General features: G+C 35.0%; 54 protein-coding genes, 3 tRNA genes and 1 pseudogene (1 of these 58 running past the window's edge). 26 read left to right on the top strand and 32 right to left on the bottom strand.

What is annotated here, in order from left to right; all coding sequences use genetic code 11:
- Positions 1-64: the 5' portion of a DUF6261 family protein gene (locus tag HMPREF2634_RS07735; protein WP_070836445.1), read on the bottom strand. Its footprint begins 695 nt before the window's first position; 64 of the gene's 759 nt are visible here — the first part of the coding sequence; it begins with the start codon at positions 62-64; the stop codon falls past the left edge of the window.
- A gap of 453 nt (positions 65-517) precedes the next feature.
- On the opposite strand from HMPREF2634_RS07735, the gene HMPREF2634_RS07730 reads away from it, so the two are divergent.
- Both HMPREF2634_RS07730 and HMPREF2634_RS07725 read left to right on the top strand, forming a co-directional pair.
- Positions 518-1,399, top strand: a complete 882-nt coding sequence (locus HMPREF2634_RS07730; protein ID WP_021002230.1) for a helix-turn-helix domain-containing protein — start codon at positions 518-520, stop codon at positions 1,397-1,399.
- Between the two features lie 17 nt (positions 1,400-1,416).
- Positions 1,417-2,190, top strand: coding sequence for a Cof-type HAD-IIB family hydrolase (locus tag HMPREF2634_RS07725; RefSeq protein WP_021002231.1), 774 nt, complete (start codon positions 1,417-1,419; stop codon positions 2,188-2,190).
- 39 nt (positions 2,191-2,229) lie between these two features.
- Here HMPREF2634_RS07725 and HMPREF2634_RS07720 read toward each other — a convergent pair whose 3' ends face one another.
- Complete coding sequence (locus tag HMPREF2634_RS07720; protein ID WP_021002232.1) at positions 2,230-5,028, bottom strand: YhgE/Pip domain-containing protein; 2,799 nt, start codon at positions 5,026-5,028, stop codon at positions 2,230-2,232.
- Between the two features lie 174 nt (positions 5,029-5,202).
- Here HMPREF2634_RS07720 and HMPREF2634_RS07715 point away from each other — a divergent pair, with 174 nt between their 5' ends.
- Positions 5,203-5,736 carry a TetR/AcrR family transcriptional regulator gene (locus tag HMPREF2634_RS07715; protein ID WP_003026748.1) on the top strand — a complete coding sequence of 178 codons (534 nt, stop codon included), beginning with the start codon at positions 5,203-5,205 and terminating at the stop codon, positions 5,734-5,736.
- 115 nt (positions 5,737-5,851) lie between these two features.
- On the opposite strand, the gene rpsD is transcribed toward HMPREF2634_RS07715, so the two are convergent.
- From rpsD to HMPREF2634_RS07670, 9 genes are all read right to left on the bottom strand, one after another.
- On the bottom strand, positions 5,852-6,463 hold the full coding sequence (rpsD, locus tag HMPREF2634_RS07710; RefSeq protein ID WP_003026749.1) for a 30S ribosomal protein S4: 612 nt from the start codon (positions 6,461-6,463) through the stop codon (positions 5,852-5,854).
- Positions 6,464-6,667: 204 nt separating this feature from the next.
- The gene (locus HMPREF2634_RS07705) at positions 6,668-7,297 is read right to left on the bottom strand and encodes an HAD family hydrolase (protein WP_003026750.1); all 630 of its coding nucleotides are present in this window, start codon (positions 7,295-7,297) and stop codon (positions 6,668-6,670) included.
- 57 nt (positions 7,298-7,354) lie between these two features.
- Positions 7,355-7,627 (bottom strand): Veg family protein, encoded by a 273-nt coding sequence (locus tag HMPREF2634_RS07700; protein ID WP_003026751.1) that lies wholly within the window; start codon positions 7,625-7,627, stop codon positions 7,355-7,357.
- Between the two features lie 3 nt (positions 7,628-7,630).
- Entirely contained in the window at positions 7,631-8,983 is a 1,353-nt protein-coding gene (gene dnaB, locus HMPREF2634_RS07695; RefSeq protein WP_070836444.1) for a replicative DNA helicase, read from the bottom strand.
- Between the two features lie 31 nt (positions 8,984-9,014).
- Positions 9,015-9,467, bottom strand: coding sequence for a 50S ribosomal protein L9 (rplI, locus tag HMPREF2634_RS07690; protein WP_003026754.1), 453 nt, complete (start codon positions 9,465-9,467; stop codon positions 9,015-9,017).
- The gene (locus tag HMPREF2634_RS07685; protein ID WP_021002233.1) at positions 9,464-11,440 is read right to left on the bottom strand and encodes a DHH family phosphoesterase; all 1,977 of its coding nucleotides are present in this window, start codon (positions 11,438-11,440) and stop codon (positions 9,464-9,466) included. The genes rplI and HMPREF2634_RS07685 overlap by 4 nt, the downstream gene beginning before the upstream one ends.
- A gap of 252 nt (positions 11,441-11,692) precedes the next feature.
- Complete coding sequence (mnmG, locus tag HMPREF2634_RS07680; protein ID WP_003026760.1) at positions 11,693-13,609, bottom strand: tRNA uridine-5-carboxymethylaminomethyl(34) synthesis enzyme MnmG; 1,917 nt, start codon at positions 13,607-13,609, stop codon at positions 11,693-11,695.
- A 135-nt stretch (positions 13,610-13,744) separates the two neighbouring features.
- Positions 13,745-14,890 carry a tRNA 2-thiouridine(34) synthase MnmA gene (mnmA, locus tag HMPREF2634_RS07675; RefSeq protein WP_256381278.1) on the bottom strand — a complete coding sequence of 382 codons (1,146 nt, stop codon included), beginning with the start codon at positions 14,888-14,890 and terminating at the stop codon, positions 13,745-13,747.
- Between the two features lie 333 nt (positions 14,891-15,223).
- Positions 15,224-15,751, bottom strand: a complete 528-nt coding sequence (locus tag HMPREF2634_RS07670; RefSeq protein ID WP_021002234.1) for an aggregation-promoting factor — start codon at positions 15,749-15,751, stop codon at positions 15,224-15,226.
- 247 nt (positions 15,752-15,998) lie between these two features.
- Between HMPREF2634_RS07670 and sdaAB the strand changes: the two genes are divergently transcribed.
- The 3 genes from sdaAB to HMPREF2634_RS07655 are packed head-to-tail and all read left to right on the top strand — an operon-like array spanning position 15,999 to position 18,260.
- Positions 15,999-16,670 carry an L-serine ammonia-lyase, iron-sulfur-dependent subunit beta gene (sdaAB, locus tag HMPREF2634_RS07665; protein ID WP_003026768.1) on the top strand — a complete coding sequence of 224 codons (672 nt, stop codon included), beginning with the start codon at positions 15,999-16,001 and terminating at the stop codon, positions 16,668-16,670.
- Positions 16,671-16,678: 8 nt separating this feature from the next.
- Positions 16,679-17,551, top strand: a complete 873-nt coding sequence (gene sdaAA, locus HMPREF2634_RS07660; protein WP_003026769.1) for an L-serine ammonia-lyase, iron-sulfur-dependent, subunit alpha — start codon at positions 16,679-16,681, stop codon at positions 17,549-17,551.
- A 52-nt stretch (positions 17,552-17,603) separates the two neighbouring features.
- Positions 17,604-18,260 carry an HAD hydrolase-like protein gene (locus HMPREF2634_RS07655; RefSeq protein ID WP_021002235.1) on the top strand — a complete coding sequence of 219 codons (657 nt, stop codon included), beginning with the start codon at positions 17,604-17,606 and terminating at the stop codon, positions 18,258-18,260.
- A 137-nt stretch (positions 18,261-18,397) separates the two neighbouring features.
- On the opposite strand, the gene HMPREF2634_RS07650 is transcribed toward HMPREF2634_RS07655, so the two are convergent.
- The 8 genes from HMPREF2634_RS07650 to yfmF all read right to left on the bottom strand — a co-directional run bounded on the left by HMPREF2634_RS07650 (position 18,398) and on the right by yfmF (position 25,584).
- Positions 18,398-19,015 carry a LysM peptidoglycan-binding domain-containing protein gene (locus HMPREF2634_RS07650; protein WP_003026773.1) on the bottom strand — a complete coding sequence of 206 codons (618 nt, stop codon included), beginning with the start codon at positions 19,013-19,015 and terminating at the stop codon, positions 18,398-18,400.
- A gap of 156 nt (positions 19,016-19,171) precedes the next feature.
- Positions 19,172-19,966, bottom strand: coding sequence for an energy-coupling factor transporter transmembrane component T family protein (locus HMPREF2634_RS07645; RefSeq protein ID WP_021002236.1), 795 nt, complete (start codon positions 19,964-19,966; stop codon positions 19,172-19,174).
- On the bottom strand, positions 19,959-20,798 hold the full coding sequence (locus HMPREF2634_RS07640) for an energy-coupling factor transporter ATPase (protein WP_021002237.1): 840 nt from the start codon (positions 20,796-20,798) through the stop codon (positions 19,959-19,961). The genes HMPREF2634_RS07645 and HMPREF2634_RS07640 overlap by 8 nt, the downstream gene beginning before the upstream one ends.
- Positions 20,783-21,610 (bottom strand): energy-coupling factor ABC transporter ATP-binding protein, encoded by an 828-nt coding sequence (locus HMPREF2634_RS07635; protein ID WP_041784072.1) that lies wholly within the window; start codon positions 21,608-21,610, stop codon positions 20,783-20,785. The genes HMPREF2634_RS07640 and HMPREF2634_RS07635 overlap by 16 nt, the downstream gene beginning before the upstream one ends.
- A 1-nt stretch (position 21,611) precedes the next feature.
- Positions 21,612-22,151 (bottom strand): CDP-diacylglycerol--glycerol-3-phosphate 3-phosphatidyltransferase, encoded by a 540-nt coding sequence (pgsA, locus tag HMPREF2634_RS07630; RefSeq protein WP_021002239.1) that lies wholly within the window; start codon positions 22,149-22,151, stop codon positions 21,612-21,614.
- A gap of 10 nt (positions 22,152-22,161) precedes the next feature.
- Positions 22,162-22,983: a cytoskeleton protein RodZ gene (gene rodZ / locus HMPREF2634_RS07625; RefSeq protein WP_021002240.1), complete on the bottom strand. Its 822-nt coding sequence runs from the start codon at positions 22,981-22,983 to the stop codon at positions 22,162-22,164.
- A 58-nt stretch (positions 22,984-23,041) separates the two neighbouring features.
- Positions 23,042-24,337 carry an EF-P 5-aminopentanol modification-associated protein YfmH gene (gene yfmH, locus HMPREF2634_RS07620; RefSeq protein ID WP_021002241.1) on the bottom strand — a complete coding sequence of 432 codons (1,296 nt, stop codon included), beginning with the start codon at positions 24,335-24,337 and terminating at the stop codon, positions 23,042-23,044.
- Positions 24,337-25,584: an EF-P 5-aminopentanol modification-associated protein YfmF gene (gene yfmF / locus HMPREF2634_RS07615; protein WP_021002242.1), complete on the bottom strand. Its 1,248-nt coding sequence runs from the start codon at positions 25,582-25,584 to the stop codon at positions 24,337-24,339. The genes yfmH and yfmF overlap by 1 nt, the downstream gene beginning before the upstream one ends.
- 175 nt (positions 25,585-25,759) lie before the next feature.
- On the opposite strand from yfmF, the gene yaaA reads away from it, so the two are divergent.
- A complete protein-coding gene (gene yaaA, locus HMPREF2634_RS07610) occupies positions 25,760-26,140 on the top strand; it encodes a S4 domain-containing protein YaaA (RefSeq protein ID WP_003026797.1) in 381 nt (126 codons plus the stop codon).
- 1 nt (position 26,141) lies between these two features.
- Positions 26,142-27,239: a DNA replication/repair protein RecF gene (gene recF, locus HMPREF2634_RS07605; RefSeq protein ID WP_003026800.1), complete on the top strand. Its 1,098-nt coding sequence runs from the start codon at positions 26,142-26,144 to the stop codon at positions 27,237-27,239.
- An 88-nt stretch (positions 27,240-27,327) separates the two neighbouring features.
- Here recF and guaB read toward each other — a convergent pair whose 3' ends face one another.
- From guaB to HMPREF2634_RS07580, 5 genes are all read right to left on the bottom strand, one after another.
- Positions 27,328-28,809 carry an IMP dehydrogenase gene (gene guaB / locus HMPREF2634_RS07600; RefSeq protein WP_003026802.1) on the bottom strand — a complete coding sequence of 494 codons (1,482 nt, stop codon included), beginning with the start codon at positions 28,807-28,809 and terminating at the stop codon, positions 27,328-27,330.
- A 131-nt stretch (positions 28,810-28,940) separates the two neighbouring features.
- Positions 28,941-29,966, bottom strand: coding sequence for a tryptophan--tRNA ligase (gene trpS / locus HMPREF2634_RS07595; protein WP_003026805.1), 1,026 nt, complete (start codon positions 29,964-29,966; stop codon positions 28,941-28,943).
- Between the two features lie 81 nt (positions 29,967-30,047).
- Positions 30,048-31,043 (bottom strand): UDP-glucose 4-epimerase GalE, encoded by a 996-nt coding sequence (galE, locus tag HMPREF2634_RS07590; RefSeq protein WP_003026807.1) that lies wholly within the window; start codon positions 31,041-31,043, stop codon positions 30,048-30,050.
- A gap of 19 nt (positions 31,044-31,062) precedes the next feature.
- On the bottom strand, positions 31,063-31,752 hold the full coding sequence (locus HMPREF2634_RS07585; RefSeq protein WP_003026808.1) for a triose-phosphate isomerase: 690 nt from the start codon (positions 31,750-31,752) through the stop codon (positions 31,063-31,065).
- A gap of 21 nt (positions 31,753-31,773) precedes the next feature.
- Positions 31,774-32,313, bottom strand: a complete 540-nt coding sequence (locus HMPREF2634_RS07580; protein ID WP_003026809.1) for an NAD(P)H-dependent oxidoreductase — start codon at positions 32,311-32,313, stop codon at positions 31,774-31,776.
- Between the two features lie 155 nt (positions 32,314-32,468).
- On the opposite strand from HMPREF2634_RS07580, the gene HMPREF2634_RS07575 reads away from it, so the two are divergent.
- Complete coding sequence (locus tag HMPREF2634_RS07575) at positions 32,469-34,091, top strand: ATP-binding cassette domain-containing protein (protein ID WP_003026810.1); 1,623 nt, start codon at positions 32,469-32,471, stop codon at positions 34,089-34,091.
- Between the two features lie 66 nt (positions 34,092-34,157).
- Entirely contained in the window at positions 34,158-36,734 is a 2,577-nt protein-coding gene (locus HMPREF2634_RS07570) for a YfhO family protein (RefSeq protein WP_057489850.1), read from the top strand.
- 88 nt (positions 36,735-36,822) lie between these two features.
- On the opposite strand, the gene HMPREF2634_RS07565 is transcribed toward HMPREF2634_RS07570, so the two are convergent.
- The 7 genes from HMPREF2634_RS07565 to rlmH all read right to left on the bottom strand — a co-directional run bounded on the left by HMPREF2634_RS07565 (position 36,823) and on the right by rlmH (position 40,078).
- Positions 36,823-36,896, bottom strand: a tRNA-Asn gene (locus tag HMPREF2634_RS07565).
- Positions 36,897-36,901: 5 nt separating this feature from the next.
- Positions 36,902-36,973: transfer RNA gene (locus tag HMPREF2634_RS07560), tRNA-Glu, on the bottom strand.
- A gap of 108 nt (positions 36,974-37,081) precedes the next feature.
- Complete coding sequence (gene comE / locus HMPREF2634_RS07555; RefSeq protein ID WP_021002244.1) at positions 37,082-37,831, bottom strand: competence system response regulator transcription factor ComE; 750 nt, start codon at positions 37,829-37,831, stop codon at positions 37,082-37,084.
- Positions 37,831-39,153 carry a sensor histidine kinase gene (locus tag HMPREF2634_RS07550; protein WP_021002245.1) on the bottom strand — a complete coding sequence of 441 codons (1,323 nt, stop codon included), beginning with the start codon at positions 39,151-39,153 and terminating at the stop codon, positions 37,831-37,833. Before HMPREF2634_RS07550 ends, comE begins: the two co-directional genes overlap by 1 nt.
- A 14-nt stretch (positions 39,154-39,167) precedes the next feature.
- A complete protein-coding gene (locus HMPREF2634_RS09785) occupies positions 39,168-39,317 on the bottom strand; it encodes a bacteriocin (protein WP_021002246.1) in 150 nt (49 codons plus the stop codon).
- A 165-nt stretch (positions 39,318-39,482) separates the two neighbouring features.
- Positions 39,483-39,556 (bottom strand) — tRNA-Arg (locus HMPREF2634_RS07545).
- A gap of 42 nt (positions 39,557-39,598) precedes the next feature.
- Positions 39,599-40,078: a 23S rRNA (pseudouridine(1915)-N(3))-methyltransferase RlmH gene (rlmH, locus tag HMPREF2634_RS07540; RefSeq protein ID WP_041784074.1), complete on the bottom strand. Its 480-nt coding sequence runs from the start codon at positions 40,076-40,078 to the stop codon at positions 39,599-39,601.
- A 193-nt stretch (positions 40,079-40,271) separates the two neighbouring features.
- Here rlmH and HMPREF2634_RS07535 point away from each other — a divergent pair, with 193 nt between their 5' ends.
- The 5 genes from HMPREF2634_RS07535 (at position 40,272) to HMPREF2634_RS07515 (ending at position 45,346) form a co-directional block, all read left to right on the top strand.
- Positions 40,272-41,462: a serine protease HtrA gene (locus HMPREF2634_RS07535; RefSeq protein WP_021002247.1), complete on the top strand. Its 1,191-nt coding sequence runs from the start codon at positions 40,272-40,274 to the stop codon at positions 41,460-41,462.
- 54 nt (positions 41,463-41,516) lie between these two features.
- Positions 41,517-42,284, top strand: coding sequence for a ParB/RepB/Spo0J family partition protein (locus HMPREF2634_RS07530; RefSeq protein WP_021002248.1), 768 nt, complete (start codon positions 41,517-41,519; stop codon positions 42,282-42,284).
- A 228-nt stretch (positions 42,285-42,512) separates the two neighbouring features.
- Positions 42,513-43,856 carry a chromosomal replication initiator protein DnaA gene (gene dnaA / locus HMPREF2634_RS07525; protein WP_021001132.1) on the top strand — a complete coding sequence of 448 codons (1,344 nt, stop codon included), beginning with the start codon at positions 42,513-42,515 and terminating at the stop codon, positions 43,854-43,856.
- A 156-nt stretch (positions 43,857-44,012) separates the two neighbouring features.
- A complete protein-coding gene (gene dnaN, locus HMPREF2634_RS07520; RefSeq protein WP_003026819.1) occupies positions 44,013-45,149 on the top strand; it encodes a DNA polymerase III subunit beta in 1,137 nt (378 codons plus the stop codon).
- Entirely contained in the window at positions 45,149-45,346 is a 198-nt protein-coding gene (locus HMPREF2634_RS07515; protein ID WP_003026821.1) for a DUF951 domain-containing protein, read from the top strand. Before dnaN ends, HMPREF2634_RS07515 begins: the two co-directional genes overlap by 1 nt.
- 23 nt (positions 45,347-45,369) lie before the next feature.
- Here HMPREF2634_RS07515 and HMPREF2634_RS07510 read toward each other — a convergent pair whose 3' ends face one another.
- The gene (locus HMPREF2634_RS07510; protein WP_003026823.1) at positions 45,370-45,870 is read right to left on the bottom strand and encodes a YehR family lipoprotein; all 501 of its coding nucleotides are present in this window, start codon (positions 45,868-45,870) and stop codon (positions 45,370-45,372) included.
- Between the two features lie 146 nt (positions 45,871-46,016).
- On the opposite strand from HMPREF2634_RS07510, the gene ychF reads away from it, so the two are divergent.
- The 11 genes and pseudogenes from ychF to HMPREF2634_RS07460 form a co-directional block, all read left to right on the top strand.
- Entirely contained in the window at positions 46,017-47,132 is a 1,116-nt protein-coding gene (ychF, locus tag HMPREF2634_RS07505) for a redox-regulated ATPase YchF (protein ID WP_003026825.1), read from the top strand.
- A gap of 73 nt (positions 47,133-47,205) precedes the next feature.
- The gene (gene pth, locus HMPREF2634_RS07500; RefSeq protein WP_021001133.1) at positions 47,206-47,775 is read left to right on the top strand and encodes an aminoacyl-tRNA hydrolase; all 570 of its coding nucleotides are present in this window, start codon (positions 47,206-47,208) and stop codon (positions 47,773-47,775) included.
- Positions 47,768-51,274 (top strand): transcription-repair coupling factor, encoded by a 3,507-nt coding sequence (mfd, locus tag HMPREF2634_RS07495; RefSeq protein ID WP_021001134.1) that lies wholly within the window; start codon positions 47,768-47,770, stop codon positions 51,272-51,274. Before pth ends, mfd begins: the two co-directional genes overlap by 8 nt.
- A 79-nt stretch (positions 51,275-51,353) precedes the next feature.
- A complete protein-coding gene (locus tag HMPREF2634_RS07490; protein WP_003026830.1) occupies positions 51,354-51,620 on the top strand; it encodes an RNA-binding S4 domain-containing protein in 267 nt (88 codons plus the stop codon).
- Entirely contained in the window at positions 51,613-51,981 is a 369-nt protein-coding gene (locus HMPREF2634_RS07485) for a septum formation initiator family protein (RefSeq protein ID WP_003026832.1), read from the top strand. The genes HMPREF2634_RS07490 and HMPREF2634_RS07485 overlap by 8 nt, the downstream gene beginning before the upstream one ends.
- 2 nt (positions 51,982-51,983) lie before the next feature.
- On the top strand, positions 51,984-52,112 hold the full coding sequence (locus HMPREF2634_RS10265) for an SP_0009 family protein (protein WP_003026834.1): 129 nt from the start codon (positions 51,984-51,986) through the stop codon (positions 52,110-52,112).
- On the top strand, positions 52,105-53,385 hold the full coding sequence (locus HMPREF2634_RS07480; RefSeq protein ID WP_021001135.1) for a serine hydrolase: 1,281 nt from the start codon (positions 52,105-52,107) through the stop codon (positions 53,383-53,385). The genes HMPREF2634_RS10265 and HMPREF2634_RS07480 overlap by 8 nt, the downstream gene beginning before the upstream one ends.
- Complete coding sequence (gene tilS, locus HMPREF2634_RS07475; protein WP_021001136.1) at positions 53,382-54,659, top strand: tRNA lysidine(34) synthetase TilS; 1,278 nt, start codon at positions 53,382-53,384, stop codon at positions 54,657-54,659. Before HMPREF2634_RS07480 ends, tilS begins: the two co-directional genes overlap by 4 nt.
- Positions 54,660-54,664: 5 nt before the next feature.
- Complete coding sequence (hpt, locus tag HMPREF2634_RS07470; protein WP_021001137.1) at positions 54,665-55,207, top strand: hypoxanthine phosphoribosyltransferase; 543 nt, start codon at positions 54,665-54,667, stop codon at positions 55,205-55,207.
- Positions 55,208-55,227: 20 nt separating this feature from the next.
- Positions 55,228-57,198: an ATP-dependent zinc metalloprotease FtsH gene (gene ftsH, locus HMPREF2634_RS07465; protein ID WP_003026841.1), complete on the top strand. Its 1,971-nt coding sequence runs from the start codon at positions 55,228-55,230 to the stop codon at positions 57,196-57,198.
- 336 nt (positions 57,199-57,534) lie between these two features.
- A pseudogene (locus tag HMPREF2634_RS07460) lies at positions 57,535-57,671 on the top strand (sigma-70 family RNA polymerase sigma factor); the annotation flags it as partial.

Genomic DNA, 57,671 nt, shown 5'->3' with positions numbered 1-57,671 from the left:
ACTGCGTGAATTCTGCATGACGGAGACTGCTCACCTGAACATTAACTAACTTTCCTTTTGGCATAAAATCCTTTCCTTATTAAAAAATATTTTTTCTTATCTGACCCTCAGATAAGATGAATGACTTTTCTTTATCCTGTCCGAGGCTCGGACGAAGCAAACTTGTTTCAAGGCAAACCGTCTGACCCTCGGACGAAGCAAACCTGTTTCAAGGCAAGCCGTCCGACCCTCGGACAAAGCAAACCTGTTTTAAGGCAAGTCGTCCGACCCTCGGACGAATGAAAAATCATCTCATTTAGTATAACATGAATGGGAAATTATAGGAAATTTTCTGAAAAAGAGGACTAACCACTTTCAAAACAGTTTGAACACACAGTCCTTAATGGAACGCAGAAGCAGAAAAGGTATTTTTCTTCATCACTTTTTCTCCTTTCATCTATATGATATAATATGATGAAAAGGCATTCACAAAATGCCCACTATTTTCACATTTCATATTTAACACAAGGAGTCGCCTATGCGTTGGGATATTGGCACAGTTTACAAGACGATTCGAAAAGCAAAGGGAATCACCCAGCAAGAGATTTGCGGAGATTGGATTTCTCGCTCCAATCTTTCCAAGTTTGAAAGCAACCAATCCGTTCCCAGCTATGAAACCATGGAATTTCTGCTCCACCAGATTGACATGAGCTTTGGGGAATTTGAATATATTTGTGATTATTATCATTCAAATCACAGAATGAAGATCATCTTACAATTTAAAAATTATTTGTCTGTCGTTGAAACAAAACAATTACTGGATTTAACCAAACAGTGTGAAGACTACTTGAATGCTCATCATGATATTCCCATTAGCAATATTTTGCGTATGGCAAATATACTAATTGAAATTAGAAAAAATAAAATCAGTAGTCAAGCACAATTTTTAGCCCAACAGTTATGGACAGATTTAGAAAAACGAGATACTTTTTATGAAAGTGACCTAAATTTACTAAGTGTTATTCTTTACTTCTTCCCACTAGAAACCATTCAAAATATAACGGAAAAAATCTTAGCCAGTCTCAACAAGTATAAGCATTACAAAGAAATTCACAGTACACAATTCTCCATTTTAGCCAACCTTTCGACAATTTACCTTTACAACAACCACCTTGACGATTGCCAGCGTATCACCGAGATGATCTTACCGCTCGCCAAGCAAACAAAACGATACGACAAGCTCGGCTTTGCTCAGGTTCGCCTGGGTATTTGCCAAGGAGACGACGCCCTTATCCAGAAGGGGCTCCAGTTGCTTGAGCTGACAGAAGAAATGACCTTGCTCGAAAACTTGAAAGAAGAAGTCAAACAGCATCGTACTTCCCCTTTCTCTCATGTTTCACGTGGAACTTCAGCACCTTAAAGGAGACAGAGAAGCAAATGACTTACAACGGATTTGTATTTTTTGATATTGACGGCACCTTGGTTGATAGCCAAGGACAAGTCCCAGCAGACAACAAAACAGCCATTGCTCAACTACGAGCCAACGGCTTTCTGCCTATTATCTGTACGGGGCGCGGGCGCGGAGAAATGGGGACGGTTCTGGAAGACGCTGGGATTCATTCCGCTATCTTGCTAAATGGCATGGAAATCCTCCATGAAAAGCAATTCCTGTTTGAAGGACGAATTGCGCAAAACAGCATTCTCAAGCTCCTGCAACTGGCAAAGGAAAATGAGCATGACCTCGGTTTTTATTCGCAAGGAGAAATGCGTGTGACGGCGCTCAGTCTGACTGTTCAGCGGAATTTCCGCTATTTTCATCAAGACCTGCCCCAAGTCGGTCCGACCATTTATCAAAACCAGCCTTGTCAGATGTTGCTCATTTTTAGTGAGGAGCCAGAAAAAGACACCCAGTACCAAACAGAAGTCCCTGAACTGCACTTTTTCCGTAACAGCCCCTACTCGATAGACATCACGCCGCACGGCTGTAACAAAGGCTCTGGGATTCAGCACCTGCTGACCTTGATGGCAGACGAAGCACCGACTTACGCATTCGGAGACGGGCTCAATGACCTGACCATGTTTGAAACAGTAGATTATCCCATTGCAATGGGCAATAGCCAAACAGCCGTCAAAGAAGCAGCCACTTTCATCACGCGCTCTAATGATGAAAATGGCATTCCACATGCCCTTGCCCACTTTGGTTTAATTTAAAAAAGAAGCTCCTGTATTCAAGATACAAGAGCTTTTAGATTAGACTAATTCTTTTTTATTCGGATTGTAGACCAAGAAACCAAGACCGACAAAGAGCAGCAGAACAACTGTCATGAAGGCAACTTGTCCGCCAACTTGCCCCGTCATCGAAATCGTTTGACGCAAAGCCGAAACAGAATAGCTCATCGGCAACCAAGGATTGACATCTTGGAAAATCTTATCCGTCAACGGAAGTGGGTAAGTCCCTGCACTAGAGGCTAGTTGCAGCAATAGCAAAATCAAAGAAGTGAAAGCACCAAGCTTAGTGTCCCACGTTACCAGAGCCGTCACCACAGCCATGAAGCACATGCTGGTCAAAAGAATGATACCAAGCGTTGCCCATTCGTGGTTGGCAGTCAAGCCAATCATGTGCACTGCACCATACACCAATAAACCTGCCAAGAGAGAAATAACGCCATTGACCTGAATACGTGCTTTCAGCCATTCCATACGTGTCTGTGGCTTCTTACCAGAAGGTAGCGTGCTAAAGATGATATTGGTTGAAATCGCTGCTACAAAAAGTGCCACAGAAATCATATATGGAGCCATACCGATACCATTTTTACCAACATGGTCTTTATCTATTTTCTTCGTTGTCAATGGATTTGCAAGCGCCTTGGCGTTGGCTTTATTGGTTGTCACCGTGGATAATTGATCTTTGGCGTCTGTCAAACCGGCTGTTAAGCTGTCCGCACCCGACACAAGTGCTCCCAGATTAGACGTGATAGTTGAGCTGCCGTCTGCCAGCTTCGTAGAACCATTCGCAATTTGACCAGCACCATCAGATAGTTTGCCTGCCCCTGACACAAGAGCTGCAGAGTTGTTCACTAATTGACTAGCTCCGTCTGCCAATTTTGCTAAACCAGCGTCAATTTGACCATTATTAGCCGCCAATTGATTAGCTCCAGAATTGATTTTTGCCATACCAGATGTCAATTGACTATTCTTACCAGTCAAGGTCTTAGAACCTGAACTGATTTTCGCCATACCAGACGTCAACTGACTATTCTTACTAGCCAAGGTCTTAGAACCTGAACTGATTTTCGCCATACCAGATGTCAATTGGCCGCTATTGCCAGATAAGGTATTAGCCCCTGCCGTAATCTGCGCAACCCCATTGGTGTAGTCGGTTACACCTTTTGCTAATCGACCAGCACCCGTTGCTAAGCTCGTTTGCAATTGATCAATACCTGCTGCTACTTGATTAGCACCCGCAGTTGATTGTTGCAAAGCTACAAGGATTTTTGCTTGGGATTGTTGTGCGCTCGTTTGAAGCTCTGAAAGCGCACCTTTTGCTTGTTCGATAACAGCGATGTTTTGTTGATTAGAAGATTGCTCTAGCAAGTTCGCCACTTGCGTCTTGAGCGCTTGAATATTTGTCAATAGACTTGCCGCAGTCGTAGCAGTTTGACTTGGAGTTTGCGAAATCGCAGCATTGATTTCTGCCTGCTCACTAGCACTTAACTTTTGATAAGCAGCTGTAGCAGCCACGTTAGTTGCAATCGTGGTCTTGTCTGTCGTCGCACTATTGGCAAGTGTGTTCGCAGCCGTTTCCATATCGCTTAAAGCAGTCGTCATGCTTGCTTTAGCGGCTGACAAGTCTGATCCAGTTGAAAGAGCGGTTTGCACAGCAGTTAAACCTGCTTGCAAATCCTGTAGCTGTTGAACTTGTTCAGCAGTCATGCCAGATTGTTGAACAGTTGTCATTAACGTATTCAGACCCGTAGCTAATTGATGCGCGCCACTTGATAATTTTTGAATTTCTCCATTAGAAGCGGTCAATTGATTGACTCCAGCCAATAAATTTTGCGATTGAGCATTTAACTGATTCGCACCGCCTGCAAGATTTGCTACACCATTGGCATACGCATTTAAACCATCTGATAATTCTCCTGAACCGTCAGCCAATTGACCAACAGCACTTGTATACCCCATCAGACCTTTTGACAACGTATCTGAACCAGAAGCCAATTGACCAACAGTATTTGTATAGTCTGTCAGACCTTTTGAAAGCGTATCTGTCCCAGAAGCCAATTGACCGACACCTGACGTATAAGCTGAAAGGCGTGTCGATAGCGTACCAATTCCGTCTGACAGCTGATGCACCCCAAGCGTATAGGTTCCCAAACCTGTCGTTAATGTATTAGCACCATCCGCAAACGTCATACTAGAACTAGATAAAGTCTGTAAATTATCTGTCAAGGTTTGACTACCCTCTTTCAATTGTTGACCGCCAGAAGCGAGTTGCCTACTACCAGAAGCAGCTGTTATCATGCCTTTCTTCAAGCTATTCATACTCTTGAAGAGCGATGTCGTGTATGTATTGGTCACATTGTTTGCGACAGTTTGTTGAAGTCGCGTCATAGCCGAATCACTCATCTTACTAGCAATAAAGCTATGTCCACTAGACGTTTGATAATCAATCTGCATTTTTTGTGGCTTATTATCCAGAATACTAGCTGCCTTTTGGGATAAATCACTTGGAAGCGTGATAATCATATAATAATCACCCTTCTCCAAACCTTTCTTTGCCTTTGCTTCAGATACAAAATGAAAATCTAAAGCATCATTCTTTTTAAGACTTTTCACCATATCATCACCAACAGATAAGGTGTTGTTGTTAAATGTCGCATGTTGGTCTTTATTCACAACCGCTACTGGCAATTCTGAAACTTTACCATAAGGATTCCACATGGAGCTCAAAAAGATCACATTATAAAGAGCAGGAATCAAGGAAACACCAATCATGACAATCACAAAAATTGGTTTTTTGAAAATTGCTTTCCATTCTTTGAACATTTTTTCTCCTCTATCTTAGACACTCTGTATAAAAATTTTAATTTTTGAAATGTTTTTATACACATTGTCTAAATATTTGATATAATAGATTATACAGTTTCTACATTTTTTCACAAGAGAAAAATTTCAATTTTAGACACGTTGTATAAAATTGTTCAAAAGAGGAAAACTAATATGGCAGAAAGTAACAAGCGCCAAAAAACAAAAATGATTATTGAAAATGCGATGGTAGAGCTACTGGAACACGAATCATTCGACCAGATTAGCACTGTCAAGTTGACCAAGACTGCCGGCATTAGTCGCAGTAGTTTTTATACACACTACAAAGATAAATATGATATGATTGAGCATTATCAACAGAAACTTTTCCATAAGTTAGAATACATTTTTGAGAAGTATGCTCAAGACAAGCGTAGCGCGATTATAGAAGTTTTTGATTTTCTCACACGCGAATCCCTCCTTTCTGTTTTGTTAACAGAAAACGGAACAAAAGAAATTCAAACATTTTTACGCCATAAATTCCAAATCATGCTGGCTGAAGACCTACAAGAGCGCTTTAGTAGTAAACTACTAAGTCAAGTGGAGAAAGAATACAGCTATGTTTACCTGACAAACGCCTTTTTTGGAGTTTGTCAAATGTGGATTGCTAGAGGAAAAAAAGAAAGCCCTGAACAAATGGCAGATTTTCTTTTAAAAATGTTGGATTAGAATATTTCTTATACCTTTCCCTAGTAGCACCCACAAGCTCTCTAGGGCTTTTCTTCGTAATCTTTACAACAAAAAAAGAAGCTGGGAAGATTCCCAACCTCTGATAATCCATCAATTAAAGTTGTTTGTTATAGTATTCAACGACAAGCGCTTCGTTGATTTCTGGGTTGATTTCGTCGCGCTCTGGCAAGCGAGTCAATGAACCTTCTAATTTTTCAGCATCAAATGATACAAATGCTGGACGTCCAAGAGTTGCTTCAACCGCTTCAAGAATTGCAGGTACTTTAAGTGATTTTTCACGAACTGAAATCACTTGACCAACAGATACACGGTAGCTAGGAATATCTACACGTTTTCCGTCAACAAGGATATGACCGTGGTTTACGAATTGACGAGCTTGACGACGAGTTGTTGCAAGTCCAAGACGATAAACAACATTATCCAAACGACGTTCCAAAAGAAGCATGAAGTTAAAACCAAGGATTCCACCTTTGATTTTAGTTGCTTGTACAAACAAGTTACGGAATTGTTTTTCACCTACACCATAAGTGAAGCGAAGTTTTTGTTTTTCAGCCAATTGCAAACCGTATTCTGACAATTTACTACGGTTGTTTGGTCCATGTTGACCTGGTACGTAGTTACGACGTGCCAATTCTTTCCCTGTACCTGTAAGTGAAAGACCCAAACGACGAGCTTGTTTCCAAGATGGCCCTGTATAACGTGACATAAACATGTCCTCCTGTAAAAATAATAATTTGAGGAAATAGTCACTTAGAAAGCCCTGATTCGTGCAGAACATTTTCGCCTAAACAGCCAAGGCTACTTTTATAGCTAATATTCTGTTGACGAGCTTCATGCCCTCCTGCTGCTATTTCACACAAAAGCCATTATATCAAAAAAAATCCTATCTGTAAAGACGGATTTTCCCAGATTATTTCTTTCTATGAAAATAACCTTTTTTCTTCAACAATTCCTCTATCGCAATTATATTTTGCTGTTCAGATGTTGCTAAAATAGTTTCAAATCCTAGACTTTTAGCGACATCTAAATTTATCTGTAAATCATCTATAAATACACATTGATTAGCTTGTAATGCGTATTGAGCTAGTAACTTTTGATAGATGCTTTTATCTGGCTTTGCAAACCCTACTTCGTAAGAAAGGATTTTCCCAGTCAAAACTTTCGTCATCGGTAATAAACCTGCATTTTCAACTGCATAAAATATCTCACTTGTAGTAGACAAAATATAAATGCCATATCCCAGCTGAGCCCATTCAAAAATTTTCTCTTGTAGCTGATGATAAACATCCACTGTCTCATACCAATGAGTAAAAATGGCTTCAACAGTAGCAGAGTAAGAACTATCTAGCAATGTTTGAGCCGCCTGAATGGCTGATTTCAAAGTTAATTGTCCAGTATCTGTCTGAGCCCAAAGTCCCGAATCAAAAATAGCAGCCTCGACGCGCTTACGGTCTTCTTCTTTTACAAAAGCAGCTAAAATCTTAGCAGGGTTCCATTCAATTAAAACATTGCCAAAATCAAAAACTAGATTTTTAATCATTTTTCACTCCAGCCACATCAATCAAAGCAGTTTTTCGCCATTAAAACCTATTTATTCTTAATCCAAATAACGAATGAGATTTTTCTCTGTTAAAATATCTGAATAAGTATAAGATTCGACATAAGTGTTTTCAATCTCACCTGGTTGACCTCCATTACTTGTATATTCAACGATAAACAAAGAAGGATAAACTTCAATCAAGCGCCCTTGCTTATTTTTTTGACGTTTACGGCCATTTTCAAGAGTCATTTCTACCATTTTGCCCTCATGGGCTTTGATTTCTTCTTTAATTTTTCTCATTTTTGCAACATCTGTAAATGCATCACTCATTGTTTATTCCTCTCTCTTGGAAATACTTGAAAACTTATTGTATTCTTTTTGGAAAATCAATTCTACCGTACCACGCGCACCGCTACGGTTCTTTTCGATAATCACTTCAACCTTGTTGTTTGGAAGCCCTTCAGGTTCTTCACCGCCGCGTTCATAGTAGTCATCTCGATATAAAAATGCAACAATATCTGCATCCTGCTCAATAGAACCCGACTCACGAATGTCTGACAAAACAGGCCGTTTGTCCTGACGCTGTTCCACACTCCGTGACAATTGGCTCAGCGCAATGACTGGCACTTTCAACTCTTTTGCCAAAATCTTTAATTGACGAGAGATTTCAGATACTTCTTGCTGACGATTCTCTCGACCAGTCCCTGTAATCAACTGCAAGTAGTCAATCAAGATTAATCCAAGATTTCCTGTTTCTTGCGCTAATTTTCGAGCACGCGAACGAATTTCTGTAATCCGAATTCCTGGCGTATCGTCAATGTAAATACTAGCTTCTGCTAGATTTCCTTGTGCAATTGCATACTTGCTCCATTCTTCATCCGTCAATTGTCCTGTACGGATTGAATGTGATTCAATTAACCCCTCTGCTGCTAGCATTCGGTCTACTAGGCTTTCTGCCCCCATTTCTAAAGAAAAGATAGCGACTGTTTTATCTAGCTTTGTTCCAATATTTTGAGCAATATTAAGAGCAAAAGCGGTCTTACCAACCGCAGGACGAGCTGCCACGATGATTAACTCTTCTTCATGCAGTCCTGTGGTCATGTGATCCAAATCTTGATAACCTGTCGCAATCCCTGTAATATCAGAAGTTTGCTGAGACCGCGTTTCCAAGCTACCAAAGTTAAGATTCAAAATCTCTTTAATATTTTTAAAGCCGCTTCGACTAGAATTTTCACTAACATCGATCAGCGCTTTTTCAGCCCCAGCAATGATTTCATCTGCAGGACTGGCACCATCATAAGCTAGATTGATAGAGTCTGTCAGCCGCGCAATCAACCGGCGCAAAACAGCCTTTTCTGCTACAATCTTAGCATAATATTCAGCATTGGCAGAAGTCGGTACTGAGTTGACCACTTCAACCAAGTAAGACAAGCCACCGATATTTTGCAAATCACCCTGACTGTCTAAAATATTACGAACAGTTGTCGCATCAATGGCATCGCCTCGATCTGCCAAGTCAATCATCGCTTTAAAAATTAACCGATTGGCATATTTAAAGAAGTCAGTTGGCTCGATATATTCACGAACAAACACCAGCTTACTTTCATCAATAAAAATCGCACCTAAAACAGATTGCTCTGCTAAAATATCCTGCGGTTGTGCTCGCAATTCATCAACATCTGCCATAAGACCTCCTCTCTTAAAAAATATTCTTCAATTAACCTTCTTTTACACGTAAGTTAATCACACTAGTCACATCTTGATAAATTTTCACTGGCACATCAATCAAGCCAACAGAACGAATAGGATTCTTGACTTGAATCAATCGTTTATCAATTCTAATTCCAAATTGCTTCTGCAACTCTTCAGCAATTTTTTTACTGGTAATAGAACCAAAAGTCCGTCCATCTGGTCCCACTTTTTCAGTAAATTCGACAATTGTACTTTCTGCTTCCAACTTTTTCTTAATGGCTTGCGCTTCAGCTAGCATTTCAGCGTGTGCTTTTTCCTCTGATTTTTGTTTTCCGCGAAGTTCGCCGATAGCTGCTGCAGTCGCCTCTTTGGCAAGATTTTTCTTAATCAGAAAATTCTGTGCATAGCCAGTAGGCACTTCTTTAATTTCACCTTTTTTTCCTTTACCTTTTACATCTGCTAAAAAGATTACTTTCATTCTTCTAACTCCTTATCTTTTAGTACTTCACGAACAATAATTTCATTTAAGCTATGAACCACCTGAGCAATTGTCTGGTCAGGAATTTGCGCTGCCGCCAAATTAAAATGACCGCCGCCGCCCAGTTCTTCCATGATACGTTGGACATTGATTTTACTACGACTACGAGCAGATATCGATATACTATTTTGTTTGTTCTTGCCGACAACAAAACTAGCTTCAATCCCTGACATAGCTAACATAGCATCTGCTGCTTTACTGATAACAACTGTATCATAGCATTTTTCTTCTGCTCCGGTAGCAACGAGTACATTTGGCAAGATTTTCTTACCATTTAAAATTAGCTCATTCACTTCACGGTACTCATCAAAATCCGTTGCTGAAATATCTTGAATAGCCACACTATCACTTCCGCGCGTGCGTAAATAGCTCGCCACATCAAACGTCCGACTGGTTACACGAGAAGAAAACTTCTTCGTATCCAGCATAATCCCAGCCATCAACACACTAGCCTGCATTTTACTCAAGCGTTTTGTCTTAGAATTTTGGAATTGAATCAACTCTGTTACCAATTCACAGGCACTGCTTGCTCCACTTTCGATATAAGTGATAACAGCATTTTCCGGAAAATCTTGATCTCTTCTGTGGTGATCAATGACAATAATTTGGTTAAACAAATCATAAAATTCTTTTGATAAAGTCAGAGCTGTTTTTGAATGATCCACCATAATCAACAGAGAACGATTGGTCACCATTGTCATCGCATCAGCGACCGAAAGAAGATTAGTCTCCCCTTCATCCTGCAGTCTGCGAACTGCTCGATCAATATCCGCAGCCATTTGATGAGGATCATAAACCGCATAAGTCTGATCAATAATATTACTAGCAAATACTTGCATTCCCACAGCAGAACCAAGCGCATCCATATCCAAATTTTTGTGCCCAACTACAAAAACTTGGTCCACACTTTTAATCTTATCCGAAATAGCAGTCATCATAGCTCGCGTGCGAGTACGTGTCCGTTTCACCGATGCAGCTGAGCCACCACCAAAGTAAACAGGATTCTTTGACTCATCATTTTCTTTGACAACAGCCTGATCACCACCACGAACTTCAGCAAGATTCAAGTTTAAGAGAGCCACTTTACCAATTTGCTCATGATTACTATCACCATAAGAAAAGCCCATACTCAATGTGAGAGGAATTTCCCGATTTTTAGCTTCTTCTCTAAACTGATCAATAACTGCAAACTTATTTTGCATTAACCGATCTAACACCGTGTAGTCCGTAAAAATATAGAAACGATCCATTCCCACACGACGAGAAAACATAGCATATTTTTCTGCAAATTCAGAGACAAAATTTGCGATAAAACTATTAATGTGGCTAATGTCTGAATCTGAGACAACATCCTCTAAATCATCATAATTATCGACTGAAATAATACCGATAACTGGTCTCGTCGTTACTAATTCTGAAGTTGCCTCATACTCACTTGAAGCATCAAAAAAGTAAAATACACTTGAAGCATGATCTAAGTAGACCGAATATTTTGTATCCCCAATTGTTGCATACGACCCAGCACCCTCAGATGGTGTTTTGGTAATTTTTTGCAGTAAATCCACATCAAATTCACCGTCTTCATTGGTAAGAATCAACTCTGCGTAAGGATTAAACCATTCTACATTTCCAGATGTTTGATCAACTTTTACAACACCAACCGGCATTCTTTCAAGCAATGACGCCAAACTATTTTCTGCTTGGTCATTCACATACTGGATTTGTTCCACTTCATCAATTTCATAACTTTTTTGTTGGTAAATTAATAGAAAAATCAAAAGAGCAAGCACCAAAAAAAGTGCAGATAACATCAGAATGCTGCTACCAAAAACTCGTAATAAAATAGCTAAAATTCCAAAGGAAATAACGCCCATGATTACAAAATGAATTGGAGTAAAACGAAATTTTTTCATCACAAACCTCTTAACCGCCATTTTACCACAAAAGCTCTAAAAAAGCGAGTTTTCCCTTATTAAAACAAGCCAAATAATACTGTCAAACTTTAGAAAAAATTAAATCTTCCTGCATCCCTTTGATTACTTTACAAAAAAGAATACCTGATTTTCCCATTAAATTAGCTTTATTTCTCTGTTAGTTTACAGCTTTGTCAAGTATTATTGACGAAAAAACACTTGCTCAGAAATGTGAACAAGCATCTTCATCATTTATTTTTTTGCTTTTTCTTGATTTTTTGAGATACTTCGTGATTTACCTTCCAAATAAACCATCAAAATCGAAATATCCGCTGGATTGACACCTGAAATCCGACTAGCTTGACCAATTGTTTCTGGGTTTATTTTCTTAAATTTCTGACGAGCTTCTGTCGCAATGGAATCAATATCATCCCAGTCAATGTTTGCTGGTATTCGTTTTTCTTCCATTCGTTTCATCTTCTCAACCTGATCCAACGCCTTAGAAATATAGCCTTCATATTTGACTTCAGTCTCAATCAATTCGATTATCTTTTCATCTAAATCTTCAGCTGCTGAACCGACAAACTTGACAACATCTTGATATGAAACTTCTGGACGACGCAAAAATTCTTTCGCTGTAACTGCGTCTGTCAATGGTTTAAAGCCTAATTTTTCAACCATTTCATTCGTTTCTTTAATCGGCTTTAATTTAATAGTGCTCAAGCGCTTCATTTCAGTTTCATATTGATTCTTCCTAATTTCAAAACGCAGCCAGCGCTCATCATCAACCAATCCTACCCTGCGTCCAATTTCAGTCAATCGCATATCCGCATTGTCATGACGTAAAATGAGACGATATTCGGCTCGACTAGTCAAAAGACGATACGGCTCTACCGTTCCCTTAGTAACCAAGTCATCAATCATGACCCCAATATAACCATCACTGCGTTTCAAAATCAGTTCCGGTTTTCCTTGAACCTTCAGAGCTGCATTGATTCCTGCAACAATGCCTTGTCCCGCTGCTTCTTCATAACCAGACGTCCCATTCGTTTGCCCAGCTGTAAACAAACCTGAGATTTTCTTAGTTTCTAGAGTAGCGCGAAGCTGATGTGGCATAATCATATCGTATTCAATCGCATAGCCAGTTCGCATCAATTCAGCATTTTCAAGTCCTTTAATAGAATGCACTAAATCTTTTTGAACATCTTCTGGCAAACTCGTTGACAACCCCTGAATATAAACTTCTTCCGTATCTCGCCCTTCTGGCTCCAAGAAAAGTTGGTGGCGCTCTTTGTCCGCAAAACGAACAATTTTGTCTTCAATTGACGGGCAGTAACGTGGTCCTACACCTTTCACCATCCCTGAAAACATTGGTGCACGGTAAAGGTTGTTTTGAATAATTTCATGACTTCTTCCATTAGTATAAGTTAGCCAACAAGGAATCTGCTCTTTGAGGTAATCCTCATCGTGAGAAGTATAGGAAAAGTGGTTCGCTTTTTCGTCTCCAGGCTGAATATCCGTTTCTTCATAATTGATAGAAGAGGCTTTCACACGTGGTGGAGTCCCTGTTTTAAAACGCCCAATTTCAAACCCTAAATCACGTAAATTGTCTGCTAAGTTAATTGCAGCTAAACTATGATTAGGACCAGAAGAATACTTCAAATCTCCAATAATAATTTCTCCACGCAGAGCTGTACCGGTTGTTACGACAACTGCCTTTGTAGCAAACTCTTGATGTGTAGCTGTTTTCACACCAACAACTTTCCCGTTCTCAACTAGAATCTCATCTATAATAGTTTGACGCAAAGTGAGATTTTCTTGATGTTGAACCGTCTTGCGCATTTCTTTAGAATAAAGTTCCTTATCTGCTTGGGCACGAAGAGCACGAACCGCTGGACCTTTCCCAGTATTGAGCATCTTCATTTGAATATAAGTTTTATCTATATTCTTAGCCATCTCTCCACCTAGAGCATCCACTTCGCGGACAACGATTCCCTTGGCAGATCCTCCAATAGAAGGATTACAAGGCATAAAAGCTAGCATTTCAATATTGATTGTCGCAAGTAGGACTTTACAGCCCATTCGACTGGCTGCTAACGAAGCCTCAACACCTGCATGCCCAGCACCAATTACGACAATATCATAACTTTCAGTAAAATTGTGTGTCATCTTTTCTTTCCTTATTTTTTCACCAAAAAAGTCAAACCTCTAGAAGTGCAGGACAAAAAGCCTGCAACATCCATGAGCTTTGACCATCATAGTTATTGCTATATCCATTTTAGCAGATTGCTAAAAAATGTCAATCTAAATATACTGTTGAAGTTTACCATCTTTATAGGCATTGTCAATCAAACCACCACCCAAACATTCTTCTCCATCATAAAATACAACGGCTTGTCCAGGTGTAATAGCGCGTTGAGGTTCTGCAAAGTTGACAATTGCCTTGTCACCCTTTACAGTTACTGTAACCTTAGAATCTGGCTGACGATAACGGAACTTAGCTGTGCATTCCATAGTAAACTCAGCTGGCATTTTTCTTGTAAAATGTACTTGACTAGCGTCAAGGCTCGTTGACATCAAGTTGTCATTGTAAAAACCTTGACCAACATAAAGAATATTTTGACTGAGATCCTTACCCACTACAAACCAAGGTTCATTATCCCCGCCATGCTGACCACCAATGCCAAGGCCTCCACGCTGACCAATTGTATAATACATCAAACCAGCATGCTCACCCATATCTCGACCATCAACTGTCATCATGCGACCAGGTTGAGCTGGTAAATAATTTCCCAGAAATTCTTTAAAGTTCTTCTCACCAATAAAGCAGATGCCGGTTGAATCTTTTTTCTTAGCAGTAGCCAATCCTGCTTTCTCTGCAATAGCTCGAACTTCAGACTTTTCTAAATGTCCCAACGGAAACATCGTTTTTTGCAGCTGCTCTTGTGATAACTGACTAAGGAAATAAGTCTGATCTTTGCCATTATCCACTCCTCGCAGCATATGAACAATTCCGTCTTCATCGCGCTTTGCACGCGCATAGTGACCTGTTGCCACATAATCCGCTCCCAATGTCATAGCATAGTCCAAAAAAGCTTTGAACTTAATTTCTTTGTTGCACATGACATCTGGATTCGGGGTTCTACCAGCTCGATATTCAGCTAAGAAATATTCAAAAACGCGATCCCAATACTCTTTTTCAAAGTTGACAGAATAATAGGGAATGCCAATTTGGTCTGCCACAGCTGCTACGTCTTTATAGTCCTCTGTAGCCGTACAGACCCCATTTTCGTCAGTGTCGTCCCAATTTTTCATGAAAATGCCGATCACGTCATAGCCCTGCTCCTTTAACAAAAGAGCCGTAACTGACGAATCCACACCGCCACTCATCCCGACAACAACACGTGTTTTAGAATGATCACTCATAGTGTTCTCCCATCTTTTCGTTATTTCACGATTGAAGGTCGTGTTTTGCTTTCAACGATTGAAGGTCGCTTAGAGCAAGGTTTATTATAACACGAAATAACCTTAAGAACAAATTTCAATAACCAGACATCAATAACTTTACACTACTGTAAACTAAAAATTCAGTGGATAAACTATTAAATCAGTGAATGAAACAATAGAGATTCTATCAAAAGGGCGAATCTAATGAGCAACTTTCAGCCTCTATCTATAGTCTGAAAATGGTGCTTTTAGTCGTAAACTACTATATTAAAGCCTTGCTTTCATCACAAAAAGGTTGAGACATTTTGTCCCAACCTCAATCATTTTTTGTATTCATCAATACCAGCCATTTGCTAACCAGAAAGTCTTTGCAGCTGACCAAGAACCATAACGACCTGCTACATAAGCGTCTGCTACTTTTTCTTGATTTTCTGCTGATAAGTCACCATTTAAGTAAGATAAGCTCAATTGGTAACGACCATAATATTGTCCATTTTGTGCTGTGTAACTACCACTTGATTCTTTTTGTGCAATCCATTCTTTTGCTGCTGCATCTTCAGCACTCAGACCAGATGTGGTAGTTGCCGAATTACTTGACTCCGCAGTTGCAGTGCTTGTAGTGGTGTCATCTAACTCCAATACCTGCCCAACACTAATCAGATGAATATTGCTAATTTTATTCTTCTGAGCAATTTGATCAATTGTTGTATTATGTGATGCAGCAATAGCTGAAAGTGTATCTCCAGATTTCACTGTATAACTATCCGCGTTTGCAAGTGTAGGAAGAAAGAATAGCGCTGTTGCTGCTAAGCTCATTAAACCTACTTTCATTTTTTTATTTGTATTCTTTAAATTTAAAATCATTTAAATTCTCCTTTTCTGTGATAGAACTATCATATACCTTAATTATTACTATTGTTTTTACCTTTCATTAAAAATATTACAGGCAAATTGAAGAGAGACTAAAATTCACCCTATATTTCTTTGCTTTAAGGTTACTATAAGAAAAGTGACCTTAAAGATGGTCTAGAATTTATATCACATCTATTTTATCAAACAAAAAATACTGAATTTTGATATAATGAAGCTAATGAACTTATAAGGAATTACAATGAACTCACTAAAATTTCAATCTGTTTTTGATATTATTGGACCTGTTATGATTGGTCCATCTAGTAGTCATACTGCAGGAGCTGTTCGTATCGGAAAAATTGTCTCGTCTATCTTTGATGACGAACCAACAGAAGTTGAATTCCAACTATTTAATTCTTTTGCGAAAACTTATCGTGGACATGGTACGGACTTGGCTCTTGTAGCTGGGATTCTCGGAATGGATACAGATGATCCTGATATTCCAAATAGCCTAGAAATTGCCCATAAAAGAGGGATTAAAATTGTCTGGACGATTCAAAAAGATAGCAATGCTCCACATCCAAACACAGCTAAAATCACCATTAAAAATGAGCAAAAAGCGATTAGTGTTACTGGTATTTCCATTGGCGGTGGAAATATTCAAGTGACTGAATTAAATGGTTTTTCTGTTTCGCTCAGCATGAATACCCCGACAATTATTATCGTCCATCAGGATGTTCCTGGAATGATTGCTCATGTTACTGAAGCACTTTCTCGTTATAACATCAATATCGCACAGATGAATGTCACAAGAGAAAAAGCAGGTGAAAAAGCCATTATGATCATTGAAGTTGACAGTCGCAGCTGTGAAGGAGCTATTGAGGAAATCAGGAAAATTCCTAAACTTCATAATGTCAATTTCTTTAAATAGGAGAGTTTATGTTTTATTCAATCAAAGAATTAGTGGAGCAGGCAGATTTAGACTTTCAGGGTAGTGTTGCCGAACTGATGATTGCTACTGAATACGAACTGACAGGTCGTGAACGAGATGAAGTCTTACGCTTGATGACTAGAAATCTAGAAGTTATGAAAGCTTCTGTCGTTATGGGATTAGATGAAAGTAAATCTCGGAGTGGTTTAACAGGTGGTGATGCAGCCAAACTCCACAAATATATTCAATCAGGAAAAGCTCTTTCGGACTATACTGTCTTAACGGCAGCAAAAAATGCTATTGCTGTCAATGAATACAATGCTAAAATGGGGTTGGTCTGTGCAACACCGACAGCAGGAAGTGCTGGTTGTTTACCCGCTGTCCTTACATCTGCTATCGAAAAATTAAATCTTACTGAAAAACAACAACTAGACTTTTTATTAACAGCTGGAGCTTTCGGTCTAGTCATCGCTAATAATGCTTCTATTTCAGGAGCTGAAGGTGGCTGTCAAGCAGAAGTTGGATCAGCGTCAGCCATGAGTGCAGCAGCTCTTGTTTTAGCAGCAGGTGGTACCCCATTTCAAGCCAGCCAAGCAATTTGTTTTGTGATTAAGAATATGCTTGGATTAATCTGTGACCCCGTTGCAGGTCTGGTAGAAGTTCCCTGTGTCAAACGAAATGCTATGGGAGCTAGCTACGCTTTCATTGCCGCTGATATAGCTTTAGCAGGTATTGAATCAAAAATTCCTGTTGACGAAGTAGTTGACGCTATGTATCAAGTTGGAGCAAGTATGCCGACTGCCTTTCGTGAGACTGCTGAAGGTGGATTGGCAGCTACACCTACTGGTCGTAGATTCTCCAAAAAAATTTTTGGAGAATAACTTTCTACACAAAAGGAAAAAGTTTACAGCCCTGTAAACATGAATTTAGACTATGCAAAATTTTAAATATATTTTTTTCGACTTAGATGGAACACTTGTTGACAGTTCTGTAGGAATCAAGAATGCTTTCCAATACGCATTCACTTCACTAAATATCAAAGCCCCTGATAGCAAAGAGCTGGATACTTTCATTGGACCACCTTTAGAAGTTAGTTTCGCTTCTGTAGTGCCAGAGACCAATGTCAATCAAGCTATTGCTTTCTTTAGAGAACACTATAAAAATAACGGTATTTTTGAAGCTCAACTTTACAAGGGTATAAAAGAACTGTTGTTAGAATTAGAACATTCGGATTACCATGTCTATATTACCACTAGTAAAAATGAACCAATGGCCCATAAAATGGCACAATACCTAGAAATTGATAAACATTTTAATGGTATCTTCGGCTCTCTTCCAAATTCTTATCATAAAGCAGATGTTATAACTCGTGCTTTAAATAATTCTCATGCTAATCTTGAACAATCTATCATTGTTGGGGATACAAAATTTGATATAATTGGTGGAAAATCAGTCGGAATTGCTACTTTAGGAGTTCTGTGGGGATTTGGAAACAAGAAAGAATTAACTGACAATGGGGCAGATTTTATCTCAGATTCGCCTCAGAAAATTTTAACAGCTTTGGTAAATAATACTTTACATGAATTGTAAACCATCTTTATAATATACAATCAAAGATTCTAAAACAAACAACTATGTTTGCTAAGCCAATCACCCATATAAAAAGACGAATCATTTTTTACTCAATGGTTCGTCTTTTTGTTTACTCATTTATCATAAAATTTTGCTTAATAGTTCCAAGCTGAAAGACCTTGAGCATTATAAGCACGGTAAGCTGCTTGAATCTGATCATCTACTGTTGCTGTTGAACCCCAACCTGGCATAGTTTGGAAAAGACCACTAGCTCCTGATGGGTTATAAGCATTTACTTGTCCGTTTGACTCACGAGCAATGATATGTTCCCAAGTTGATGCTGGGACACCTGTCAATTCTGCCATACGAGCAGCTGCATAAGATCCTGTAGCACCAGCAGTATTTCCATTAGGAAGAACAACATTTGAAGAAGTGTTTGCAGCCGATTGCGAATAGGTAGTGGAAGCAGCAGGTGCGTTATATGTCACATCTTCATAAGTTACAGCTTCTTCTGTTGTAGTTTCTGTTGAAACTTCTGAATTTTTCTCTTCATCAAGTTCTAAAATTTGCCCAACTTTAATCAAGTCAGGATTTTCAATTTTATTGAGCTCAACAATTTTTTCAACTGATGTGTTTTTTTCTTTAGCGATTTCTGATAAAGTATCACCTGATTTAACAGTATAAGATTCAGCACTTGCAATAGCTCCTGTTGCAAAAAAAGCAACTGCCGTAAAAAGTCCTGATAAAGTCCATTTCATTGATTTTGTATTCATGTATATATCAATTTCTCCTTTTTTCGTATAATACTATATTACACATAAAATATTACTATGATCTTATAATTGTATTACAAAGATTACAGAAATATTGATTTTATACGCAAAAAACGCCCTTCAAGGCGTTTTTTAGCTAACAATAATATAAGTTTTTTAACTTTTTAAGAAAAATAACATCAAACCTAAGGCAAACATAATAAAAATAGAAAGGGTATCTGCTTTTTTCCACCTCAATTGACGATAACGACTTCTTCCTACACCACCTTGATAACCTCTCGCTTCCATAGCAGTCGCCAAAGCATCTGCACGTTTAAAGCTAGAAGCAAATAACGGAATTAAAATCGGAATAATTGATTTTACTTTTTGAACAATATTTCCTTCACCAAAATCAACCCCACGCGCCCTTTGAGCATTCATAATCCGTGTCGTATCATCCATCAAAGTAGGAACGAAACGTAAACTCATTGATAACATCAGCCCTATTTCATGAACGGGTACCTTTAATGCTACTAAAGGCTGCAATAATGATTCAACTGCGTCTGCCAAACTAAGTGGCATTGTTGTTAAAGTCAATAAGGTAGAGAATATAATAATTAAAAGAAAACGACTAAAAATGATACCTGCCTGAGCCAAACCTACTTCAGTAATCCTAATAAAGCCAAATTGAAATAAAGTCATGCCACCAGATGTAAAAAGTAATTGAAACAAAGTAGTAAAAGCAATCAAAAAGATCATAGATCTTAATCCTTTAAGGAAAAAGCCTAAAGGAATTTTGGAAAGTCCAACTAATAACATTGTAAAAACGAATAATAGTCCATTGGTTACAATATTATTTGCCAAAAAAATAATTAAAATAAAGAAAAACATTGACAAAAGTTTGCTGCGAGGATCTAGTCGATGAATGATTGAATTTCCAGAAACATATCGCCCCAAAATCATACTATCCATGTAGTAACTCCTTAAATTCTTCTATGGTGATAGGTAAATACGGAAGAGTTAGCCCTCTATTTTTTAATTCTTGTGCAAATTTTGTAATTTTAGGAACTCCTAGTTGAATACTTTCCATAAATGCTACAGCTTGAAAAACTTGCCGAGGCTTTCCGCTTTTGACTAATCTTCCTTTTTCCATCACATAGACGGTGTCTGCAAAATTAGCGACATCATCCATCAAATGCGTTACCAAAACAATGGTCATTCCTGCTTCATGTAATCGCTTAAATAAACTCATCAACTCTTTTCGTCCAGCAGGATCTAAACCCGCTGTTGGCTCATCCAATACAAGAATATTTGGTTCCATGGCTAGAATACCAGCTATGGCTACTCGACGCATTTGTCCCCCAGACAGTTCAAATGGGCTACGTTCAAATAATTCTTCTGAAATTCCAACAAGAGTTAACTTTTCACGTGCTACACGTTCAGCGTCTTCCTTTGATACTCCAAAATTTTGTGGACCAAAAGCAACATCTTTTAAAACGGTCTCATCAAAAATCTGACTTTCAGCAAACTGAAAAACTAGACCTACCTTTTTACGTACTTGTTTAATATCCTTGTTTATAGATGTCGAAGTAATTTTGACATCATCAATCACGACACTTCCTTCAGTTGGCACTAGAAGCCCATTCAGCAATTGTAAAATAGTTGATTTCCCACTACCCGTATGACCAACCAAAGCAGTATATGAGCCATCTTTTATTTCTAAATTGACTTCAAAAAGGGCAGGACTCTCAAAGGGAGTGCCTGCTTGATAAGTATAACTTACATTTTCTAAAGTGATTCCCATAAATAATCCTGCAATTCTTTTTCTGTTAAATAGCGCTCTGGCAATTGAAAGCCTGAGTCCAGCAAAGTTGCTTTTACTTGATTTGTAAAAGGTTCATCTAAACCTAAATCTTCTAAATCCACTCGTGAGAAAAGCTCACTTGGTGTACTAGTTGACTCTACTTGTCCTTCTTTCATCACCAAAACTCGGTCACTAAGAGCTACTTCATCCAAATCATGCGTGATAGAAATAACAGTCATACCATGTCGATCTTTAATCTTTTTAACTGTCTGAATCAACTCTAAACGCCCCTCTGGGTCCAACATACTAGTTGCTTCATCTAAAATAATGATGTCAGGACGCAAAGCAACCACACCAGCAATAGCCACGCGCTGCTTTTGTCCACCAGAAAGCCTTGCAGGTTCACGTTCTTTAAAATCTTGCATTCCAACAATGTCTAATGCTTCTTGAACTCTGTCAAACATCGTTTGGTAATCCATCCCTTGATTTTCCAAACCAAAGGCAACATCATCCTCAACAGTCGCCCCTACAAATTGATTATCTGGATTTTGAAAAACCATCCCAATATGCCGGCGCTTTTCCCATACATTTTCAAGAGTTAATTCATCTCCATCAATGATAATCTCGCCACTTTCTGCTTCTAACAGACCATCTATTAAACGAATTGTCGTAGATTTGCCACTGCCATTATGACCTACAATAGACAACCACTCTCCTTGTTTCACGTGAAACGTCACATCCTTGAGAATATAATCATCTACATGATTATCGTATTTATACTTTAAATGCTGAACTTCAATGATATTTTTCATATTATCTAAATGTATCTTTAAAGAGATAGGCACTTCCTTTGAAGTAGTCATAACCCGAATAAATCGTAAAAATCAATGCAATATATAACAAAATTTGTCCTAGCAATGTCCAGTGTAATAGTAGAAAAATAATAGAAAACATCTGCGTAAATGTTTTTATTTTCCCTGGCATAGCAGCAGCTAAGACTGTCCCTCCAGTTTCAACCAACAATAGCCGCAAACCTGTCACAGCTAACTCACGGCAGATGATAACTGCAACAACCCAAGCAGGTGCCATATTCATTTCAATCAACATAATAAAAGCTGACATGACCAATAACTTATCTGCCATCGGATCAGCAAATTTCCCAAAATTTGTTACAACTTTCCATTTACGAGCTAAATAGCCGTCCAAGTAATCTGTAATACTAGCTACTGCAAAAATAATCGCTGAAAAGACGTGCATTCCAACAGAGTGACCCAAGGATAGTACTAAAATAAAAATTGGAATTAAAGCAATCCGCAAAAGAGTTAAAGCATTGGGAATATTTTCTTTTTTCATTTTCTTTTCCTTAATTGTTTATTATAAGTGTAATTGTACCTGTCAAACTTGTCAAGCCTGACGTATCAATCTGTTGATTATCAATTGTAATGGTCACACCTTGAACCACACCAAGAGTAATTGTTGATGTAGTGCCTGGTGAAATAGTGGTTGACACACTTTGATTTTCAGGGCTTAATATTGCACCACCTTCTAAGTCTGTACCTGTAACGCTTACCCAACTAGTTGCATCAGTAACTGATAGTTTTAAATTGACAGAGCTTGTTGCACCTGTCAAGGTTGCTGTCAAGTTGTTACCATTTCCTGATACAGTCAAATTTGTATTTGGACTTCTAGAAGATTCACTAGAAGTTGCCTCATTAGTCGAACTAGAAGAAGTAGTTGTCTGTTTGTTTACAACACTATAACTTAACGAAGGGGTAGTTGTTAATGAGTTATGGTGAATGTAGGTCCAAACATAATAACTAACAAAAGATAAAATAGCTAATGCAAGGATCGTCAGATAAAATAATGGTAAAAAAGAAGTTCGTTGTTTTTTTGTTCTTCGACTTCTAAAATTCTCTTCCTCATCAACATCCACTTCATCATAAGTAATCATGCTTCCTTCTTCATAAGCATCAAGAATAATTCGCTCATCTAAATCAACAGCCCAAGCATATTTTCTTAGAAAAGAACGAGCATAGAAGGGACTGGGAAGACGATCAAAATCATCAGCTTCCATAGCTTCCAGTAGCTCTAACTGAATATCTGTTTTCTTTTGTAAATCTTCCAAGCTCATTCCTTGATTAATACGAGCTAACCTCAGGACTTCACCGATTGTTTTCTTTCTCATACACACTAGCCTTCTTTCTATTAAACACTATTTTACCAAATTTCACCAAAACATGAAATCATTTTGGAAAAATAGTAAAATCAATCATTTCACAAGAATCAATAAAATGATGTCCTATCTCAATCACATCAACTAAACTGATTGTCTGTAATATTTTTGGTAAATCAAATAGATTATCCCCTTCTGAAAAGGTTTCGTATTGAGTGGCAATATATTCTAATGAATTCAGTCCATGTAAAAAATCACCAAACATTTCACTTTTTATAATATCAAGATGCTCTTCTGTTACATCAGGGTCTTTTTCAAAACCACGAATCGCAGAACGAAATTGGTGAGACAGAGCAACTGGCTCACTAGTATCCATTGTTAACATCACAAAGTGAAAATCTTTTTCTACTTCAACTTCTAACGATAATGAGTTGTCTATTTTTCCAGCCTCATAAAGCGTTTGAAATCTTTTAGATGTCCAACCAAACATCATTGCAAATAGCAGTTTTAAAGCAGTCTTATAACGAAATAAATCGGTTCCCGCTAACGATTGACTCCCGCGTAATCCGATTGCAAGTTTAGAACTTGCCACTTCCATTCGAACACTCCCCGTAGAAATAACAGGATTTAACGCAAGGGGAAAACGTCTAATCAAACTTTCTTCATCAATCCCCTTCAAAGATTCGTGTTGTTCCCGAATAACAGCAATGGTCTTTTCTAAGTCAAAATTACCAATCAGCAGTAAACTCATATTAGATGGATGGTAAAAGGTTTCAAAGTTTTCATCCAAATCCTCAACAGTTATTTCTGCAATTGATTCAACGCTTCCTGCAATATCTTCTGCCAATGGAGTGTCTGGATAAAGATTTGCTAAAGCGTGAAAAAACAGGCAATAATCTGGATTGTCTTTGTACATATCAATTTCTTGCTGGATAATTCCCTGTTCACGTTGAACAGATTCTTCTGTAAAGTAAGCATTTTCTAGTAAACTTTGCAACAATCTCACATTTTCTAAAACATTGTCCGTCGCCGAAAAAAGATAACTGGTCTTAGTAAAACTTGTAAAGGCATTGCTCTCAGCACCTAATTCAACAAATTGTTGTAAAAGATCTTGACCATTTTCATCCTCAAATAATTTATGTTCCAAAAAATGTGCAACTCCTGCAGGGTATTGAACAGCTTGATTAGAACCACACGGAATAAAAGAAGTATCAATTGAGCCAAAATTTGCTGTCATAATACCATAAGTTTCATTGAAATCTCGTTTGGGTAAAAGAAATACTCTTAGACCATTTCGTAAAGTAGTCTGATAGACTGCTTCTCCAACTGCTGGATAATCCTTCCTCTCCATTTTTAAAGTTTGCATCATTTTCCTTCCATAAAATAAATCGCTTGTAGCCTGAGTTGTGTTGCAGCAACAATGATATCTTCTCTGCTGACTGCTTCTAAAGCATTTAGCCAAACAGCAATTGGCATAAATGTTTTCTGCAAAACAGATGCCATATAAGCTTGTTCTATCAACGTATTTTGCCTATCTAAAGAAAGGAGCATCGCATTTCGTAGCATTTTTTTGGTCTGATTTAACGCCTCATCAGTAAAATGTCCTTTTTTTAAATCTGCAATTTGTCGATAAATTAAACTCACTGTTTTTGTTCGATTTTTCCTATCAATTCCAGCATAAATACGCATCATACCCGAAAAAATATCAAAACTACTTGAAATTGTATAAGCTAGACCCTCTTTTTCCCGAACATTAACAAATAATTTTGAATGAGCAAAGCCACCTAAAAGTCCGTTCAATACAATAAGAGGGATATGAGTCTTATCACCATATTGAGTAGAAAAATGATATCCTAATTCAACAATAGATTGATGAGCATCTTTTCGCTCCAATGATTCTTTTAAAATATTCGAAAATTCTTGATGATAATGCAATTGTAAACTAAGTTGACGCGGCTGTAAACCAAAAGTTTTCATATGTTCACAGACTTCAATCTCATTAAAATCACCCATAAAAAAGATATCGATTTTATCATTTTGAAGCATTTTTTGAAAAATAGCAAAACTACTTTCTGGTGTTTCCTTATCAACTAAGTCTGGCGTAGCTAAACGAAAAGTTTGCATTTCCTTTTCTGTATAAAATAATTTATTCAGCTCTTGATGTGCATGATAAAAATAATCTTCAATTTCAGCTTTTAAATCATTGAGTACATTCTTTTTTTCAATTTCAAAAACAGCCTGATTAAAAGCTCCTCCATTCGCTAAGGGTCTTAACAAGCTATCTTTTAAAAAATCAAGTATCTCTCCTGTTAGTGTATTTTTTCGACTTAAAAACGCATCGCTAACAAAAGAGATATTCAAATCCACGTAATGTATTAGTCCTCTGCGTGATAATCCCGTTGAAAAGTTGGCACCATAAAGAGTTGCTAATCGTTCACGAAAAATCTGCGAAGTTGGATAGACTTCATTAGCTGTTTCAAGCATACTTGCAACCAGCACGCGCCCCGCTATCGTATCCGTAGACATCGGAGCTGAAAACCTCATTTTTATTCGATTCGTTTTAAATTTTTTGGATGTTATAAAATGGAGATCTACTCCAGAAACCAGCTCCATAGTGTCCCTCATGTTCTTTTAATATTGACTTCTATTATATCACGAAACGACTCCTAATTTCTCCTTCAAGCTTTATTCTTTCAACTTAAAACGTTTTCTTAATGATGTGATTGTGATAATTCTAATATCATCTTTTCATCTAATTATGATATAATGACAAAGATCGAGGTGAATTATGGAATATAAATTATTTGATGACTACATCACTCTACAAGCATTATTAAAAGATGTCGGAATCATTCAAAGTGGTGGTGCTATTAAAAGCTTTCTTCAAGAAAATCAAGTTTATTTTAATGGAGAGCTCGAAATTCGCCGCGGAAAGAAAATTCGCATTGGCGATACCATTACTCTTCCAAATCAAAAATTAGAAATACTGCTGACTGCACCAAATAAAAAGGAAAGGGGGGAGCATGAAAAAGAACTTTTAGAAAAAAGACGAGTTGCCACCCTTGTAAAAGAAATGAACAAAAATATCAAAAAAAGTAAATCAACAACAGTAAATCAAAAAGCCAATAAATCTAATAAAAAAGCTCCTATCCGCTTCCCAGGTATTTAATATGTGGTTAAAAAACTTACAAATTCAACATTTTCGTAATTATGAAGCAACTGAAATAGATTTTCATTCTGGTCTCAATATTTTTCTAGGCCAAAACGCTCAAGGAAAAACAAATATCTTGGAAGCTATCTATTTTCTTGCATTGACACGAAGTCATCGAACTCGTTCAGACAAAGATTTAATTTATTTCTCCAAAGATACCCTGAAAATATCTGGACAACTTGTCAAACAAACTGGAAATATTTCTTTGGAAATTGACTTGACACCTAAAGGAAGAATTACAAAAGTTAATCATCTAAAACAAAGCAAACTATCTGATTATGTTGGAAATATGAATGTTGTTTTATTTGCTCCAGAAGATTTACAGTTGATTAAAGGAGCTCCAGCCCTTAGACGAAAATTTATTGATATAGAATTGGGGCAAATTAAACCAATCTATTTATCTGATTTATCACATTACCACCATGTCTTAAAACAAAGAAATACTTATTTAAAAACAGCAAAAACAATGGATGAGACTTTTTTAGCAGTTTTAGATGATCAACTAGTAGAGTTTGGTTGTCGTGTTATGCAGCATAGGATAGAATTTCTCAAAAAATTAGAGCACTTTGGTCAACAAAAACATTTGGAACTCTCAAGTCATTTAGAAAACTTAACCATTAAGTACTGCTCTTCTGTTCCACTTTCAGATTCCAATAAGTTAAAAGAATCTTTCCAAATTGCATTAAAGCAAAGCCGTAGTAGAGATTTATTTAAAAAAAATACTGGAGTTGGTCCCCATCGAGATGATATTGCTTTTTATATCAATGACATGAATGCCAATTTTGGTAGTCAAGGACAACATCGAAGCGTGGTTTTATCTCTCAAACTGGCAGAAATTGAGCTCATGGAAACTGTTACTAAAGAAAAACCAATTCTTCTACTTGACGATGTTATGAGTGAACTTGACAATAGTCGTCAACTTAATTTACTTGAAACTATTTCTCAAAATATCCAAACATTTATGACAACAACAACTCTAGAACATCTACAAAGCATGCCTTCTAATATTAAAATTTTCTCAATTCATGAAGGGCATCTAACTGAAGACAAGGTGTAAACTAGATATTAACACGTTTTACACGTTTGTAAAGTGTGTTAATTATAAAAGCTCTGCATTATCTGCTGCAGAGCTTTTATAATAGATCTTATTGTACAGAATAGTTTGGAGCTTCATTCGTAATTTGAACATCATGAGGGTGGCTTTCTTTCAAACCAGCTCCACTCATTTCAATAAATTGAGCTTTGTCATGTAGCTCTTGGAGATTGGCTGCTCCACAATATCCCATACCAGAACGAACTCCTCCAATCATTTGGAAAACGATATCTGCTGCTGCACCTTTATAAGCTACACGACCTTCAATTCCTTCCGGTACCAATTTATTTGCTTCATTAACAGAACCTTGGAAATAACGATCGCTTGACCCTTTCTTCATAGCTGCAATCGAACCCATTCCGCGATAAGTTTTAAACTTACGACCCTGGAAAATTTCCGTTTCACCTGGCGCCTCATCTGTACCAGCAAACATTGAACCGAGCATGACCGCATTGCCTCCCGCAGCCAGTGCCTTCACAATATCTCCTGAATACTGAATACCTCCGTCTGCAATAATTGTTTTCCCGTATTCACGCGCAACTTGTGCAGCATCATAAATTGCCGTCACTTGAGGTACACCAACTCCAGCAATGACTCGAGTGGTACAAATTGAACCTGGACCGATTCCGACTTTCACAACATCAACTCCAGCATCGTATAACGCACGTGCACCTTCTGCAGTAGCAATATTTCCTGCAATCAACGTTCGTTCTGGAAAATGTTCACGAATCTCAGCAATCTTCCGAAGTACTCCCGCTGAATGTCCATGTGCTGTATCAATGACAATAGCATCTGCACCTGCTTCAAATAAAGCTTCTGCACGCTCAAATGTATCAGAAGTAACTCCTACTGCACCAGCAACCAAAAGACGACCATATTCATCTTTAGCTGCATTTGGAAATTCAATTACTTTTTCAATATCTTTAATTGTAATCAGACCAGATAAACGACCGTAGTCATCAACCAATGGCAATTTTTCAATACGATGCTCATGAAGTATCCGCTCTGCCGTTTCAAGGTCTGTCCCAACAGGAGCAGTTATTAGATTTTTACTCGTCATATGCGCTGAGATAGGTTGATTATAATCCGTAATAAATCGCATATCACGATTTGTAATAATCCCAACTAATTTGCGATTTTCAAGCGTTTCAACAACAGGAACACCACTGATACGATAACGTTCCATCAATTCTTCTGCATCTGATACCGTATGAGTTGGAGTCAAGAAGAATGGATCAATGATAACTCCATTTTCTGATCGTTTAACTTTCCGAATTTCATCCGCTTGTTGCTCAATAGACATATTTTTGTGAATAACACCAAGACCTCCAGCACGAGCAATAGCAATGGCCATTTTACTTTCTGTAACAGTATCCATTGCTGCGGTGATAATTGGAATATTGAGTGTCAAATTTTCAGCCAATTTTGTTTGTAAATTCGCATCATTTGGCAAAACATGACTCTCTGCAGGAATGAGTAATACATCATCAAAAGTAAAACCTTTTTTCAAAAATTTAGTGTCCCAGTTAGACATCCACAAATTCCTCTTTTCTTTATTGATTGAGCACAGCTCGTATTTATTGTTAATATGATACCATTCTATCTGTATTTGTCAATCACTATTATCTAAAAAACCATCACTTTTGGTGATAGTTTTGCTCATTTTTATTTAAAATAGTTAATCCCCATAGCAGATTTTACCTCAGAAAGGGTCTGACTAGCTACTTGACGTGCTTTTTCGCTACCTTTTTGTAGCATAGTGTAAACTGCTCCCATATCTTTTGAAAATTCAACACGACGTTCACGAATTGGTCCTAACTCACGCTCTAAAATTTCCAATAAATAGCGTTTTGTTTTCACATCTCCCAGTCCACCTCGTTGATAGTGTTCCTTCATTGCTGTAATTTCTTGCGCATCTTCTGGACGACCAAACACATCTAAATAATGAAAAACCATATTGCCTTCAATTTTACCAGGATCTTCAATCTTGATATGGTCAGGATCAGTATACATGCTCATCACTTTCTTTTGTAAAGTATCCATATCATCAGATAAATAGATGCCATTATTTAAAGATTTAGACATTTTTGCATTCCCGTCAAGCCCCGGCAAACGTCCTGCTGCTTCATTTTGAGGATAAATGCCCTCAGGCTCTACCAAGACATCACAATTATAAGTATGGTTAAAAGAACGTACAATTTCACGAGTTTGTTCAATCATTGGTTTCTGATCATTTCCTACTGGAACATAATTCGCTTTAAAAGCAGTAATATCTGCTGCTTGTGCAATTGGATAAACTAAAAAACCAGTTGGAATACTTTCACCGAATCCTTTTTGGGCAATTTCTGACTTGACAGTTGGGTTACGTTCCAAACGCGCTAATGACACCAAATTCATATAATACATTGACAACTCTGACAACTCAGGAATTTGACTTTGAATAAAAATGGTTGTCTTTTCAGGATCTAATCCAGCAGCTAAATAGTCTAATGCTACATTTCCAATTGACTCTACAATTGTATTAGGATCCTTAGCATGATCTGTCAAGGCTTGCTGATCAGCTAAAAATACAAATAATTCATATTTTCCTTCATCTTGTAATAAAACACGATTTCGCAAACTTCCTACATAATGACCAATGTGTAATTTTCCTGTTGGACGATCTCCTGTTAAAATAATAGGTTTTGACATCACATTCTCCTTGAATTTTCTTGATAATATTATACCATTTTCAAGAAAAATGTGTAGAAACTATTTCTACACTTCTTAAAATTATTTGACAATTGAATTACCAACTTTCACACGCCATTTATAATCAGATAATATAATATCTTTCAAAGAATAAGTTGCTTGCCAATTTAAAAATTCTTTTGCTTTAGAGGCATTTGCTAACACACTTGCTGGATCACCAGAACGACGTGCCACAATTTCATGAGGAATTTTTTGCTGTAAAATTTGCTCTGCAGTATTGTAAATTTCCTTGACAGTATAACCTTGTTCTGTTCCTAAATTGAAAATCTGTGAAGTTGACGAATCTGTAAACAAATAGTCAAATCCCTTTACATGTGCCTGCGCTAAATCTAAAACATGAATATAATCACGAATGCATGAGCCATCTCGCGTTTCATAATCATCGCCATAAATTTTTAAAGCATCATTTTGTCCAAGAGCCGTTTTATTAATATTAGGGATGATATGTGTCGGATTTTTAACCCTCAAACCATTTGAAGCATCCATAGCAGCACCAGCAACATTAAAATAACGAAAAATGACATATTTCCAACTATAGCGTTTGGCCATCCAATAAATCATGCGTTCTCCCATCAGTTTTGTCTCTGCATAAGGATTTACTGGATTTAATAGCGTATCTTCATTTGCAGGTTTATCCATACAATTATTACCATAAACTGAAGCTGTAGAAGAAAATATAATTTTATCAATTCCTACTTCTGATAATACTTTTAACACACGATTCATACCAGCTACATTTGCTGCAAAATATTTACTAGGATTTTCAATACTTTCACTAACGACTATTTCACCTGCACAATGTAGCACAGCATCAATTTTATAAGATTGTAAATAAGCTTTTAATGCAGACTCATCATAAACATCCAGTTCTTTAAAGTGTGCTCTTACATCCACCGCTTCCCTAACACCTGATGCTAGATTATCCAAAACATGTACATCATAACCAGCATCTAAAAGCGCCTTTACAGTATGAGAGCCAATATATCCAGCTCCTCCTGTCACTAAAATTGATTTCATTTTTCTCCTCCTTATCTTTTTACATCAATACAAGAGTATCTTTTAGTAAGTATTGGTATGTTTCAACCAAACTTTCAATTCTATCTCCAATAAGAATCCCATCAAATCCAATAGTTGAAATCTGTTCAATATCTTCACAGTTTACACCACCACCAAAAATCAACTGATATGTAAACCCAAACTTTACACTTAAATTATCCAAATAATCTTTTAAATCTTGAAAACTTTCTTCAACATCTGTAAAGGAATAATCTTTTTTTCCTTTTAATGTTGCACTCAATCTTTCGTAAGCTACAATAATATGTTTATCCTGGAGATCTAGATCATCTAAATATGTTGCGCATTCAAAAATAGGATTTTCATGATTTCCTACACAAATAATAGGAATAATATCTTTCTGTAAAGCATTGTCAATCTTTGAGCGAATCATTCTTGTTGTTTCATTTAAATACTTTTGCCTTTCTAAATGACCTACAAAAGCATAATTTATATTGTAATGTTTTAAATGTTGAGGCGATAAATCACCTACATTTCTTCCTTTAATTGACAAATTTTGAACTGCAATGTCAAAATGATATACATTATAATCCGGTATGATAGGAGCAATAATCAATTGATGTTGCTTGCTTATTGGTTGATTGAACTTCTCTAACAATTCTAATTGTTGCTTGATTGACATCTGATTTTTAAAATTAAAAACAACTAACACTTTACACCCCCTTTACACTATTTACAACTCTTTTAAAAAATAATCTTCTATTGTCTGTTTATAAAATTTAAATTGAGGATTTTTCACAACATTATGAAAAGATAGTGTTTTTCTTTTCTTTAAACCACAAAATTCCATGGTCTTATGGAATGAAATCAAAACATCATCTACATTTTTTCCATCAAAAAATGCAGCCGGATTATTAAAAACTTCTTCTGGTGCATTCCAAGTTGTGGATAAGATATATTCTTTATTTTTCATTAAACCACCTTGTCCATAAGTATCTGCAAATGAATAAAATTGACCATATTCAAAGACTTCATCCATATATAATTTCAACTTCCCAGGTACATTAAACCAATAAATAGGAAATTGAAAAATAATCAAATCTGCCCACAAAAACTTATTCCTCTCGTCTATTACATTATAGTCCTCAACTGATGATAATTGCACATCATGATTGTGACGTAATTTATCCAACATAATATTATACAAACTAAAATTTAATTCTCCTTTACAAAAATCATGTTTTTGATAACCATTTACCAATAAAATTTTCATTTTCTCCTCCTAAAAATATTCTAAATTCATTATAAATTTTTGAAATTTCTCTTACTTATCAATATTCTAAAATGTCATATTTTATCCCTGAATCATTTGAAAAAAGTCAAATTTTCTAGTAAAATGAAACTAATTACAGAATTAGGAGAAAAATATTGCTTACAGTATCAGATGTATCACTACGCTTTAGTGATCGAAAATTATTTGATGATGTGAATATCAAATTTACAAAAGGAAATACCTATGGTTTAATCGGTGCTAATGGTGCAGGAAAATCAACTTTTTTAAAAATCCTAGCTGGTGATATCGAACCAACTACTGGAAATATTTCACTCGGACCAGACGAACGTCTCTCAGTCCTTCGGCAAAATCACTTTGATTATGAAGAAGAACGAGTGATTGATGTAGTTATCATGGGAAATGAGCATCTTTATAACATTATGAAAGAAAAAGATGCCATTTACATGAAACCTGATTTTTCTGATGAAGACGGTGTCCGAGCAGCTGAGTTAGAAGGTGAATTTGCTGAGTTAGGTGGTTGGGAGGCTGAAAGTGAAGCCTCTCAACTCCTCCAGAACTTGAATATCCCAGAAAATCTCCACTATCAAAATATGAGCGAATTATCAAACGGAGATAAAGTGAAAGTTCTCCTTGCAAAAGCTCTATTTGGTAAACCAGATGTTCTATTACTAGATGAACCAACAAACGGTCTTGATATTCAATCCATCTCTTGGCTAGAAGATTTTTTGATTGATTTTGAAAACACCGTTATCGTTGTATCTCACGACCGTCACTTCCTCAATAAAGTATGTACACACATGGCTGATTTGGACTTCGGTAAAATCAAACTCTATGTTGGTAACTATGATTTCTGGAAAGAATCTAGTGAGTTAGCTGCTAAACTCTTAGCAGATCGTAATGCTAAAGCTGAAGAAAAAATCAAGCAACTGCAAGAATTTGTTGCTCGCTTCTCTGCTAATGCTTCAAAATCTAAGCAAGCAACTTCTCGTAAAAAAATGCTTGACAAAATTGAACTGGAAGAAATTGTCCCATCAAGCCGTAAATACCCATTTATTAACTTCAAAGCCGAACGCGAAATCGGAAATGACCTCTTGACAGTCGAAAACCTTTCTGTCAAGATTGACGGCGAAGTCATCCTTGACAACATCAGCTTTATCTTGCGTCCGGGTGACAAGACAGCCTTGATTGGACAAAATGACATTCAAACAACCGCTTTGATTCGAGCTATTATGGGAGATATTGACTATGAAGGAACTGTCAAGTGGGGTATTACAACTAGTCAATCTTATTTACCAAAAGACAATAGCAAAGATTTTTCCAGCGGTGAATCTATTCTTGACTGGCTCCGTCAATTTGCAAGTAAAGAAGAAGATGACAACACCTTCCTTCGAGGATTTCTAGGTCGTATGCTTTTCTCTGGTGATGAGGTTAACAAGTCTGTCAATGTCTTGTCAGGTGGTGAAAAGGTTCGTGTCATGCTTTCAAAACTTATGCTTCTCAAATCAAACGTTTTGGTACTAGATGATCCAACCAACCACTTAGACTTAGAATCTATTTCTAGCCTAAATGACGGTCTGAGAAACTTTAAAGAATCTATTATTTTTGCTAGCCACGATCATGAATTTATCCAGACACTTGCTAATCATATTATTGTTCTTTCTAAAAATGGTGTCATTGATCGTATTGACGAAACCTATGATGAATTTTTAGAAAATCAAGAAGTACAAGAAAAAGTCAATAGTCTTTGGAAAGATTAAACTTTTCAAAAAATAGGAGCTGATGAAAGATTCAGTTCCTTAAATTTTAGTATTTTACGATAGCTTATGAAAAAAATCAAAAAACTCTTCAAAAATTATTATTTGATAGCCTTTTTTATTCCATTTTTGATTCTGTTTATAACTTACCTTATAAATGGAATCTATTGGAAAAGTGACACTTCTCCGCTATTAGGAGACGGATTTCATCAATATGTTATTTTTGATGTCACTTTAAGGAATATTTTGCATGGTACAGATAACATCTTTTATACGTTTACAAGTGGACTCGGTTTGAACTTTTATGCCTTATCTAGCTATTATCTAGGGAGTTTTTTATCACCTTTAGTTTATTTTTTCAATCTAAAAAATATGCCAGATGAAGTATACTTATTTACTTTGATAAAGTTTGGTTTGATGGGATTAACTTGTTTCATCAGTATTAAAGGTATCTTTAAAAAAATTTCTCCTTATCTTATATTAATACTGTCAACTTCCTACGCTCTAATGAGTTTTGCAGTTAGTCAACTTGAAATAAAAACTTGGCTAGATGTCTTCATTATTATTCCACTTATTTTACTTGGTTTACATCAGTTGATTACTCAAAAAAGACGTGTTCTTTACTTTACATCTTTGTCAATTCTTTTTATTCAAAATTATTATTTTGGGTATATGATGGCAATCTTTCTTGTATTGTGGTTCTTTGTTCAAACTTCATGGGACTTTAAAATTAGGATTAAATCTTTCATAGACTTTACAGTTGTGTCAATTTTAGCTGGTATAACTAGCCTCATCATGATTCTGCCAACCTTTCTAGATTTAAAAACTCATGGTGAAAAATTAACAAAAGTGACAACCCTACTGACTGAAAAAAGCTGGTATTTAGATATTTTTGCCAAAAACTTTGTTGGATCTTTTGATACAACTAAATATGGCTCTATTCCGATGATTTATGTTGGGCTTGTTCCATTATTACTAGCGATTCTCTTCTTCACTTTAAAGTCTATTAAGTTTCACGTGAAACTTTCCTATGTTATTTTAATTATATTCTTAGTAGCTAGTTTTTACTTACAGCCTTTGGATCTGCTCTGGCAAGGTATTCACGCACCAAATATGTTCCTACATCGTTACTCTTGGACTTTTTCCATTGTCATTATTTTCTTAGCGGCTGAAAGCTTGGAGCGTCTAAAAGAGATTAAATTCACAAACATTCTAGCCAGTTTTTCTATCTTAGGACTTGGTTTTATTGCTGCTTTTATTTTTAAGAATCATTACAAATTTTTAGGTTCTGTTAATTTCATCTTAACATTAGAGTTTTTGATTGCTTATCTTTTAATTTCTTGGGCTTATACAAAAAAATATATTTCTGTTAAAATATTTACTATTTCTACTTTATTATTTGTTTGCTTTGAACTAAGTTTAAATAGTTTTTATCAAATGGAAGGAATTGCAAAAGAATGGGTATTTGCAAGTAGAAATGCTTATGAACAAGATTTAACAGCTATTGATTCGCTCGTTAAATATAGTAAAAAGAAAAACTCAAATTTCTTTAGAACTGAAAAATTAGCTATTCAAACCGGAAATGACAGTATGAAATACAATTATAATGGTATCTCACAATTTTCTTCTGTCCGCAATACTGCAGCTAGTTCTATTCTTGATAAATTAGGTTTTAAGTCATCTGGAACTAATTTAAATTTACGTTACCAAAACAATAGTATCCTTATGGATAGCTTATTGGGTGTAAAATATAATATTTCAACAAACAATCCTCAAAAATATGGTTTTACTTCCATTAAAACGAAAGATAATTTAACACTTTATGAAAATAAAAATGTTAATTCACTAGCATTTTTAACAAATTCAATTTACAGAGATGTAAAGTTTAGTCACTTAACATTAGATAATCAAACTCGTTTTCTCAATCAGCTTTCTGGATTAAATTTAAAATACTATCACAGATTACCTCCTACAAGTAATCATAATGTTAAGCAAGTTGGAAATAGAATAGCTGCAGAAGTAGATAAAGAAAGTTATGACTCTTTTGCCAGCATCACTTACACTTTAGAAGTTCCAGCAAATAGTCAAGTTTATTTAACTCTGCCAAACTTAACTTTCTCAAATGATAACCAAAAATCAGTTGACATAACTGTAAATAACAATCAAAAAATGCATTATGGTACCAACAATGTTTTTCCATTTTTTAATCTTGGTTATTTTAAGCAAAAACAAATCATAACCGTTAAAATATCTTTCCCAGATAATTCAAAAGTTTCATTTGATAGTCCTGAATTTTATATGCTTGACACCAGTCATTTTCAACAAGCGATAAACAAGATTCAACGACAAAAAGTATCTGTGACAACAAAACATAATACAATAACAGCACATTATCAAGCTCAACGAGATAGTTCTTTATTCTTTACCATTCCTTATGATAAAGGTTGGGCTGCAACACAAAATGGAAAATCAATCAAAATCTCAAGGGCACAAAATGGCTTTATGAAAATTGATGTCAAAAAAGGCGCAGGAAAAATAAAACTGACATTTATCCCAAATGGTCTTAAAGAAGGTAGTATAGCATTTTTATCTGGAATCGCGTTATTTATAATTTACAATAAGATACGTAAGAAAAAATCGTTATAATTGAAAAACCAAACTGCACAAGAAAACAGTTTGGTTTTTATTATATTTTTACAATGTAAAAAAAGCATTCCTAAAGAATGCTTAGTAGCTCCGGCAGTAGGACTCGAACCTACGACATCATGATTAACAGTCATGCGCTACTACCAACTGAGCTATGCCGGATGATATAGTCCGTACGGGATTCGAACCCGTGTTACCGCCGTGAAAAGGCGGTGTCTTAACCCCTTGACCAACGGACCATATATGTTCTTTCACAGAACATATACTATTATACCAGTTTGGAAAACTTTGTCAATAGTTTTTATTTAAAAATTTAACTATATTGGCTATTTCATTATCTATTCTATTTATCCTTTTAATTCCTCTAAAATAGCTTTTAATTTTCCAATTTTCATTCGAGTAATCGGACAACGATGATCTTCATAAAAAATTATTTCTCGCATTTTTTTGTCATAACCTTTGATGTTTCCAATATTGACTAGGTAGGATTTATGAGGTGAAAAGAAACGTCTTGTTTTTTTATCTTTTTCTTGAATATCTGCAATAGTGCCATAGAATTCTTTAAAAAAGTTTTTACCGACAATTCTTAATTTATGAGAAGAGCCTGTCGTTTCAATATATAAAATGTCATTAAAAGGCATTCTAACCTCTCCGCCACGAAAGCTGTATTCAAAATAATCCACCATATCTTTATTTTCAATCAATGTCGCTTTTGTATACTCAATGCTGTCTTTTATATGTTTTTTAAAAGCAACATCACTCAAATTTTTATCAACAAAATCCAGTGCAGATACCTTATATTTGAAGGTCATCGTAGCAAATTCTGATTTTGTTGTAACAAAAACAATAATGGCATACGGATTGTGATGACGTATAAATTTTGCTATTTCTAAACCTTTTGTTTCCTCTCCTTTGATATCAATATCTAAAAAATATAATTGATTCACCTCATCATTTTCAATATATTCTTTAAATTCTCTTACTTTGCCAGTTACTTTAACTTTTATCGTAATTCCCATTTCTTTCGCAATCTCTGCCAAAGTTGTTTCCATTCTTACTTGATGTGAAATTTCATCTTCTAATACCAATACTTTCATTATAAACCTTCTTTCCGCACTCTCATTACTTGTGTAAAATATTCATCCTCAATTTTAGTATCGAGGATAATTCCTTCATAGTTGTTAATAATTTCTTTGATATTGCTTAAGCCTAAACCGCGTCCTTCACCCTTTGTTGAAAAATCAGTTTGGTAAATCTCTTCTAAATCTAGCGGTCTTTTCTTACGTGAATTTTGAATGACTAAGATTGTTTCTGTATCTAAATCCACCAAAGAAACATTCATCGTTTTTTGATAACTTTCTGCTGATCCTTCTATGGCATTATTCAAAAGGACGCTTGTCATTCTAACCAGATCTAACAATTTAATCGGCAAGGGCTTGACAAAATCTTTTACTTCAAATGTTAATTCTATATTGTAATCACGTGCCTTAAATAATGTTTGCGTCATAACACTTCTAAGTGCTGAATCTCCAACATTATTTAAATCAAAATACGTATATTTATCTGAACGAAGTTGTAAATTAGCATTTACTAGCACCTCCTGATAAATTCGTTCTACTTCTTTTATATCACCTGTATGAATGGCCGATTGGAAGCTTGCCAACATTCCGCCATAATCATGCCGAAAGCCTCGAATTTCATTATACAGACTCACTATTTCATCTGTATATTTTTGTAATTGTAGTTGTTCTCGTTCTTTCTGTTTAATTTGTTCTTCTTTTTCATACTTTTCGCGAATAGATTGTAAGTAGAATAAAGTTGACATAAACATTAAAAAGCAAATTGTAGCAATCATACTAGAAAAACTATTTAAATTTTTCATATTACTAAGCCAATGCGACAAATTTAATAAAAAATGAATAAATAAGAGATAAAAGTTTAACTGCACAATATTCTCTTTAAAATCCGCCTTTTTAAAATATTTAAAATTAAACTTAAAATAATCAATTGCTTTTAAAATGAAAACTAAAGAAATAATATTAATAAAAATATAGAACAATCCCCAATATCTATCAACAAACTTATCACCTGTAACAGAAGAAATAATAACTGAAAAGAAGGTTTCAGAGGTAGTTACAGATGAATAAATTAAAAAGGTTGCAAAAACTGATATACACTTCTCATATTTCTTAAAACGATAAAAATAGAAGTAAATTATAACAGGCTCTAATAATAAACATAAATAGGCTAATAAGGAATTAATCGAATTTATAAAAGATGAAAATAAAAATAAACACAAGCACAATAAAGTAAAGCGAAAATCTATAATTTTCACTTTACTAATTTTTTTATGAACAATTGAAAAAGATAAAATTCCGATAATAAAAGAAATGATTATAAATATTTTATCCAGATTCATAATGATAAAATCTCCTAACCAAATAATTTTTTCCCAATTCCAATCATTCCTCTAGGATCCCTCCTATCCCCACCAATGATTTTATCTAATTGCTCATCATTCAGTTCTTTAAATTCTACAATTTCCTTTTTTACTACCTCTTTTTTAGCAAACAACTTTTTCATAATTTCTCCTTAATGTTTGTTTTTTGTAAGAAATCTTACAAGGTAATTATACAAAATCTTCATAAATAAATTGAAAAAAACTCTAAATGATACATTTTTGCATCTCAAAAGACTTCTTTATCCAGTTATAGAAAAAGGCACGCTTTCCCGTGCCCTTTTCTTATATGATCCCAGCAGGATTCGAACCTGCGACCGTTCGCTTAGAAGGCGAATGCTCTATCCAGCTGAGCTATGAGACCAATGCTCTATCATTTTAACAAAAAAAGCCTATGACGTCAAGATTACTTATGATAGGGACTTCCTTGTTGAATCATAAACGATCGATAAATTTGTTCTACTAAAACTAATCGCATTAACTGATGAGGAAGTGTCAATTTTCCAAAACTCATCAGCAAATTAGCTCTTTTTTTGACAGCAGTAGACAGACCAAGACTCCCACCAATCACAAAAGTAATATCCGAAAATCCACGAACAGTCACATCACTTAATCTCTTACTGAATTCTTCTGACGGAAATTGTTGACCTTCAATAGCTAAAACAATCACAAATTCTTTATCATTAATTTTCGATAAGATATGATTTCCTTCTTTGTCAAGAATTTGTTGATTTTCTAAGTGACTTGCCTTATCAGGTGTTTTTTCATCTGGAAGTTCAATCATCTCAAATTTAGTAAAGCGCCCTAAACGTTTTACATACTCTGCAATTCCATCTTTTAGATATTTTTCTTTTAATTTTCCAACAGTTACAAGTTTTATTTTCATATTTCTATTCTACCATATCCACAATTATTTCACACCTTATTCACAGTATAAAAAATTAAATTACCTTATAAATGACTTAGAAAATCACAGATTTTAAAAGTTATCCACAATTTGTGGAAAAGATAAAACATTTAAGCTATAATTAAGTTAAATTCTTTATACTTTCAGTAATTGAAATAACTAGGAGGAAGATATGAAAAACTCTTCAAATTTCACAAAAAAATTGTTATTGCTTTTCATGGTCTTAGCCATAGGTTTTATCGGTGGTTTACTTGGAAACTTAACTTCATCTAAATTATCAACAAATAGCTCTACAACGACTAAAGTTAATCAAGTTACTACTGCTTATAAAAATACAAATTCCACAACACAAGCTGTGAGTAAAGTAAAAGATGCTGTGGTATCCGTTATTACCTATGCTAATAATAATTCACAAAATAGTGTGTTTGGAAATGACGATTCAAATAATAACAATGATAATTCTCAACAAGTAGCTAGCGAAGGATCTGGGGTTATTTATAAAAAAGATGGAAAATACGCTTACTTAGTAACCAATACTCACGTTATCAGTGGTGCTAAAAAAGTTGACATTCGTTTAGCAGATGGTAATAAAGTTCCTGGAGAAATTGTAGGGTCAGATACTTATTCTGATATCTCCGTTGTTCGAATTAGTGCTGATAAAGTAAAATCAGTTGCTGAATTTGGAGATTCTAGTAAATTGACGGTTGGTGAGACAGCTATTGCGATTGGAAGTCCGCTCGGATCAAATTACGCTAACACTGTGACGCAAGGAATTATTTCTAGTTTAAATCGTAATGTTTCTTTAAAATCTGAAGATGGACAAACGATTTCAACACAAGCTATTCAAACAGACACAGCTATCAACCCAGGGAACTCTGGAGGACCACTTGTGAATATCCAAGGACAAGTAATTGGTATTACTTCAAGTAAAATAGCTAGCAACGGCGGAACTTCGGTTGAAGGATTAGGATTTGCTATTCCATCTAATGATGTTATAAACATTATTAACCAATTAGAAACAAATGGAACTGTTACACGACCAGCTCTAGGAATCCAAATGATTGACATCACTAATCTGTCTAGTTCAGATCTATCACGCTTAAAACTTCCATCAAAAATAACTAGTGGAGTTGTCGTACGTTCAGCTCAATCTGGAATGCCAGCTGAAGGAAAACTTCAAAAATATGATGTGATTACAAAAGTAGATGATAAAGAAATTTCTTCAACAAGTGATTTACAATCCGCTTTATACAAACATTCAATTGGTGATAATATAAAAATCACTTTCTATCGTAATGGAAAAGAGACCACTACCACTATAAAACTTACAAAATCTACAAAAGATTTAGATTCAAATAATTGACACTTTATTAACACATCTTTACAGAATTGTAAAGGTGTGTTATTCTATAGAAACATGGAAAAATATCAATATATTGAACTTAAGGACATTCAAACTAATCCTTATCAACCAAGAAAAGAATTTTCAGAAGAAAAAATTACTGAACTTGCTAATTCTATAAAAGAACATGGGATTATTCAGCCTATCATCGTACGAAAATCTCCAATAATTGGTTATGAATTACTAGCTGGTGAAAGACGTTTTAGAGCTGCTAAATTAGCAGGCTTACAAAATATACCAGCTATTATAAAAGAATTAACAGATGATGAAATGATGAAGCAAGCTATCATCGAAAATTTACAACGAGAAGATTTAAATCCTATAGAAGAAGCACAATCTTACCAATATTTAATTGACAAAGGATTGACGCATAAAGAAATCGCTCAAACTATGGGAAAATCACGTCCTTATATTACAAATTCTGTCCGATTATTAAATTTACCTCTCAATATTATTGAAGCGATAAAAGAAGGAAATATTTCTCAAGGACATGCTCGTCTGCTCATCAATCTCTCAGAGAAAGAGCAAAATCTGTGGTTTGATAAAATCCTATCTCAAGAACTTTCAGTTCGGCAGTTAGAAAAACAATTGCATTCCAAACAAGCAAAAACAGTAACAAAAGATAAACAGCAACTCTTCCTCAAAGAGGAAGAGAAAAAATTAAAAAAGATATTTGGTACAGAGATTTCTCTTCAATTTTCTGAACAATCTCAATCAGGGAAAATTTGTATTCATTTTTCAAACCTAGAAGAATATCAAAGAATTATTGACAGCTTTAAATAAGGCTGTTATTTTTATTCTTTCAAGTCACAGAGTTATCCACTCTTATTTTATAAGAAAACCTTAATAAATCACAGAAAAACCGCTTTACTCACAATCTGTGGAAAACTTCAAAGAACAATGTGAATTCATTTCCACAGATTGTGGAAAACTTTTGCGTTTTATGTTAAAATAACTTTTATGGGTAATTAAATACAACGAAGAATTTATTAGCAAGAAAGGAGGGGGTTTATGTCACAAGAAGCTAATTTTTGGGCGCGTGTTTTAGAATTGGCTCAAAAACAAATCAAAAAAAATACATACGATTATTTTGTTGCAGGAGCTAGGTTAATGAAAGTTGAAAATTTTCAAGCTACTGTACTTCTTGACAGTCCTGTCAAACAATTATTTTGGGATCAAAATTTAGCAGATGTCATCATTACTGCAGGTTTTGAAATTTATAATGACCAAATCACCGTACACTATATCTTTCAAGAGGAAAATGATGAAGTTACTCAATCAACAAATACAAATCATTCAGTAGTTAAACCAAGTCTTCCTCCTGTTGAAACTGGGTTAAAAGCAAAATATACATTTGATAATTTTGTTCAAGGTGATGGAAATGTTTGGGCTCTATCGGCGGCACTCGCTGTTTCTGAAAATTTAGCAACAACTTATAATCCATTGTTTATCTATGGTGGACCAGGATTAGGAAAAACCCATTTACTAAATGCAATTGGAAATCAAATTTTAGAAAATATTCCTGATGCTAGAGTGAAATACATTCCTGCTGAGACTTTTATCAACGACTTTTTAGAACATCTTCGATTAGGAGAAATGGAAAGTTTTAAGAGAACTTATCGCAGCCTTGATCTCTTATTAATTGATGACATTCAATCTTTAGGAGGAAAAAAAGTTTCTACTCAAGAAGAATTTTTCAATACCTTTAATGCTTTGCACGGAGATAATAAACAAATTGTTTTAACAAGCGACCGAAGTCCTGATCATCTGGATAATCTTGAAGAACGTTTAGTCACGCGCTTCAAATGGGGATTAACTCAAAACATTACTCCACCTGATTTTGAAACAAGAATCGCTATTTTACGCAATAAGATAGAAGATTTAGATTACATTTTTCCAAATGATACCTTAGAATATCTAGCAGGTCAATTTGATTCAAATGTGCGAGATTTAGAAGGTGCTCTAAATGATATTTCTCTTATGGCTAGAGTAAAAAATCTGAAAGAAATTACAATTGACGCTGCTGCTGAAGCTATTCGAGCTCGAAAACAAGATGCAAGTCAAATTTTAGTTATTCCAATTGATAAAATCCAAACAGAAGTTGGAAATTTCTATGGAGTTAGCGTTAAAGAAATGAAAGGAAGTCGTCGGGTTCAAAATATTGTCCTTGCTAGACAAGTAGCTATGTATTTGGCCCGTGAATTAACCGATAATAGTCTTCCAAAAATTGGAAGAGAATTTGGCGGTAAAGATCATACAACGGTCATACATGCTCATGGGAAAATTAAAACAATGCTCGAAACGGATGATAATCTTCGATTAGAAATAGAAAACATAAAAAATAAAATCAGATAACTGTGGATAATTGCAGAAAAAATGTTAAAGTTATTCACAATTTATAAACAGGTCTGTTTTTGTGTTCTATCGCTGATTAGGGAACTTTTCCACAAGTTTCACACAAACTACTATTACTATTAACTTAATAATCATAAAATAATAAAAGGAGTGTCTATGATTAACTTTTCAATCAATAAAAATTTATTTTTACAAGCTTTAAATACAACCAAACGCGCTATTAGTCTTAAAAATGCTATTCCCATTCTTTCTACAGTAAAAATTGATGTCACAAATGAAGGAATTACATTGATTGGCTCTAATGGTCAAATCTCTATTGAAAATTTTATTTCAATTAAAAACGAAGATGCAGGGCTTTTAGTAACTTCTTCGGGCTCTATTTTACTTGAAGCAACTTTTTTCATTAATGTAGTATCAAGTCTTCCTGATATAACACTTGATTTTAAAGAAATTGATCAAAAGCAGATTGTCCTAACAAGTGGAAAATCAGAAATCACTTTAAAGGGAAAAGATGCAGATCAATATCCTCGTATTCAAGAAATTTCAGCAAGTAATCCCTTGGTTCTTGAAACAAGTGTTCTTAAAAATATCATTAATGAGACAGCTTTTGCGGCTAGTACACAAGAAAGTCGTCCGATTTTAACAGGAGTTCATTTTGTCTTAACAGAAAATAAAAATTTAAAGACAGTTGCAACAGATTCTCATCGGATGAGTCAAAAGCAAATTATTTTAGAAAAAAATGGAGATAACTTTGATGTTGTTATTCCTAGTCGTTCTTTACGCGAATTTTCAGCCGTTTTTACGGATGATATTGAAACAGTAGAGATTTACTTCACAAATAATCAATTGCTTTTTAGAAGTGAAAATATTAGCTTCTACACTCGGTTGTTAGAGGGAAATTATCCTGATACCGACCGTTTAATTCCAACAGAATTTACTAGTATCGTAACATTTGATAAAAATAATCTTCGTTATGCAATGGAACGTGCACGTCTTCTTTCAAATGCGACTCAAAATGGAACAGTTAAATTAGAAATTATAAATGGTGTAGTTAGTGCACATGTGAACTCTCCTGAAGTTGGACGTGTGAATGAAGAAATTGATACTGAAAGTATTTCAGGTCAAGATTTAACCATCAGTTTTAATCCAACTTATTTAATTGATTCATTGAAAGCTATTAATAGTGAAAAAGTTACAATCAGCTTTATTTCAGCTGTTCGTCCATTTACTTTGAAACCAAGCGATGACACAGAAAACTTTATTCAATTGATTACACCAGTGAGAACAAACTAATGTATGATGTAGGAAATTTTGTTGAAATGAAAAAACCACATGCTTGTATCATTAAATCCACAGGCAAAAAAGCAAATCGTTGGGAAATTATTCGAGTGGGTGCGGATATTAAAATTCGCTGTACAAATTGCCAACATATCGTGATGATGAGCCGATATGATTTTGAACGAAAACTAAAAAAAGTGCTAGGAAATTGATTTCTTAGCACTTTTTCATGATCTTATTTTAATTTTTCAAATTTACCGTCTGTAATTTCTTTAAAACCTTTACTTGTTAAGAGTTCTTTACTAGCTTTCATACTAATTTTTTTAGATTTTCTTGTATTCTTATCTGTATACATTCCAGGCAAGGTTACTAATTTATCAAAGTCTACTTTATTAAAGTTAATTTCTACAGTTTCCTTAACTCCCTTTTCTTCATAAGTGACTTTTTCTTTAATTCCCTTAATATTTTGATACATTTGAGAAGCTTTATCAATTCTGTCTTTAACATCTTCTTTTTTAGTAGCTCCTAAGGTTTTATAAGACAAAAATGAATTAGTAGTTTGTTTTGTGACAGTATCTCCTTTATAATAATAAGTTAATCGTAAGTCATATTGTAAATTTTGATCAATTCTTTGGAATGACATTGTTTTTTCTTGGGCTCCACATGCTCCAAGGATAATTAGTGAAACAATTGTAACAAAGCCAAGTAACAATTGTTTAAAATAACTTTTTTTCATGGTATTTACCTCCTATAGCTTAATAAAATTATAATATTTTAATTAGGAAAATACAACATTTTACAAAAATGATGAAGTTATAAGTCAAATAGTGGTAAATATGATATAATGGTTTATTGAATTGAAAAGATGAAAGGAAGAGCGAAATGTCTTTAACAGCAGGAATTGTAGGATTACCTAATGTTGGAAAATCCACTTTATTTAATGCAATTACAAAAGCAGGAGCAGAGGCAGCTAACTATCCCTTTGCAACAATTGACCCTAATGTTGGACGGGTAGAAGTTCCCGATGCTCGTTTGGATAAATTAACAGAACTTATCAAACCACAGAAAAAAGTTCCAACGACTTTTGAGTTTACAGATATTGCAGGGATTGTAAAAGGTGCTTCAAAAGGAGAGGGTCTAGGAAATAAATTTTTAGCTAATATTCGTGAAGTAGATGCTATCGTTCATGTGGTTCGGGCTTTTGATGATGAAAATGTTATGCGGGAGCAAGGACGTGAGTCAAGTTTTGTTGATCCAATGGCTGATATTGAAACAATAAATCTTGAGTTGATTTTAGCAGATTTAGAAAGTATCAATAAACGCTATGCACGTGTGGAAAAAGTTGCTCGAACCCAAAAGGACAAAGATTCAGTAGCTGAGTTTCATGTTTTGCAAAAAATTAAACCAGTTTTAGAAAATGGTTTATCAGCGCGTACCATTGAATTTGATGAAGAAGAACAAAAAATTGTCAAAAAATTATTTTTATTGACTACAAAACCAGTGCTTTATGTTGCGAATGTTGGTGAAGACGAGGTAGCAGATCCGGATAATATTGAGTATGTTCAACAAATTCGCGAGTTTGCAGCAACTGAAAATGCAGAGGTAGTTGTTATATCTGCGCGTGCTGAAGAAGAAATTTCTGAGCTAGATGATGAAGATAAAGCTGAATTTCTTGAAGCAATGGGCTTGAATGAATCTGGGGTTGACAAATTAACCAGAGCAGCTTATCATTTATTAGGACTCGGAACTTATTTTACAGCAGGAGAAAAGGAAGTTCGAGCTTGGACATTTAGACGTGGCATGAAAGCACCACAAGTAGCTGGAATTATTCACTCAGACTTTGAAAAAGGCTTCATCCGTGCTGTAACCATGTCTTATGATGATTTAGTGAAATATGGGAGTGAAAAAGCAGTCAAGGAAGCAGGACGGCTGCGTGAAGAAGGAAAAGAATATATCGTTCAAGATGGCGATATTATGGAATTTAGATTTAATGTGTAGAGCACTGTAAACTAAATATAAACGAGGTTGGAAAAACTTTTCCAGCCCTTTTGGTCTTTTTAGAGGTAAAAAAATGGTAAAGATGATTGTAGGATTAGGAAATCCTGGAGAAAAATATTTTGAAACAAGACATAATGTCGGATTTATGCTAGTTGACAAAATGTGTAAAGAAAAAAGTTTAAAGTTTACAACTGATAAAATTTTTCAAGCAGAGATAGCTTCCACATTTTTTAATGGTGAGAAAGTGTATTTTGTCAAACCAACGACCTTCATGAATGAAAGTGGAAAGGCTGTTCATGCCCTTTTATCTTATTATGGTCTAGATATTGAAGATTTAGTAGTTATTTATGATGATTTGGATATGGAAGTAGGAAAAATACGACTTAGAGCAAAAGGATCTGCTGGTGGTCACAATGGCATCAAATCAATTATCAAACATATAGGAACCCAAGAATTCAAACGAATTAAAATTGGTATTGGTCGTCCCGAAAATAATATAATCATTATTCACCATGTGTTAGGAAAATTTTCAAAAGGAGACCATGCTATAATTTTAAATACACTTGACAAAGTTGACAGTGCTGTAAATTATTATTTACAGTCTGATAATTTTGAACAAACAATGCAACAGTACAATGGATAAAAAGATGGATATTATTGAATTATTTAATCAAAATAAACAGATATCTGATTGGCAAAGAAATCTAAATAAATCAACTCGGCAGCTATTAATGGGTTTGTCATCTTCAACTAAGTCTATTACAATGGCCTCTTGTGTAGAGGAAAATCACAAAATTTTGATTTTAACGTCTACTTATAGTGAAGCAGAAAGACTTTCTAGTGATCTGATTGACCTGGTGGGAGAAGAGAGGGTCTATACATTTCTTGCAGATGATACTCCGTTAGCTGAGTTTGTCTTTTCTTCTCAAGAAAAGATTTTTTCTCGTTTGGAAGCTCTAGATTTTTTATTAGATTCTAAACAATCAGGATTTTTGATAGTTAATGTGGCAGCTAGTCAACTATTTTTATCCAATCCTGTTAATTTCAATTCAGCTTATATTAATTTAAAAATAGGGCAAGAATATGAGTTGAAAGATTTGATTTCTCAATTGTTAAATTCAGGATATAAGCAAGTATCACAAGTATTGAAACAAGGGGAGTTTAGTATTCGTGGTGATATTTTAGATATTTTTGAGCGCTCTAGTCAAATGCCTTTTCGGGTTGAATTTTTTGGTGATGAAGTTGATGGTATTCGTCTATTTAATCCTGAAAATCAAATTTCTATTCAAAATGTAGAACATGTGTGTGTTCATCCTGCTACAGATATCATATTTACTAAAGCAGATTATAAAAGTGCACAGAAAAAAATAGAAAATCTTATAGAAAAAACTGTAGATTCAACTTCAAAATCTTATTTAGAGGAGATTTTAGCTAGTACAAAAGAACAAATTCAACATGCTGATATTAGAAAATTATTGTCTTATTTTTATCAAAATGAATGGACAATTCTTGATTATCTTCCAAAACATAGCCCAATTTTCTTTGATGATTTTCAAAAAATTATGAATAGACATGCTCAGTTTCAATTAGAAGCAGCAAATTTATTGACAGAAGATTTACAAAATAGTAAAACTGTTGGAAATCAATCTTATTTTGCAGATACATATTCAATATTTAGAAAGTATAAACCTGCTACCTTATTTTCAAATTTTCATAAGGGACTGGGAAATTTGAAATTTGATTCTCTTTATCAGTTCAATCAGTATCCTATGCAGGAATTTTTTAGTCAATTTCAGCTTTTGAAAGAAGAGATTAGTCGATATAAAAAATCTAACTACACGGTCATTATACAATCAAATTCTTTATTGACTTTACAAAGTTTACATAAAAGTTTACAAGAATATGAAATTCCACTTGATTATGTTAACGATACTAAAATTCATAAACATGCTGTTCAATTAGTAGAAGGACGTTTAATTCAAGGATTTAATTTTGTAGACGAAAAAATTGTTTTAATCACTGAATATGATATTCTGCAAAAAAAAGTAAAACGAAAAGTTCGCAGGCAAATTATTTCTAATGCTGAACGTTTGAAAAATTATAATGAGCTGGAAAAAGGAGATTATGTTGTTCATAACGTTCATGGAATTGGGCGATATTTAGGAATTGAGACGATTGAAATTTCAGGAATTCATCGTGATTATCTCACTATTCAATATCAAAATGCAGATCGTATTTCTATTCCTGTTGATCAGATTCAGCTTCTTTCTAAATATGTTGCGAGTGATGGTAAAGCACCTAAAATCAATAAATTAAACGATGGACGTTTTCAAAAAACTAAACAGAGAGTACAACATCAAGTCGAAGACATTGCTGAGGATTTAATCAAACTTTACGCAGAGAGAAGTCAATTAAAGGGGTTTGCTTTTTCTAGTGATGATTCTTACCAGCAAGAATTTGATAATGATTTTCCTTACGTAGAAACAGAAGATCAGCTGCGTTCTATAAAAGAAGTTAAAAAAGACATGGAAAGTGATCATCCTATGGATCGTCTTTTAGTTGGGGACGTTGGTTTTGGGAAGACGGAAGTAGCTATGAGAGCTGCTTTTAAAGCAGTAAATGATCATAAACAAGTGGCAATTTTAGTTCCAACTACTGTTTTAGCTCAACAGCATTATACGAATTTTAAGGAACGTTTCAATGATTTTCCTATCAATATTGAAGTATTAAGTCGTTTTAAAAGTAAATCAGAACAAAAAACAATTTTAGAAAAACTAAAAAAAGGGCAGGTGGATATTATTATTGGAACGCATCGTCTCCTGTCAAAAGATATTGTATTTGCTGATTTAGGACTCATTGTTATTGATGAGGAACAACGTTTTGGAGTTAAGCATAAAGAAAAATTAAAAGAGTTGAAAACAAAAGTTGATGTTTTAACTTTGACAGCGACTCCTATTCCTCGTACACTCCATATGTCTATGTTAGGAATACGTGATTTATCAGTTATTGAAACTCCTCCAACAAATCGCTACCCAGTTCAAACTTATGTTTTAGAAAATAATGCAACAGTTATTCGAGATGCAGTTTTAAGAGAAATGAATAGAGGAGGGCAGGTTTACTATCTTTACAATAAAGTTGACACAATGGAGCAAAAAGTTTCAGAATTGAAAGAATTGATTCCAGAAGCTTCTATTGGATATGTGCATGGTCAAATGAGTGAAATTCTTCTTGAAAATACTTTACTTGATTTTATCAATGGGGAATATGATCTTTTGGTCACAACGACTATTATTGAAACTGGTGTTGATATTCCTAATGTTAATACTCTTTTTATTGAAAATGCAGATTATATGGGATTGTCAACTTTATATCAATTACGAGGGCGTGTTGGTCGTAGTAATCGTATTGCTTATGCCTATCTCATGTATCGTCCTGACAAGGCTTTGACAGAAATTTCTGAAAAACGTTTGGAAACTATAAAAGGATTTACAGAATTAGGCTCTGGTTTTAAAATTGCTATGCGAGATTTATCTATTCGTGGTGCTGGAAATATTTTAGGAAGTTCACAATCTGGTTTTATTGATTCTGTTGGATTTGAGATGTATTCTCAATTATTAGAAGAGGCTATTGCTAAAAAACAAGGCAAAGAAAAAAGACGGCAAAAAGGAAATGCTGAAATTAATTTGCAGATTGATGCCTATCTTCCTAGTGATTATATTGTTGATGAAAGGCAAAAAATTGAAATTTACAAACGTATTCGCGAGATTGACAGTCGTGTAAATTATGAAGAATTACAGAATGAGTTGATGGATCGTTTTGGAGAATATCCAGATGTTGTTGCCTTTTTATTAGAAATTGGTCTTGTAAAGTCTTATTTAGATCAAGTTTTTGTTCAGCTCGTTGAAAAAAAGCAACAATCTGTGATTGTTCGATTTGAAAAAGTTTCTCAACAGTTTTTCTTAACTCAAGATTATTTTGAAGCTCTTTCTGTGACAAATTTAAAAGCAAGAATTTCAGAAAATAAGGGATTGATTGAAGTTATATTTGATGTAAAAAATAAAAAAGATTATGAAATTTTAGAAGGACTTCTGCAGTTTTCAGAAAAGTTAGTAGAAATTAAAAATCAAAAGAAAGATTGCTAACTTTACAATTTTGTAAAGTTTCGCTTTCATCTATAATATTTTCTTAAAAAATGGTAAAATAATAAATTGAGGTAACTTTATGAGATTAGATAAATATTTAAAAGTATCCCGTATTATAAAGCGTCGTCCTATTGCTAAAGAGGTGGCCGATAAGGGAAGAATTAAAGTAAATGGAATTTTAGCTAAAAGTTCAACAGATTTAAAAATCAATGATGAAATAGAGATTCGTTTTGGAAATAAAATTTTATTAGTTCGTGTTCTAGAAATGAAAGACAGTACTAAAAAAGAAGATGCCACTAAAATGTACAAAATTATAAAAGAAACAAAGGTAGAAGTAGATGGCTAGAAATATTGTTCAATTAAATAATCGCTATATACAAGATGAAAACCAACATCGCCGTTATTTGGAGCAAGAAAGAAGAAAAAAGAATCGCTTTATGGGTTGGGTGTTGATTTTAGTCATCTTATTGTTTATTTTACCGACATTTAATTTGGTTCAAAGCTATCGAAATTTATTAGAACGTCGAACACAATTGACGCATTTACAAAAGAGATACGAAGAAATAAGCAACGAAAAAGAATCTCAAAAAGCTTTTGCTAATAAATTAAAAGATGAAGAATATGCTGCTAAATATGCACGTGCTAAATATTATTATTCTAAACAAGGGGAATATATCTATACAATCCCAGGATTGTTGCCACAGTAAGGATGGAAAATTTATTAAAAACGATTGAACAATTTTTGGAGTTTTCCGATGAAAAATTAGAAGAATTATCCAGAAAGAATCAGGCTTTAAAATTAGAAGAGACTAAAAAGGAAAGGGGAGAGCATGCGTAAGTTGCTATTTCTATTATTGTTGCCAGCATTTTTTACTGCAAAAGTAGTAGTAAGTACGGAACAAGATGTCGAATTGACTGCAAAGCAACAGTATGAAATTACTAGTACGACCTACAGTAACTACTACACGGATCTTCCAACCAATCCAAATGTTTATGAGCAAATTCCAACTTATACGTCCTTAAATTTAGAAAAAGTTGCTGGGAGTTTAACTCCGAATACATCAATTAAACTTTCTGACTTACAAGTCAATGAACAAGGACTCCCAGTTTTTAAACTCGCAAATGGGCAATTTGTTCCTGCTGATAAACGAATGATTTATGATGATGTTGTCCAATCTAGTGCAGATATTTCTCAAACAATGTGGCTTAGGCAATCATTTGTAGTTTACAATCAACCTTTTGTAAATGGAACAAAGGAAGTTAAGACGAATTTATCTTCTTATCATTCGGTGAAAGTGACCCAACTTGCTGAGACGGCATCAGGAAAATATGCTCATGTTGAAAGCAAAGGTTGGATTGATGTGAAATACTTGTCTGATACAGATAATCGTATGGATAAAGTTCAAGAGATTTTAACAAGCAGGTACAATAAAGCAGACTATTCGATCTATGTAAAACAATTAGATTCTGGAAAAACTGCTGGTATAAACCCAGATTTGGAAATGTATTCTGCTAGTGTGGCAAAACTTCCCATTCTTTATTATGCGCAGAAGCAATTAAATGAAGGAAAATACAAGCCATCTTCTGGTTTAAAATATATTCCTGCTGTAAATGACTATTCAGGTGCTTATGATACAGAAGGTAGTGGAAGCATTTCTAAAAAATCAGATAATAAGGAATACAGCATTCAAGATTTGATGAATCATATTGCAAAAGAATCAGATAATGCAGCTACAAATATTTTAGGATATTATATTACTAATCAATCAGACAGCACTTATCAAGCAACAATTGAGCAAATTGCTGGGAAAAAATGGGATGTAGAAAAACGTAATGCATCAGCTAGGATGGCTGGAAATATGATGGAAGCTATCTATAAACAAAATGGGGACATTATCAATGCACTATCACAAACAAATTTTGATGAGCAGCGTATTTCTAAAAATATAAATGTAAAAGTGGCTCATAAAATTGGGGATGCTTATGATTTTAAGCATGATGTTGCAATTGTTTATGCTAATTCTCCTTTTGTTCTGTCTATTTTTACAAATCATGCTGATTACGATACCATTTCTAAAATTGCAGATGATATTTATGAGGTTTTAAAATGATAGAACAACAATTTTTTCAAATGGTGCAAAAAAAAGGCTATTTCAGACCTCATAGAAAAGTTTTACTTGCTATTTCTGGTGGACTAGATTCTATGACTTTGCTTGACTGGCTTTATAAATATCGCGAAAAATTAGAAATAGAAATTCACCTTGCTCATGTTAATCATGGAGTGAGAGAAGAATCTGATTTTGAGGAAGAAGAACTAAAAAAAATAGCAACAAAACTTGGTGTAAGCATTTTTACATCAAGTTTTTCTGGACCATTCTCAGAACAAAAAGCGCGTGATTTTCGCTATGCTTTTTTCAAAAAAATTATGTTAGAAGAAAATTGCACAGCTTTGGTGACAGCACACCATGCTGATGACCAAGCAGAAACGATTTTTATGAGAATTCTTCGTGGCAGCCGTTTATTTCATATTTCAGGAATGAAAGAAAAACAAAAATTTGCAAATGGAGAATTGATAAGACCGTTGCTTTCTTTTCAAAAATCAAATTTCCCTCCTATTTTTCATTTTGAGGATTGGACAAATCAAGAGAACCATTATTTGCGCAATCGAATTCGAAATGAGTATTTTCCATTGTTAGAACAAGAAAATCTGCAGTTTAGGAAGCATTTAATAGAACTGGGAACAGAAATTTCTCAAATGCAGAACGCATTAGCATATTTAACTAAAAATATTGAATTAACAAATCTAAAAGAATTTCAATCTCAGCCATATTTTGTGCAAAGTTTTTTGCTACAGACTTATTTAAAGAAATTTCCTGATTTGCAGGTAAGTAAAGCACAGTTTTCTGATATTTTAGCAATCTTGAACAAACAATCTAATTATCAGCAACCACTTAAAGCGGGTTACGAACTCTATAAAAATTATGATTCCTTTGAGATTCGTAAAATCAGTCCACAGTCTGATTTAAAAGTGGATTCAATTTTGTTAAAATATAACGATATTGTGGAATATGACAATTATCGCTTTTCTTTTGGAAAAGAGCTTCGTGGAAAAAACATCCAAGAAGTGTTTGTTTCGCGTGAAACAGAAATTTTACTTCGACATAGAAAAGAACAAGATGAAATTATCTTGAACCAACAACATAAAAAGCTTCGTCGGTATTTTATTGATCAAAAAATCCCTATAGATAAAAGAAAAAATGCTATTATTATTGAGCAAAATGGGGAAATCTTAGCAATTGCTGGAATCGTAACATGTGATTTGAGTAAGAGTCAAAAAAATGATATAATGTATAACAAACTTTATATTCAAAATTTAGATAGGTAAAGAAGATGCTAGAACAAGATATTAAGAAAGTTTTGGTTTCACATGATGAGATCGTGGCAGCAGCAAAAAATTTAGGAACTCAATTAACTAGTGATTATGCAGGGAAAAATCCTATTTTTGTAGGAATTCTAAAAGGTTCCATTCCTTTTATGGCAGAGTTGATAAAGCATGTTGATACCCATATTGAAATGGATTTTATGTTAGTGTCAAGCTATCATGGTGGGACATCTAGCAGTGGTGTTATCAATATTATTAAAGATATTGATCAAGATATTGCTGGACGTCATATTCTTTTTGTCGAAGATATTATTGATACGGGAAAAACATTGAAAAGCCTGTGTGAGTTATTTAGGGAGAAAAAAGCTGCGTCTGTTAAAATTGCTACACTTTTGGACAAGCCCGAAGGACGAAAAGTTGATATTGAAGCAGATTACACATGTTTTACAATTCCAAATGAATTTGTAGTTGGTTATGGTCTAGATTTTGATGAAAATTATCGGAATCTTCCATATGTAGGGGTTTTAAAAGAAAAAGTTTATACAAAATAAAAAGGTATATTGATAGATAGATGAAAAATAAACAAAATAATGGTTTTATAAAAAATCCTTTCTTATATATTTTAATTATTGTTGTTGTTATTACAGGTTTTCAGTATTTTTCAGCTGGAAGTTCTGTAGGTCATAGTCAGCAAATTAACTATACTGAGCTAGTTAAAGAAATTAAAAATGGAAATGTAAAGGATATTAGCTATCAGCCAAATGGTAGTGTTATTGAAGTTGCAGGTACTTATAAGAAAGAAAAGAAGGTAAAGGATAATAGTGGTATTCAGTTTTTTACTCCTTCTTCTACCTCTGTAAGCCGCTTTACTAGTGTTATTCTACCTTCAGATTTAACGATAGCTGAATTACAAAAATTAGCTTCAGATAAGGGGACTGAAATCACCATTAAACGTGAAAGTTCAAGTGGTGTTTGGATTCAGGTGCTGACAACTCTGGTGCCATTTGCCATCTTTGCTTTCTTCCTGTTCTCTATGATGAATCAAGGTGGAGGCGGTGGAGCGCGTGGAGCTATGAGTTTTGGACGTAATAAAGCGCGTGCGACAAACAAAGAAGATATAAAAGTACGCTTTTCTGATGTAGCAGGTGCGGAAGAAGAAAAACAAGAACTAGTTGAAGTTGTTGAATTTCTAAAAGATCCTAAACGTTATACAAAACTAGGGGCTCGCATACCAGCTGGTGTTCTTCTTGAAGGCCCTCCAGGGACTGGTAAAACTCTTCTTGCAAAAGCCGTCGCTGGTGAAGCAGGAGTTCCATTCTTTAGTATTTCGGGTTCAGATTTCGTTGAAATGTTTGTCGGTGTCGGTGCTAGCCGTGTTCGCTCTCTTTTTGAAGATGCAAAAAAGGCAGCTCCAGCGATTATCTTTATTGATGAAATTGATGCTGTTGGTCGTCAACGTGGTGTTGGTCTCGGTGGAGGAAATGATGAGCGCGAGCAAACCCTTAATCAACTTCTGATTGAGATGGATGGTTTTGAAGGCAATGAAGGGGTTATCGTCATTGCTGCTACTAACCGAAGTGATGTTTTAGATCCCGCTCTTTTGCGTCCTGGTCGTTTTGACCGTAAAGTTCTTGTTGGTCAGCCAGATGTAAAAGGTCGCGAAGCAATCCTTCGTGTTCATGCTAGAAATAAACCTCTTGCTGAAGATGTTGACTTAAAACTAGTTGCTCAACAAACGCCTGGTTTTGTTGGTGCTGATTTGGAAAATGTCTTAAATGAAGCGGCTCTTGTCGCAGCGCGTCGAAATAAAAAAGTTATTGATGCTTCTGATATCGATGAAGCAGAGGACCGAGTTATCGCAGGACCGTCTAAAAAAGATAAGACAGTTTCACAACGTGATCGTCAAATTGTTGCTTATCATGAAGCAGGACATACAATTGTTGGGCTTGTTTTATCAAATGCACGTGTTGTTCACAAGGTAACTATTGTACCTCGTGGTCGTGCGGGTGGATATATGATTGCTCTCCCGAAAGAAGATCAAACTCTTTTATCTAAAGAAGATATGAAAGAACAACTTGCAGGATTGATGGGAGGACGTGTTGCTGAGGAAATTATTTTCAATGTCCAAACTACAGGTGCTTCAAATGACTTTGAGCAAGCTACACAAATGGCACGTGCGATGGTAACAGAGTATGGTATGAGTGAAAAACTCGGTCCAGTTCAATACGAAGGAAACCATGCAATGTTTGGTGCTGCAAGTCCACAAAAATCAATTTCCGAACAGACTGCATATGAAATTGATGAGGAAGTACGTAATTTGCTTAATGAAGCGCGCGACAAAGCAGCAGAAATTATCCAATCCAATCGCGAAAAGCATAAATTAATTGCGGAAGCTCTTCTTAAATACGAAACACTTGATAGTCATCAAATCAAATCATTATATGAAACGGGTGAAATGCCTGATGAACCAAATGCAAGTTCTTCACATGCTTTGAGCTATGATGAAGTAAAATCTCAAATGGAAGAGCAGAAACCAGAATAAATTAAAATGTTAAAGAGGCTGGGACAAAAGTCCGACTTCAAATATAAAAAGCGAACAAAACTAGTTTTCTGGTAATCAGAATTCTGCTTTGTTCGCTTTTCGCATTTAATTATAGATTTGAAGGGCTTAATAATTAAGATTTTTAAAAATTGAAATCTTTTTGTCCCAAACTCTTTAATTCTATCCGCTGAACAGCATGTAAAAGTGCCTGAAGAGATAGATAAGTGTATTAAGAAGTACAAAATAGAATCTAAAAAAAGTAGAACAGCTACCCAGCCCTCCTAAAAGCTTCAAGTTTGCTATCCTTAAAAGGTCAGTAAAAAGAAGGAGAAGGAAATGGAGTTCAAGGAGTTGTATGGCAAGGTAAGGGGGATTGTATTAAAGTGCCGTCGGGATTATTATGTTCACTTGTGGGAATTAAGCGATTGGGAACAAGAGGGCATGTTGGTGCTCTATCAGTTGGTGAGTCGCTA

Source organism: Streptococcus sp. HMSC034B03 (genome assembly GCF_001838575.1).
Classification (GTDB): Bacteria; Bacillota; Bacilli; order Lactobacillales; family Streptococcaceae; genus Streptococcus; species Streptococcus anginosus.
This window is presented reverse-complemented; position numbering and strand designations above follow the sequence as displayed.

Coding starts and splice junctions, on each gene's coding strand:
- tilS (WP_021001136.1), top strand. CDS start 53,382: ATGATAGAACAACAATTTTTTCAAATGGTGCAAAAAAAAGGCTATTTC.
- HMPREF2634_RS07650 (WP_003026773.1), bottom strand. CDS start 19,015: ATGAATACAAAATCAATGAAATGGACTTTATCAGGACTTTTTACGGCA.
- yaaA (WP_003026797.1), top strand. CDS start 25,760: ATGGAATATAAATTATTTGATGACTACATCACTCTACAAGCATTATTA.
- rplI (WP_003026754.1), bottom strand. CDS start 9,467: ATGAAAGTAATCTTTTTAGCAGATGTAAAAGGTAAAGGAAAAAAAGGT.
- mnmG (WP_003026760.1), bottom strand. CDS start 13,609: ATGACACACAATTTTACTGAAAGTTATGATATTGTCGTAATTGGTGCT.
- sdaAB (WP_003026768.1), top strand. CDS start 15,999: ATGAACTCACTAAAATTTCAATCTGTTTTTGATATTATTGGACCTGTT.
- ftsH (WP_003026841.1), top strand. CDS start 55,228: ATGAAAAATAAACAAAATAATGGTTTTATAAAAAATCCTTTCTTATAT.
- HMPREF2634_RS07685 (WP_021002233.1), bottom strand. CDS start 11,440: ATGAAAAAATTTCGTTTTACTCCAATTCATTTTGTAATCATGGGCGTT.
- HMPREF2634_RS07510 (WP_003026823.1), bottom strand. CDS start 45,870: ATGAAAAAAAGTTATTTTAAACAATTGTTACTTGGCTTTGTTACAATT.
- HMPREF2634_RS07530 (WP_021002248.1), top strand. CDS start 41,517: ATGGAAAAATATCAATATATTGAACTTAAGGACATTCAAACTAATCCT.
- HMPREF2634_RS07645 (WP_021002236.1), bottom strand. CDS start 19,966: ATGGATAGTATGATTTTGGGGCGATATGTTTCTGGAAATTCAATCATT.
- yfmH (WP_021002241.1), bottom strand. CDS start 24,337: ATGCAAACTTTAAAAATGGAGAGGAAGGATTATCCAGCAGTTGGAGAA.
- guaB (WP_003026802.1), bottom strand. CDS start 28,809: ATGTCTAACTGGGACACTAAATTTTTGAAAAAAGGTTTTACTTTTGAT.
- sdaAA (WP_003026769.1), top strand. CDS start 16,679: ATGTTTTATTCAATCAAAGAATTAGTGGAGCAGGCAGATTTAGACTTT.
- trpS (WP_003026805.1), bottom strand. CDS start 29,966: ATGTCAAAACCTATTATTTTAACAGGAGATCGTCCAACAGGAAAATTA.
- HMPREF2634_RS07490 (WP_003026830.1), top strand. CDS start 51,354: ATGAGATTAGATAAATATTTAAAAGTATCCCGTATTATAAAGCGTCGT.
- HMPREF2634_RS07480 (WP_021001135.1), top strand. CDS start 52,105: ATGCGTAAGTTGCTATTTCTATTATTGTTGCCAGCATTTTTTACTGCA.
- HMPREF2634_RS07655 (WP_021002235.1), top strand. CDS start 17,604: ATGCAAAATTTTAAATATATTTTTTTCGACTTAGATGGAACACTTGTT.
- HMPREF2634_RS07700 (WP_003026751.1), bottom strand. CDS start 7,627: ATGAGTGATGCATTTACAGATGTTGCAAAAATGAGAAAAATTAAAGAA.
- HMPREF2634_RS07570 (WP_057489850.1), top strand. CDS start 34,158: ATGAAAAAAATCAAAAAACTCTTCAAAAATTATTATTTGATAGCCTTT.
- mfd (WP_021001134.1), top strand. CDS start 47,768: ATGGATAAAAAGATGGATATTATTGAATTATTTAATCAAAATAAACAG.
- HMPREF2634_RS07580 (WP_003026809.1), bottom strand. CDS start 32,313: ATGAAAATTTTATTGGTAAATGGTTATCAAAAACATGATTTTTGTAAA.
- HMPREF2634_RS07640 (WP_021002237.1), bottom strand. CDS start 20,798: ATGGGAATCACTTTAGAAAATGTAAGTTATACTTATCAAGCAGGCACT.
- dnaN (WP_003026819.1), top strand. CDS start 44,013: ATGATTAACTTTTCAATCAATAAAAATTTATTTTTACAAGCTTTAAAT.
- HMPREF2634_RS07730 (WP_021002230.1), top strand. CDS start 518: ATGCGTTGGGATATTGGCACAGTTTACAAGACGATTCGAAAAGCAAAG.
- hpt (WP_021001137.1), top strand. CDS start 54,665: ATGCTAGAACAAGATATTAAGAAAGTTTTGGTTTCACATGATGAGATC.
- HMPREF2634_RS07515 (WP_003026821.1), top strand. CDS start 45,149: ATGTATGATGTAGGAAATTTTGTTGAAATGAAAAAACCACATGCTTGT.
- HMPREF2634_RS07705 (WP_003026750.1), bottom strand. CDS start 7,297: ATGATTAAAAATCTAGTTTTTGATTTTGGCAATGTTTTAATTGAATGG.
- ychF (WP_003026825.1), top strand. CDS start 46,017: ATGTCTTTAACAGCAGGAATTGTAGGATTACCTAATGTTGGAAAATCC.
- rpsD (WP_003026749.1), bottom strand. CDS start 6,463: ATGTCACGTTATACAGGGCCATCTTGGAAACAAGCTCGTCGTTTGGGT.
- pgsA (WP_021002239.1), bottom strand. CDS start 22,151: ATGAAAAAAGAAAATATTCCCAATGCTTTAACTCTTTTGCGGATTGCT.
- HMPREF2634_RS07550 (WP_021002245.1), bottom strand. CDS start 39,153: ATGAATCTGGATAAAATATTTATAATCATTTCTTTTATTATCGGAATT.
- HMPREF2634_RS09785 (WP_021002246.1), bottom strand. CDS start 39,317: ATGAAAAAGTTGTTTGCTAAAAAAGAGGTAGTAAAAAAGGAAATTGTA.
- HMPREF2634_RS07485 (WP_003026832.1), top strand. CDS start 51,613: ATGGCTAGAAATATTGTTCAATTAAATAATCGCTATATACAAGATGAA.
- HMPREF2634_RS07635 (WP_041784072.1), bottom strand. CDS start 21,610: ATGAAAAATATCATTGAAGTTCAGCATTTAAAGTATAAATACGATAAT.
- HMPREF2634_RS07670 (WP_021002234.1), bottom strand. CDS start 15,751: ATGATTTTAAATTTAAAGAATACAAATAAAAAAATGAAAGTAGGTTTA.
- HMPREF2634_RS10265 (WP_003026834.1), top strand. CDS start 51,984: ATGGAAAATTTATTAAAAACGATTGAACAATTTTTGGAGTTTTCCGAT.
- HMPREF2634_RS07535 (WP_021002247.1), top strand. CDS start 40,272: ATGAAAAACTCTTCAAATTTCACAAAAAAATTGTTATTGCTTTTCATG.
- comE (WP_021002244.1), bottom strand. CDS start 37,831: ATGAAAGTATTGGTATTAGAAGATGAAATTTCACATCAAGTAAGAATG.
- dnaA (WP_021001132.1), top strand. CDS start 42,513: ATGTCACAAGAAGCTAATTTTTGGGCGCGTGTTTTAGAATTGGCTCAA.
- dnaB (WP_070836444.1), bottom strand. CDS start 8,983: ATGGCAGATGTTGATGAATTGCGAGCACAACCGCAGGATATTTTAGCA.
- HMPREF2634_RS07725 (WP_021002231.1), top strand. CDS start 1,417: ATGACTTACAACGGATTTGTATTTTTTGATATTGACGGCACCTTGGTT.
- HMPREF2634_RS07715 (WP_003026748.1), top strand. CDS start 5,203: ATGGCAGAAAGTAACAAGCGCCAAAAAACAAAAATGATTATTGAAAAT.
- rodZ (WP_021002240.1), bottom strand. CDS start 22,983: ATGAGAAAGAAAACAATCGGTGAAGTCCTGAGGTTAGCTCGTATTAAT.
- rlmH (WP_041784074.1), bottom strand. CDS start 40,078: ATGAAAATAAAACTTGTAACTGTTGGAAAATTAAAAGAAAAATATCTA.
- yfmF (WP_021002242.1), bottom strand. CDS start 25,584: ATGGAGCTGGTTTCTGGAGTAGATCTCCATTTTATAACATCCAAAAAA.
- pth (WP_021001133.1), top strand. CDS start 47,206: ATGGTAAAGATGATTGTAGGATTAGGAAATCCTGGAGAAAAATATTTT.
- HMPREF2634_RS07720 (WP_021002232.1), bottom strand. CDS start 5,028: ATGTTCAAAGAATGGAAAGCAATTTTCAAAAAACCAATTTTTGTGATT.
- recF (WP_003026800.1), top strand. CDS start 26,142: ATGTGGTTAAAAAACTTACAAATTCAACATTTTCGTAATTATGAAGCA.
- galE (WP_003026807.1), bottom strand. CDS start 31,043: ATGAAATCAATTTTAGTGACAGGAGGAGCTGGATATATTGGCTCTCAT.